Source organism: Dactylosporangium sp. NPDC005572 (assembly GCF_040605515.1).
Lineage (GTDB): Bacteria > Actinomycetota > Actinomycetes > Mycobacteriales > Micromonosporaceae > Dactylosporangium.
On the sequence record NZ_JBEXCY010000077.1, the window covers coordinates 1 to 48,348 of the forward strand.

General features: G+C 73.6%; 53 protein-coding genes. 25 read left to right on the forward strand and 28 right to left on the reverse strand.

Going from position 1 to position 48,348, the window contains the following annotated elements; all coding sequences use genetic code 11:
- Nucleotides 1-70 precede the first annotated feature (70 nt).
- Nucleotides 71-946, forward strand: coding sequence for an ABC transporter substrate-binding protein (locus ABZS66_RS30895; RefSeq protein ID WP_354763774.1), 876 nt, complete (start codon nucleotides 71-73; stop codon nucleotides 944-946).
- Here the strand turns inward: ABZS66_RS30895 and ABZS66_RS30900 are convergent.
- From ABZS66_RS30900 to ABZS66_RS30910, 3 genes are all read right to left on the reverse strand, one after another.
- Nucleotides 923-1,366 carry a TetR family transcriptional regulator gene (locus ABZS66_RS30900; RefSeq protein WP_354763776.1) on the reverse strand — a complete coding sequence of 148 codons (444 nt, stop codon included), beginning with the start codon at nucleotides 1,364-1,366 and terminating at the stop codon, nucleotides 923-925. The two genes, ABZS66_RS30895 and ABZS66_RS30900, sit on opposite strands and share 24 nt — an antisense overlap.
- A 104-nt stretch (nucleotides 1,367-1,470) precedes the next feature.
- Nucleotides 1,471-1,791 carry a multidrug efflux SMR transporter gene (locus ABZS66_RS30905; protein ID WP_354763872.1) on the reverse strand — a complete coding sequence of 107 codons (321 nt, stop codon included), beginning with the start codon at nucleotides 1,789-1,791 and terminating at the stop codon, nucleotides 1,471-1,473.
- Between the two features lie 60 nt (nucleotides 1,792-1,851).
- The gene (locus tag ABZS66_RS30910; protein WP_354763778.1) at nucleotides 1,852-2,982 is read right to left on the reverse strand and encodes a hypothetical protein; all 1,131 of its coding nucleotides are present in this window, start codon (nucleotides 2,980-2,982) and stop codon (nucleotides 1,852-1,854) included.
- 134 nt (nucleotides 2,983-3,116) lie between these two features.
- Between ABZS66_RS30910 and ABZS66_RS30915 the strand changes: the two genes are divergently transcribed.
- Nucleotides 3,117-3,908 carry a metalloregulator ArsR/SmtB family transcription factor gene (locus tag ABZS66_RS30915; RefSeq protein WP_354763780.1) on the forward strand — a complete coding sequence of 264 codons (792 nt, stop codon included), beginning with the start codon at nucleotides 3,117-3,119 and terminating at the stop codon, nucleotides 3,906-3,908.
- Here ABZS66_RS30915 and ABZS66_RS30920 read toward each other — a convergent pair.
- The 3 genes from ABZS66_RS30920 to ABZS66_RS30930 are packed head-to-tail and all read right to left on the reverse strand — an operon-like array spanning nucleotide 3,886 to nucleotide 6,546.
- Nucleotides 3,886-4,650 (reverse strand): methyltransferase domain-containing protein, encoded by a 765-nt coding sequence (locus ABZS66_RS30920; protein WP_354763782.1) that lies wholly within the window; start codon nucleotides 4,648-4,650, stop codon nucleotides 3,886-3,888. The two genes, ABZS66_RS30915 and ABZS66_RS30920, sit on opposite strands and share 23 nt — an antisense overlap.
- Nucleotides 4,651-4,663: 13 nt before the next feature.
- Nucleotides 4,664-5,995: an MFS transporter gene (locus tag ABZS66_RS30925; RefSeq protein WP_354763784.1), complete on the reverse strand. Its 1,332-nt coding sequence runs from the start codon at nucleotides 5,993-5,995 to the stop codon at nucleotides 4,664-4,666.
- Nucleotides 5,992-6,546, reverse strand: coding sequence for a helix-turn-helix domain-containing protein (locus ABZS66_RS30930; RefSeq protein WP_354763786.1), 555 nt, complete (start codon nucleotides 6,544-6,546; stop codon nucleotides 5,992-5,994). The genes ABZS66_RS30925 and ABZS66_RS30930 overlap by 4 nt, the downstream gene beginning before the upstream one ends.
- An 86-nt stretch (nucleotides 6,547-6,632) precedes the next feature.
- On the opposite strand from ABZS66_RS30930, the gene ABZS66_RS30935 reads away from it, so the two are divergent.
- Nucleotides 6,633-8,192, forward strand: coding sequence for a sodium:proton antiporter (locus ABZS66_RS30935; protein WP_354763788.1), 1,560 nt, complete (start codon nucleotides 6,633-6,635; stop codon nucleotides 8,190-8,192).
- Between the two features lie 237 nt (nucleotides 8,193-8,429).
- On the opposite strand, the gene ABZS66_RS30940 is transcribed toward ABZS66_RS30935, so the two are convergent.
- The gene (locus ABZS66_RS30940) at nucleotides 8,430-9,728 is read right to left on the reverse strand and encodes an MFS transporter (RefSeq protein WP_354763790.1); all 1,299 of its coding nucleotides are present in this window, start codon (nucleotides 9,726-9,728) and stop codon (nucleotides 8,430-8,432) included.
- Between the two features lie 78 nt (nucleotides 9,729-9,806).
- On the opposite strand from ABZS66_RS30940, the gene ABZS66_RS30945 reads away from it, so the two are divergent.
- Nucleotides 9,807-10,262 (forward strand): helix-turn-helix transcriptional regulator, encoded by a 456-nt coding sequence (locus tag ABZS66_RS30945; RefSeq protein ID WP_354763792.1) that lies wholly within the window; start codon nucleotides 9,807-9,809, stop codon nucleotides 10,260-10,262.
- Nucleotides 10,263-10,265: 3 nt separating this feature from the next.
- On the opposite strand, the gene ABZS66_RS30950 is transcribed toward ABZS66_RS30945, so the two are convergent.
- From ABZS66_RS30950 to ABZS66_RS30965, 4 genes are all read right to left on the reverse strand, one after another.
- On the reverse strand, nucleotides 10,266-11,255 hold the full coding sequence (locus ABZS66_RS30950; protein ID WP_354763794.1) for an NAD(P)-dependent alcohol dehydrogenase: 990 nt from the start codon (nucleotides 11,253-11,255) through the stop codon (nucleotides 10,266-10,268).
- 471 nt (nucleotides 11,256-11,726) lie between these two features.
- Complete coding sequence (locus ABZS66_RS30955; RefSeq protein WP_354763796.1) at nucleotides 11,727-12,404, reverse strand: TetR/AcrR family transcriptional regulator C-terminal domain-containing protein; 678 nt, start codon at nucleotides 12,402-12,404, stop codon at nucleotides 11,727-11,729.
- Complete coding sequence (locus ABZS66_RS30960) at nucleotides 12,401-13,018, reverse strand: flavin reductase family protein (protein ID WP_354763798.1); 618 nt, start codon at nucleotides 13,016-13,018, stop codon at nucleotides 12,401-12,403. Before ABZS66_RS30960 ends, ABZS66_RS30955 begins: the two co-directional genes overlap by 4 nt.
- A gap of 10 nt (nucleotides 13,019-13,028) precedes the next feature.
- Nucleotides 13,029-13,889, reverse strand: a complete 861-nt coding sequence (locus tag ABZS66_RS30965; protein WP_354763800.1) for an EamA family transporter — start codon at nucleotides 13,887-13,889, stop codon at nucleotides 13,029-13,031.
- An 83-nt stretch (nucleotides 13,890-13,972) separates the two neighbouring features.
- On the opposite strand from ABZS66_RS30965, the gene ABZS66_RS30970 reads away from it, so the two are divergent.
- Complete coding sequence (locus ABZS66_RS30970; RefSeq protein WP_354763802.1) at nucleotides 13,973-14,818, forward strand: LysR family transcriptional regulator; 846 nt, start codon at nucleotides 13,973-13,975, stop codon at nucleotides 14,816-14,818.
- Here the strand turns inward: ABZS66_RS30970 and ABZS66_RS30975 are convergent.
- Nucleotides 14,799-15,593, reverse strand: a complete 795-nt coding sequence (locus ABZS66_RS30975) for an SDR family oxidoreductase (protein ID WP_354763804.1) — start codon at nucleotides 15,591-15,593, stop codon at nucleotides 14,799-14,801. The two genes, ABZS66_RS30970 and ABZS66_RS30975, sit on opposite strands and share 20 nt — an antisense overlap.
- An 83-nt stretch (nucleotides 15,594-15,676) precedes the next feature.
- On the opposite strand from ABZS66_RS30975, the gene ABZS66_RS30980 reads away from it, so the two are divergent.
- Genes ABZS66_RS30980 through ABZS66_RS30990 form a run of 3 tightly spaced genes read left to right on the forward strand, consistent with a single transcriptional unit; the run spans nucleotide 15,677 to nucleotide 18,679 of the window.
- Complete coding sequence (locus ABZS66_RS30980; RefSeq protein ID WP_354763806.1) at nucleotides 15,677-16,792, forward strand: acyltransferase; 1,116 nt, start codon at nucleotides 15,677-15,679, stop codon at nucleotides 16,790-16,792.
- Nucleotides 16,789-17,760 carry an alpha/beta hydrolase gene (locus tag ABZS66_RS30985; protein WP_354763808.1) on the forward strand — a complete coding sequence of 324 codons (972 nt, stop codon included), beginning with the start codon at nucleotides 16,789-16,791 and terminating at the stop codon, nucleotides 17,758-17,760. The genes ABZS66_RS30980 and ABZS66_RS30985 overlap by 4 nt, the downstream gene beginning before the upstream one ends.
- Nucleotides 17,761-17,764: 4 nt before the next feature.
- Entirely contained in the window at nucleotides 17,765-18,679 is a 915-nt protein-coding gene (locus tag ABZS66_RS30990; RefSeq protein ID WP_354763810.1) for a fructosamine kinase family protein, read from the forward strand.
- Between the two features lie 5 nt (nucleotides 18,680-18,684).
- On the opposite strand, the gene ABZS66_RS30995 is transcribed toward ABZS66_RS30990, so the two are convergent.
- Nucleotides 18,685-19,197, reverse strand: coding sequence for a hypothetical protein (locus tag ABZS66_RS30995; RefSeq protein ID WP_354763812.1), 513 nt, complete (start codon nucleotides 19,195-19,197; stop codon nucleotides 18,685-18,687).
- Between the two features lie 224 nt (nucleotides 19,198-19,421).
- On the opposite strand from ABZS66_RS30995, the gene ABZS66_RS31000 reads away from it, so the two are divergent.
- The 6 genes from ABZS66_RS31000 to ABZS66_RS31025 all read left to right on the forward strand — a co-directional run bounded on the left by ABZS66_RS31000 (nucleotide 19,422) and on the right by ABZS66_RS31025 (nucleotide 25,663).
- The gene (locus ABZS66_RS31000) at nucleotides 19,422-20,771 is read left to right on the forward strand and encodes a hypothetical protein (RefSeq protein ID WP_354763814.1); all 1,350 of its coding nucleotides are present in this window, start codon (nucleotides 19,422-19,424) and stop codon (nucleotides 20,769-20,771) included.
- A 236-nt stretch (nucleotides 20,772-21,007) separates the two neighbouring features.
- The gene (locus ABZS66_RS31005) at nucleotides 21,008-21,352 is read left to right on the forward strand and encodes an RNA polymerase-binding protein RbpA (protein ID WP_190257344.1); all 345 of its coding nucleotides are present in this window, start codon (nucleotides 21,008-21,010) and stop codon (nucleotides 21,350-21,352) included.
- A gap of 97 nt (nucleotides 21,353-21,449) precedes the next feature.
- Entirely contained in the window at nucleotides 21,450-22,319 is an 870-nt protein-coding gene (locus ABZS66_RS31010; protein WP_354763816.1) for a pentapeptide repeat-containing protein, read from the forward strand.
- Nucleotides 22,320-22,381: 62 nt separating this feature from the next.
- Nucleotides 22,382-23,608, forward strand: a complete 1,227-nt coding sequence (locus ABZS66_RS31015) for an MFS transporter (protein ID WP_354763818.1) — start codon at nucleotides 22,382-22,384, stop codon at nucleotides 23,606-23,608.
- A 111-nt stretch (nucleotides 23,609-23,719) separates the two neighbouring features.
- Nucleotides 23,720-25,342, forward strand: a complete 1,623-nt coding sequence (locus tag ABZS66_RS31020) for a M6 family metalloprotease domain-containing protein (RefSeq protein ID WP_354763820.1) — start codon at nucleotides 23,720-23,722, stop codon at nucleotides 25,340-25,342.
- A gap of 12 nt (nucleotides 25,343-25,354) precedes the next feature.
- Entirely contained in the window at nucleotides 25,355-25,663 is a 309-nt protein-coding gene (locus ABZS66_RS31025) for a hypothetical protein (protein ID WP_354763822.1), read from the forward strand.
- A gap of 9 nt (nucleotides 25,664-25,672) precedes the next feature.
- On the opposite strand, the gene ABZS66_RS31030 is transcribed toward ABZS66_RS31025, so the two are convergent.
- From ABZS66_RS31030 to lnt, 7 genes are read right to left on the reverse strand one after another with little or no spacing between them, the layout of a single operon-like run.
- The gene (locus tag ABZS66_RS31030; protein ID WP_354763824.1) at nucleotides 25,673-26,155 is read right to left on the reverse strand and encodes a GNAT family N-acetyltransferase; all 483 of its coding nucleotides are present in this window, start codon (nucleotides 26,153-26,155) and stop codon (nucleotides 25,673-25,675) included.
- A 49-nt stretch (nucleotides 26,156-26,204) separates the two neighbouring features.
- Nucleotides 26,205-26,762, reverse strand: coding sequence for a hypothetical protein (locus ABZS66_RS31035; protein WP_354763826.1), 558 nt, complete (start codon nucleotides 26,760-26,762; stop codon nucleotides 26,205-26,207).
- 5 nt (nucleotides 26,763-26,767) lie between these two features.
- Entirely contained in the window at nucleotides 26,768-27,850 is a 1,083-nt protein-coding gene (locus ABZS66_RS31040; RefSeq protein WP_354763828.1) for a DUF4037 domain-containing protein, read from the reverse strand.
- Nucleotides 27,851-27,856: 6 nt separating this feature from the next.
- Nucleotides 27,857-28,522 carry a uridine kinase gene (locus tag ABZS66_RS31045; protein WP_354763830.1) on the reverse strand — a complete coding sequence of 222 codons (666 nt, stop codon included), beginning with the start codon at nucleotides 28,520-28,522 and terminating at the stop codon, nucleotides 27,857-27,859.
- Nucleotides 28,519-29,070, reverse strand: a complete 552-nt coding sequence (locus ABZS66_RS31050) for an FxsA family protein (protein WP_354763832.1) — start codon at nucleotides 29,068-29,070, stop codon at nucleotides 28,519-28,521. Before ABZS66_RS31050 ends, ABZS66_RS31045 begins: the two co-directional genes overlap by 4 nt.
- A gap of 9 nt (nucleotides 29,071-29,079) precedes the next feature.
- Nucleotides 29,080-29,901, reverse strand: a complete 822-nt coding sequence (locus tag ABZS66_RS31055; RefSeq protein ID WP_354763834.1) for a polyprenol monophosphomannose synthase — start codon at nucleotides 29,899-29,901, stop codon at nucleotides 29,080-29,082.
- Nucleotides 29,898-31,331 carry an apolipoprotein N-acyltransferase gene (gene lnt, locus ABZS66_RS31060; protein ID WP_354763874.1) on the reverse strand — a complete coding sequence of 478 codons (1,434 nt, stop codon included), beginning with the start codon at nucleotides 31,329-31,331 and terminating at the stop codon, nucleotides 29,898-29,900. The genes ABZS66_RS31055 and lnt overlap by 4 nt, the downstream gene beginning before the upstream one ends.
- Between lnt and ABZS66_RS31065 the strand changes: the two genes are divergently transcribed.
- Both ABZS66_RS31065 and ABZS66_RS31070 read left to right on the forward strand, forming a co-directional pair.
- Nucleotides 31,330-32,007, forward strand: coding sequence for a DUF6537 domain-containing protein (locus ABZS66_RS31065; RefSeq protein ID WP_354763836.1), 678 nt, complete (start codon nucleotides 31,330-31,332; stop codon nucleotides 32,005-32,007). The genes lnt and ABZS66_RS31065 overlap by 2 nt on opposite strands.
- Nucleotides 32,004-32,828, forward strand: a complete 825-nt coding sequence (locus tag ABZS66_RS31070; RefSeq protein WP_354763838.1) for an FCD domain-containing protein — start codon at nucleotides 32,004-32,006, stop codon at nucleotides 32,826-32,828. Before ABZS66_RS31065 ends, ABZS66_RS31070 begins: the two co-directional genes overlap by 4 nt.
- Here the strand turns inward: ABZS66_RS31070 and ABZS66_RS31075 are convergent, their stop codons facing one another.
- Nucleotides 32,829-34,541, reverse strand: coding sequence for a bifunctional diguanylate cyclase/phosphodiesterase (locus tag ABZS66_RS31075; RefSeq protein WP_354763840.1), 1,713 nt, complete (start codon nucleotides 34,539-34,541; stop codon nucleotides 32,829-32,831). It abuts the gene before it with no gap.
- 71 nt (nucleotides 34,542-34,612) lie between these two features.
- Nucleotides 34,613-35,422: an SAM-dependent methyltransferase gene (locus ABZS66_RS31080; protein ID WP_354763876.1), complete on the reverse strand. Its 810-nt coding sequence runs from the start codon at nucleotides 35,420-35,422 to the stop codon at nucleotides 34,613-34,615.
- 105 nt (nucleotides 35,423-35,527) lie between these two features.
- Between ABZS66_RS31080 and ABZS66_RS31085 the strand changes: the two genes are divergently transcribed.
- Both ABZS66_RS31085 and ABZS66_RS31090 read left to right on the forward strand, forming a co-directional pair.
- On the forward strand, nucleotides 35,528-36,892 hold the full coding sequence (locus ABZS66_RS31085; RefSeq protein ID WP_354763842.1) for an EcsC family protein: 1,365 nt from the start codon (nucleotides 35,528-35,530) through the stop codon (nucleotides 36,890-36,892).
- A 70-nt stretch (nucleotides 36,893-36,962) separates the two neighbouring features.
- Nucleotides 36,963-37,712, forward strand: a complete 750-nt coding sequence (locus ABZS66_RS31090; RefSeq protein ID WP_354763844.1) for a hypothetical protein — start codon at nucleotides 36,963-36,965, stop codon at nucleotides 37,710-37,712.
- Nucleotides 37,713-37,811: 99 nt separating this feature from the next.
- Here the strand turns inward: ABZS66_RS31090 and ABZS66_RS31095 are convergent, their stop codons facing one another.
- Both ABZS66_RS31095 and ABZS66_RS31100 read right to left on the reverse strand, forming a co-directional pair.
- Nucleotides 37,812-38,054, reverse strand: a complete 243-nt coding sequence (locus ABZS66_RS31095; protein WP_354763846.1) for a DUF2283 domain-containing protein — start codon at nucleotides 38,052-38,054, stop codon at nucleotides 37,812-37,814.
- Between the two features lie 5 nt (nucleotides 38,055-38,059).
- Nucleotides 38,060-39,199, reverse strand: a complete 1,140-nt coding sequence (locus tag ABZS66_RS31100; protein ID WP_354763848.1) for a serine hydrolase domain-containing protein — start codon at nucleotides 39,197-39,199, stop codon at nucleotides 38,060-38,062.
- A gap of 50 nt (nucleotides 39,200-39,249) precedes the next feature.
- Between ABZS66_RS31100 and ABZS66_RS31105 the strand changes: the two genes are divergently transcribed.
- Genes ABZS66_RS31105 through ABZS66_RS31115 form a run of 3 tightly spaced genes read left to right on the forward strand, consistent with a single transcriptional unit; the run spans nucleotide 39,250 to nucleotide 40,818 of the window.
- Complete coding sequence (locus ABZS66_RS31105; protein ID WP_354763850.1) at nucleotides 39,250-39,588, forward strand: hypothetical protein; 339 nt, start codon at nucleotides 39,250-39,252, stop codon at nucleotides 39,586-39,588.
- Nucleotides 39,581-40,360: a hypothetical protein gene (locus ABZS66_RS31110; RefSeq protein ID WP_354763852.1), complete on the forward strand. Its 780-nt coding sequence runs from the start codon at nucleotides 39,581-39,583 to the stop codon at nucleotides 40,358-40,360. The genes ABZS66_RS31105 and ABZS66_RS31110 overlap by 8 nt, the downstream gene beginning before the upstream one ends.
- Nucleotides 40,357-40,818, forward strand: a complete 462-nt coding sequence (locus ABZS66_RS31115) for an N-acetyltransferase (RefSeq protein WP_354763854.1) — start codon at nucleotides 40,357-40,359, stop codon at nucleotides 40,816-40,818. Before ABZS66_RS31110 ends, ABZS66_RS31115 begins: the two co-directional genes overlap by 4 nt.
- Here the strand turns inward: ABZS66_RS31115 and ABZS66_RS31120 are convergent.
- The gene (locus ABZS66_RS31120) at nucleotides 40,815-41,450 is read right to left on the reverse strand and encodes a hypothetical protein (protein WP_354763856.1); all 636 of its coding nucleotides are present in this window, start codon (nucleotides 41,448-41,450) and stop codon (nucleotides 40,815-40,817) included. The genes ABZS66_RS31115 and ABZS66_RS31120 overlap by 4 nt on opposite strands.
- A 118-nt stretch (nucleotides 41,451-41,568) precedes the next feature.
- On the opposite strand from ABZS66_RS31120, the gene ABZS66_RS31125 reads away from it, so the two are divergent.
- Nucleotides 41,569-42,870, forward strand: a complete 1,302-nt coding sequence (locus tag ABZS66_RS31125; protein ID WP_354763858.1) for a M20/M25/M40 family metallo-hydrolase — start codon at nucleotides 41,569-41,571, stop codon at nucleotides 42,868-42,870.
- A gap of 28 nt (nucleotides 42,871-42,898) precedes the next feature.
- Here ABZS66_RS31125 and ABZS66_RS31130 read toward each other — a convergent pair whose 3' ends face one another.
- A complete protein-coding gene (locus ABZS66_RS31130; RefSeq protein ID WP_354763860.1) occupies nucleotides 42,899-43,549 on the reverse strand; it encodes a hypothetical protein in 651 nt (216 codons plus the stop codon).
- Between the two features lie 30 nt (nucleotides 43,550-43,579).
- Here ABZS66_RS31130 and ABZS66_RS31135 point away from each other — a divergent pair, with 30 nt between their 5' ends.
- Nucleotides 43,580-44,062 (forward strand): DinB family protein, encoded by a 483-nt coding sequence (locus ABZS66_RS31135; protein ID WP_354763862.1) that lies wholly within the window; start codon nucleotides 43,580-43,582, stop codon nucleotides 44,060-44,062.
- Here ABZS66_RS31135 and ABZS66_RS31140 read toward each other — a convergent pair.
- Both ABZS66_RS31140 and ABZS66_RS31145 read right to left on the reverse strand, forming a co-directional pair.
- Complete coding sequence (locus ABZS66_RS31140) at nucleotides 44,059-44,484, reverse strand: nitroreductase family deazaflavin-dependent oxidoreductase (protein WP_354763864.1); 426 nt, start codon at nucleotides 44,482-44,484, stop codon at nucleotides 44,059-44,061. The genes ABZS66_RS31135 and ABZS66_RS31140 overlap by 4 nt on opposite strands.
- A 244-nt stretch (nucleotides 44,485-44,728) precedes the next feature.
- Nucleotides 44,729-45,457 carry a DUF3662 and FHA domain-containing protein gene (locus ABZS66_RS31145; RefSeq protein WP_354763866.1) on the reverse strand — a complete coding sequence of 243 codons (729 nt, stop codon included), beginning with the start codon at nucleotides 45,455-45,457 and terminating at the stop codon, nucleotides 44,729-44,731.
- Nucleotides 45,458-45,623: 166 nt separating this feature from the next.
- Here ABZS66_RS31145 and ABZS66_RS31150 point away from each other — a divergent pair, with 166 nt between their 5' ends.
- Together ABZS66_RS31150 and ABZS66_RS31155 are read left to right on the forward strand one after the other, a co-directional pair.
- A complete protein-coding gene (locus ABZS66_RS31150; protein ID WP_354763868.1) occupies nucleotides 45,624-46,790 on the forward strand; it encodes an LCP family protein in 1,167 nt (388 codons plus the stop codon).
- Between the two features lie 17 nt (nucleotides 46,791-46,807).
- Complete coding sequence (locus ABZS66_RS31155; protein ID WP_354763870.1) at nucleotides 46,808-48,304, forward strand: hypothetical protein; 1,497 nt, start codon at nucleotides 46,808-46,810, stop codon at nucleotides 48,302-48,304.
- Nucleotides 48,305-48,348: the final 44 nt, after the last annotated feature.

Sequence of the window (48,348 nt, forward strand, 5' to 3'; positions counted from 1 at the left end):
ACGGGACCCGTTTCGAACCGCCCCAGCTGCTGCTCCACAAGGCCGCCCGCGGGGAACTGTTCCGGTAGGGATGCGCCTCGTCTCGCTCCTGCCGTCCGCGACGGAGATCGTGTACGCCCTCGGGCTCGGTGACGAGCTCGTGGGCGTCACGTTCGAGTGTGACGAGCCGCCGGCCGCCCGCCGCGACAAGACCGTCGTCGTCGGCGGGCGGGACACCCGCGGGATGACGCCCCGCGAGATCGACGAGTACGTCAAGGCCTCGCTCGCCGCCGGCGGCGACCTGTACACGCTGCACGCCGACGCACTCGCCGGCCTCGCCCCGGACCTGATCCTCACCCAGGACCTGTGCCGGGTCTGCGCGCTGCCGTCCGGGCACGTCGAGGACGCGCTCGGGTACCTCGGCTGCCGCGCCGACGTGCTGTCCCTCGACCCACACACGCTCGACGAGGTGCTCGGCACGATCGAGCAGGTCGGCGCCGCCGCGGGCGTGCCCGAGCGGGCGGCGGCCCTCGTCGCCTCGCTGCGAGCCCGGCTCGACGCGGTCGCGGTGGCCGTCGCCGGGCGGGCCCGGCCGCGGGTCGCGGTGGTCGAGTGGGTCGAGCCGCCGTTCACCGCCGGGCACTGGGTGCCCGACCTGGTGACGGCGGCCGGGGGCGAGCCGGTCGCGGCCCGGCCCGGCGCCCGCTCGGTACAGGCGACCTGGGACGAGTTCACGGCCGCGGCGCCCGACGTCGTGCTGGTCGCGCCGTGCGGGTTCCACCTCGACGACGCCGTGGACCAGGCCCGTGCGGTGCGGGAACGGTTCCCCGCCGCGAAGGTGTGGGCGATCGACGCGGACGGGATCGTGGTGCGGCCCGGGCCGCGGCTCGTCGACGGTGTCGAGACGATCGCCGCGATCCTGCACCCGGGCGCCGTCCCACCGTCAGACGCGGCCCGCCAGTGCTGAGATCGCCGTCGTGAGGACCTCCGGGTCGATCGGTTCGCCCGTCACGATCGCCTGGAGCATCGCGCCGTCGACGAGGGCGATGATCGCGGTCGCCGCGGCCGGGCCGGTGTGCGGGGCGACGATCGCGTGCAGGCCGTCGAGCCACTGCCGCGCCAGGGGGCGCAGGGACGGGGTGCGGGCGGCGGCGAGGTACAGCTCGTACTCCAGCAGCGCCCGCGGCCCGTCCGTGACGTAGTCGGCGGCCATCCGGCTCAGCGCGCCCGGGACGTCGTCCTTGCGGCGGATGTGCGGGGCGAGCGCCGCCATCTCCGCCTCGACCTGCTGGGCGGCCAGCTCCAGGCCGGCCGCGATCAGGTCGCCGAGGGTCGGGTAGTAGTAGGTTGTGGCGCCGAGCGGCACCTCGGCCCGGGCCGCGACCATCCGGTGGGTGACGCGGCCGGCCCCGACCTCGGCGACCAGCTCTATGACCGCCTCGGCCAGTGCGCGGCGCCGGCCCTCCGGGTCGCGGCGCCGGCCCTCCGGGGTCAGTGCCCACCGCCCAGGTTGAGCAGCACCACGCCGCCGATGACCAGGGCGACGCCGATGACCTTGGTCACGCTCAGCGGCTCGCCGAGGAAGACGGCGCCGATCGCGACGATCGCCGCGGTACCGAGGCCGGACCACACCGCATAGGCGACACCGACCGGGACCTCCTTCACCGCCTGGGCGAGGAAGACGAACGACAGGGCGTAACCGACCAGCGTGGCGGCCGTCGGCCACAGCTTCGTGAACCCCTCGGTCGACTTGATCAGGCTTGTCGCGGCCACCTCGACGCCTATCGCGAACGCCAGGAAGACGTAGGCCAGGGCCATGTTTCTCCACTCCTTGTACAACCGTACTAGTACGATCGTACAGGAGTGTTTTTGCTACGGCGTGAGTTGTGCTCGTCTCGCCGCCCGCGAGCGGCGCACGGCGAGCACGCCGACCACGATCAGCAGCACGCCGAACGCCCCGAAGCCGGTCACGATCCAGGTGACGTCCCGCAGCGAGAGGCTGTCCAGGAACGACTGGTTGCTCGCCGGCACCGCCGCGGGTGCGGGGGAAGGCGTCGGCGTCGGCTTCGGCGGTACGAACGGGGTGTATTTCAGGATGGGGACGGCCTTCTGCTGGTCCGACGCCGTGAGGAAGTTGCGGCCGTCGGGCGTGTAGGCGATCGCCTCGCCCTGCGGCTCGTTCGGCAGCGGCGTGATCCGCGGCGTGCCGGTCGTGATCGCCGCCGCGACGTCACCGTCGGTGACGTCGAACTCGTAGGCGTCGGACATCGTGCGCACCACGGCCCGCGTGCCGTCGGGGCTCACCGCCGCGCCGGTCACCACGCCCTGGCCGAGGATGCCGAGCGGGTTGGCCGTCCCGGTCGCCTGCGTCTTGAACTTGCCGACCTGCTTGAGCTTGAGCCCGGTCGCGTTGTTGGCCGGCAGCAGCCCGTCCGGCACGAACACCTCGCCCGCCGGGTCCTTGGTGACGATGACCGGCGTGCCGTCGCCGGAGATCAGCAGGGCCTCGGCGTCGCGGGGCTTGCCGTCGGGGTACACGACCCGGTGGATCACCGGCGCCGTGGCCTGCGGCGCGAGGCTCCACAGCGCGATCGTCGAGCGCCGGTTGCCGGACCCGCCGGTCGCGGTCGTGTTGTCGCCGACGTCCGCGACCCACACCGTGCCGTCCTTGGTCACCGCGAGGTCCTCGGGGTCGAACGCGCTGGTCGGATACGACACCGACCGCACGAGCTTGCAGCTCGAGTCCAGGAACATGATCCTGGTCTTCGAGCGGTCCACGTTGCTGTCATTGATGACGATGTACCCGCTCGTCGTCGCCGCCAGCCCGGAAACCTCGGTCACCTGCGGATCGCTGATCGTGCACACCGGGGTCCCGGCCACGGACGGCCCGGTTGAGGGCCCGGCCGACGGCCCTTCGGACGGCGCGTACGCCGCCGCGGGCCCAGCCGCAACACCAATCATCACCGCCACGACCGCGAGGCCGCCCCCGATCCGCTGCAACATGCGCGACAGTCTGGCAGACGCCCGTCATGGTCACCGATCACGGGGGCGCCCGGGTTGATCGGTGGATGGTGATCGCTGTCCGTGTACTGCCGGCGCGTTGACATGCAGCCGTCCGGCTGCATATCTTGGCTCCAGTGGACGACGTGTTCAAGGCGCTGGCCGATCCCAGTCGGCGGGAGTTGCTCGACCGGTTGAATGCCCGTGGCGGGCAGACGCTCAACGAGCTCTGTGCCGGGCTCGGCATGGCGCGGCAGTCCGTCTCCAAGCACCTCGCGGTGCTGGAGGCCGCCGAGCTCGTCACCACCTCCTGGCGCGGCCGGGAGAAGCTGCACTATCTCAACGCCGCACCGATCTGGGCGATCACCGAGCGCTGGATCGACCAGTACCACCGCGGGCGGGCGGGCGCGCTCGCCGATCTCAAGCGCGCATTGGAGGAACCGATGGACGGGCCAGTCTTCACCTACACCACCTACATCGCGACCAGCCCCGAGCGGCTGTGGGCGGCGTTGACGCAGCCCGAGTTCACCCGGCAGTACTGGGGCGGCGCCTCGCTGCACTCCGACTGGCAGGCCGGGTCGCCGATCCGGTGGCAGGACTCCCCCGACGGGCCGCTGCACGACCGAGGCGACCGGGTGCTGAGGGCCGAGCCGCCGCGGCTGCTGCAGTACAGCTGGCATCAGTTCCAGCCGGAGCACGCCGAGGTCTTCGGGTGGTCCCCCGAGGAACTGGCCCGGCACGCGGCCGAGCCCCGCTCGAAGGTGACGTTCACGATCGAGGACGCGGGGCCGGGGCGGGTCCGGCTGACGCTCGTGCACGACGACTTCGTGCCCGGCAGCGTCATGCACGAGGCGATCAGCGGGCGGCTCGGCGGGAGCGGCGGATGGCCGGAGCTGCTGTCCGACCTCAAGACGTTACTGGAGCGCTGACCTTCAGCACGAAGACGCCCCAGCCGAGGTAGCGGCGCTGGTATTGCAGGTGGGTGTGCCGGGCGGCGCGCAGGTAGTCGCGCATCGCCGGGGCGTCGGGTGAGCCGGGGTTGGCGCGCAGCCACTCGTCGACGGTCCACCACTGCTCCGCGACGTAGCGGTCCCAGCTGTCGCCGTCGGCGAGCACCATCTCGACGAGGTCGACGCCGGCCGCCTCGAGCCGTTCCAGGGTGCCGTGCAGGGACGTGAAGTCGTCCGGGCCGACGCCGAGCGCCGGGTAGGCGTCGGCGGGCGGCGGCTCGGTCCAGTAGGGCTCGCCGACGAGCATCAGCCCGCCGTCGCGCAGCGCCGGTTGCATGAGCGCGAGCGTGCCGGCCAGGCCGTTGCCGATCCAGGTCGCGCCGATGCAGGACACGATGTCGAAGCCCGCACCCTTGAGTGCGGCGGCGGCCTCGGCGGCGTCGCCGAGCTCGAAGGCGACCCGATCGGCGACCCCAAGTTCGGCGGCGCGCTCGTGGGCGGCGGCCAGGAAGACCTCGCTGATGTCGACGCCGTGGCCCTCGATGCCGAACGCGTCCGCCCAGCGGGTCAGCATCTCACCCTTGCCGCAGGCGAGGTCGAGCTGCCGCTGGCCGGGGCGCAGCCGGCACAGCGAGCCGAGCAGCATGAGCTTGTCGTCGGTGAACGGGTTGAGGATCCGGTGCCCGGCCTCGGAGATCTCGTGCTGCTGCAGGATGTCCATGCCGATGACCGTTTCAGCGGGCGGGAGCCGTGTCCACCGATTTCGCGGCCTCGGTCGCTGTTTGTGCCGCTTCCCGGAACCCGGTGACCGACAGCCAGGCCAGGACTCCGGCGGCCAGGCCGGCCCAGCCGGCGACCCGCAGCGCGGGCAGCGTGACCAGCTGGGCCGCGGCGAGCCCGACCGAGCCGCCGAGCTGCTTGGTGAGGATCGATGCGGCGCTGGCGAGTCCGGCGTCGGCCCGCGGCACGGCCTGCAGGGTGGCGACGGTGAGGGCGCCCATGGCCGGGCCGAGGCCGAGCCCGACCGCAGCGGCGGCGATGCCGAGCAGCGCGGGCGGGCTGTCCGGCGGGAGCGTGGCGAACGCGGCCGAGCCGGCGATGATGAGCGCCGCGCCGGCGACGAGTGCGGGTTTGGTACGGCCGGTGCCGTTCACGACGGCCGCGGTGACCCGGTTGGCGACGGCCATCCCGCCGAGCATGGGCAGCAGGACGAGCGCGGAGGTCGTGGCCGGGAAGTGCCGGGAGTTCTGCAGGTACAGCGGGAGGAACACGCCGACCGGCAGGGCCGCGGCCTGGAACCAGAACCCGGCGGAGAGCAGCGCCGCGGTGTCGCGGCGGCCCAGCACGCCGGGCGGCAGGATCGGCAGCTCGGCGCGGCGCTCCACGGGGATCAGGGCGAGCAGCGCCAGGGCGGCTGGGACCAGCAGCAGCCAGTACCGCTGCAGGCTCAGGACCAGCAGGACGAGCGTGAGCCCGCCGGTGAGCAGGGCGATGCCGGCCAGGTCGAGGCGCTTGCCGGCGCGGCGGACGTGGTCGGCGGGGAGGCTGGCGGCGATCACCGCGCCGGCGGCGAGGCCGATGGGGAGGTTGAGCCAGAAGGCCCAGCGCCAGCCGAGGTGGTCGGTGATGAGGCCGCCGGCGATCGGGCCGCCGACCAGCCCGCCGATGAGCATGACACCCATCGCGGTCTGCAGGTCTTTCGCCGCATCTTTGTCCGCTTTGTCCCTGAGGATGGCCATCGCCAGGGCGAGGAGCGCACCGGCGCCGAGACCCTGGACGGTGCGGGCGGCGATGAGCACGGCCAGGTCGCCGGCGGCGCCGCAGGCGAGGGACCCCGCGAGGAACAGGCCGAGGCCGGTGAGCAGCAGTCGTTTGTGGCCGAACAGGTCGGCGCAGCGGCCGTAGACGGGGACGCTGACGGTGCTGGTGATGAGGTAGGCGGTGACGAGCCAGAGGTACCACGTGTCGTTGCCGCCGACGTCGCGCACGATCGCCGGGAGCGCGGTGCCGATGATCGAGCCGTCGAGCAGGCCGAGGAACGCGCAGGTGAGCAGCGCCACCTTCACGGCTGCACCGCCCCGTGCAGGAACAGGTCGACGAGTTCCTCCGGGGGCATGCTGCGCGCGGCGGCGACGAGGTGCTGGAAGGCGTGGGCGAGCTGCTCGGGGCTCTTGCGGAGGCGGTCCCGGTCGGGTTCGAACAGCCCCTGGAGGGCCTCGGCGGTCCGCTGCATGGCCTCCTGGCGGAGGCCGGGCCGGGGTTCGCCCCGGGCCGTGCGCTGGGTCTGCATCAGTGCGCCGGCGACGGCGCCCATGCGGGCGAGGTACCCCTGGAGGATCCCGATCGCCTCCAGGAGGCGGTCCTCCAGCGGCACGTCGAGCGGGACGGCCTCGATGTGGGCCAGGGTGTCGTCGAGGCGCAGCGCCTCCGCCATGCAGGCGGCGAGGAGGGCGTCCTTGTCTTCGAAGGCGCGGAAGACGGTGCCCTCGCCGATGCCGGCGGCGCGGGCGATCTGGGCGGTCGTGACGGCGGCGCCGTGCTCGACCACGAGCGGGAGCGCGGCGGCGACGATCATCGCGCGGCGCTGGTCGGGACTCATCGCGGGTGCTCTTGCCATGCGGCCAACATTACGGAGTGAGTACTCACTCCGTCAATCGGGGGTTCCACCGGCTTTTGTCGGTGGTGTTGTTTAGGGTGATCGTCGTGAACGGGGTACAGCTGTTGCTCATCGTCGTCGGCGGGATCGCCGTCACAGCGGTCGTGCACCGTCGCGGCGGTCAGCCCGGCCTGGTGGTCGTGGTGCTGGCCGCCGCGGCGTCGTTCATCCCGGGGGTGCCGCGCCTGGAGCTCGACAGCGAGCTGATCCTGGCCGTGGTGATCCCGCCGCTGCTGTACTCGGCGACCCGCGGCGCGTCGGCGTCGGGCTTCTCGGCCAACCTGCGGCCGATCCTGACCCTGGGCGTGACGCTCGTGGTGCTGACCACCGCCGTGGCCGGGCTGGTCTCGTCGTGGCTGATGCCGGCGATCGGGCTGCCGGCGGCGCTGCTGCTCGGGGCGGTGCTCGCCCCGCCCGACACGATCACGACGGTCTCGCACGGCGACGAGCTGGGCCTGCCCCGCCGGGTCACGGCGATCCTGACCGGCGAGAGCCTGGTCAACGACGCGACCGCCCTGACCCTGTTCGCCCTGACGGCGGCCGCGGCCGGTGCTGGGCACACGCTGTTCGACAACCCGTTCGCCCTGTTCGGGTACAACGCCCTGGTCGGCATCCTGATCGGCGGCGTGTTCGCGGTGATCGCGCTGCTGCTGCGCCCGCGCCTGCACAACCCGGTGCTGGAGACGGCGCTGTCGCTGCTGCTGCCGTTCACCGCGTTCCTGGCCGCCGAGCAGGTGCACGCGTCGGGGATCCTCGCGGTGGTCGTGGCGGCGTTCTTCCTGACCCTCAACGTGGCGCTGGACCCCAACCATCAGTATCCCGGGGCGTACCGCACCCGCCTCCAGGAGGACGCGGTGTGGCCCGTCATGGACTTCCTGCTGGAGACGTTCGTCTTCGCGTACATCGGGCTGCAGCTGCGCTTCGTCGTGGAGAGCCTGGCCGACGCGCACGACCCGAGCCTGGCCACCACGCTGATCAGCGCCGGCGTGCTGCTGGTGACGGTGATCGTCGTGCGGCTCGCCTGGGTGTGCGGGGTGTTCGGCTGGTGGGGCATGAAGCGGCGCCGCTTGGAGTACCTCGTCGAGACCAACCCGGTCGTCCGCGAGCGCGCCGAGCGCCGCCGCCGGTGGCACCTGCGCCGCCGCGGCCCGCAGCGGCGGACGCCGCTGGGCGAGCCGACGCCCCGCGAGAGCGTGATCGTCGGCTGGACCGGGATGCGCGGCATCCTGACCCTGGCCGCCGCCGCGGCGGTGCCCGAGCACCTGCACGACGGCACGCCGTTCCCGGGCCGCGACGCTATCCAGGCGATCGCGCTGTTCGTCACGCTCGGCACGCTGCTGCTGCAGGGCATGACGATCCCGTTCCTGGTCCGCCGGCTCGACATCGACGTGACCGCCGAGCGCGCCGAGTCGGCCGCGCTGCTGACCAAGGGCGCGGCAATCGCCCGGGCCGCGGTCACCCACCCGGGCCCGCTGACCGACGCCGACTTCGACGCGCAGCGGGACGCGCTGCACCAGGCGGTCCGCAACCGTGACCTCGACGACGACACGGCCCGGACGCTGATCCACGAGCTCGACTTACGCCAGGCCGCCAGCCACACCCACTGACGGGGCCCGTTCTGCCTGGCTCGGTCCCGCACGGCATCAGCGTTGTTGGCGGCCCCGTCTCGCTCTCGCCGGCCCGGCGTAGTGGCGTGCCCGGCGCGGCAGCTGCGTCCCGCTCCGCCGTGCCTCGTGGGGCCGTCCTCGTGGGGCCGGGTCAGGTGGCGGCGGGTGTTGTTCGGCCTGCTCCGGCTGGCCTGCTCCGGCTGGCCTCGTCGAGCCCGGTCGGGCCGGTCAGGCCGGTCAGGACGTGGCGGCTGGTGAGGCCTCGGCCGTGGTTCTCGGGAGGCGGAGTGTGGCGGCGGCTGCGGTGAGGGCGGTAATCGTCGCGGCCAGGACGGCGGCCCACGTCGGGGACAGGGCCTGGGCCGCGGCCGGGCCGGCGAGAGCGCCGAGCAGGGTGGCGGCGGCCTCTCCCGTGAGCAGGAGGGCGGCGGTGCGGCCGAGGACGGCGTTCGGGGTAGCGCGCTGCAGGGTGGTCTGGGTGGCGCTGAGGACCGTCGAGCCGGCGGTGCCGATGACGACCGCGGCGGGCAGTGCGGTGGCCAGGTTCGTGGCGGAGAAGAGGAGGAGATAGCCGACGGCGGTGGTCGCGAGGGCGGCGCCGAGGAGGTACGCGGGCGCTGCCCGGTCGACGAGTGCCCTGGTGAGGGGTGCGCCGAGCAGGAAGCCGATGCCGAGGGCGGACATCACGAGGCCGATCTGGGCGGGGCCGCCGAGGACGGTGATGCCGTACGGGACGAGGAGTGCGCTCAGGCTCGCGTTCGCGCCGAGGAAGACGGTGTTGACGAGCAGGAGGGTACGGGCGGTCGGCGCCTGCCGCAGTGCCGCGCGCAGGTGGCGTACTCCCCCGGACCCAGCAGTCTCGGCTGCGGTTGCCTCCGCCGCTGCCTCGGCCGCGAGGTGTCCTGCCGCGACTTCCGCTCGTGGCGGTTCCGTGTGGGTGGGCGCTGCCCTGGCGCGAGCCGGGCGGGTGAGTGGTGTCGTCAGGAGGAGGGCGGCGGCGGAGACGACGTAGGTGGCGGCGTTGAGGGAGACGAGCGGCGCGAAGCCGATCCAGGCGTAGAGGGCGCCGCCGAGCGGGGCGGCCACCAGGCGGACCGTGCCGTCGGTGGTCGCGTTCAGGGCGTTGGCGCTGCTCAGGGCGGTGCCGGTGCCTACGAGCGACGGGGTGTGGGACTGGGCCGCGGGGCGGAACAGCGTGGTGCCGGTGGCCTCGGCGGTCAGGGCCACGTACACCAGCCAGACGTCGTCCGGGTCGCGGACCAGCAGAAGCAGCAGCACCACGGCCGCGCGGGCCGCGTCGGCGCCGATCATGAGCCGGCGGCGGTCCACGCGGTCGGCAAGGATGCCCGCGAGCGGGGCCAGCAGCAGCGGTGGCAGGAACTCCGCGGCCAGGGTCAGGCCGGTCGCGGCCACCGAGCCGGTCAGCGTGAATACGTGGGCGGGCACGGCCACGACCAGGAGCCAACTGCCGAGCAGGCTCACCGAGCGGGCGAACCACAGCAGGCGGAAGTCGGCGATCCCCAGCGCCTCGAACAACGCCCGCACCTCCCCCGGCCGACTTCCTGCAAGATAGCTCCATCAGATAGTGTTCTGTCAAGACACTCGGAGGTGGCGGTGGATCGGCATCGGCTCGGGCAGCGGCTGCGCGGGTTACGGGCGGCGCAGGGGCGGACGGTTGCGGCGGTGGCGGCCGACGCCGGGCTGTCGGTGCCGTACGTGGCGAATCTCGAGCACGGGCGGGGCAACCCGACGCTGGACGCGGTGAGCCGGATCGCCGGGGCGCTCGGTACTCGCGCGACGATCCGGTTCGACGCTGATGACGATTTGGGCGACGACGGCCGCACGGTGCTGCCGGGTTCATTGGTGCGGCTCGGGCGCAGTGAGCGGTTCCGGCGCAGCGTGCGTGACATGGCGGTACAACTCGATGAGGATCCGGTGGCGTTGTCCGGGCGGGTGCTCGACGCGCTGGCCGGCCTGGCCGGGCTCACGGGGCGCGAGCTCGGCGAGGGCGACTGGCTGCGGCTGCTCGACGCGGTGCTGCTGGTCGCCGTGCACCCCGACGGCGGGTGATGGTCAGGGGACGGTGACGACGACCTTCGCCGGGACGCGGCCGGTCTCCTGGTAGGTGACTGCCGCCGGGAGGTCGTCGAAGGTGTAGCAGCGGTGGATCACGGGGCGCAGCCGGCCGGCCTCGACGTACCCGTTGAGGTCGAGCAGGGCGGCGCGCTTGTCCGGGTAGTTGACGGCGTCGGCGAGGGCCGCGCGCTGCGTGGCGAACCGCGTGCGGAGCTGGGCCTTGACCACGCGGTCGGCCGGGCTGAGCCAGCGGCCGGGAGGGCCGCCGACGGCGACGAAGATGCCGTCGGGGGTCATGGCGCGCAGGTGGGCGGAGACCGGGCGGGCGCCGGCGTTGTCGAGGACGACGTCGTAGCGGCGGACGCGGCCGGGGTACTCGTCGCGGCGGTAGTCGATGATCTCGTCGGCGCCGAGGGATCTGACGAGATCGACGTTGTGCGTGCCGCAGACGGCGACGACGTGGGCGCCCATCGCCTTGGCCAGCTGGACGGCGAAGATGCCGACGCCGCCGGTGGCGCCGTTGATGAGGACGGTCTGGCCGGACTGGAGCCGGCCGGCGTTGCGCAGGCCGTCGAGGGCGGTCACGCCGGCCATCGGGATGGCGGCGGCCTCCTCGTGGGACAGGCCTTCGGGCAGCGGTGCGAGCCGGTCGACCGGGACGGCGACGCGCTCGCCGAAGCCGCCGCCGACCAGCAGGCCGTACACGTTGTCGCCCACCGCGAAGTCGGTGACGCCGGGGCCGAGTTCCTCGACGTCGCCGGCCATGTCGCAGCCGAGGATGTCGACGGCCGGGCGGCGCAGGCCGAGACCGCCGGGCATCAGCCGGGCGATGCGGGGCTCGCCGCGCATGAGGTGCCAGTCGTACGGGTTGACCGAGGTGGCGCGGACGCGGACCAGCACCTCGCCGGGGCCGGGCACGGGGTCGGCGACGTCGCGGAGCTCCAGGACGTCGGGCGGGCCGTACGAGCGCAGGACGAATGCCTTCATGGGGAGCACTCCCTCTTACGACGTAAGGTTCTCTTACGTCGTAAGGTAGCCTTACGACGTAAGAGGCGTCAAGCCGCGATTTCAGTGGCTCACGAACGCGTCAGCACCGCCGAGCGCACCAGATCCGTTACATCACCCTTGATACATCAGTTTTGATACATCGCTTTTGATGCATCAAAACTGATGTGTGCGCGTGGGCGACGCGCAGCGGGCCGCCGGACGCAGCGCAGGCACGAGAGCGACGGACAAAGGGGTGGCGAGGTTGTGCCGCCCCGCAAGCAGTACCCGCTCGCCGGGCGGCGCGCCGCACATCAAGCCCCACACATCAAGCTGACCGCGCCACGCCGCCGACCCGCACCCGCCGCCCAGGCCAGTGCGGTGCCGCGAACGTTGGTGGTGTGCGGGGCTTCCCCAGGCGTGGTGGAGAGCGGTAGGGCGCAACGACTCGTGGAGAAACGTGCGGCGGTGGGGTCAGGGGCGGAGGCGGTCCAAGCCGTCCAGCAGCAGGTCCAGGCCGAACTCGAACTCGGCCTGGTCGTCGCACCAGCCCACCGTCGAGCCGGGGTCGTCGTGGGCCACCTCGAGCAGCATGCCCGCCAGGTGGGGCAGCGTGCCGGCCATCGCCCGGATGCCGTCCAGCGCCTCCGGGGTCACCGGGCCCGGGCCCGGTGTGAACAGCTCCTGCACGAAGCCCATCGCGCGGCTGCCCAGGGCGTGCATCGCGTGGTGGCACTGGTCGTTGGTGAAGCCGCCCGCGCGGAGGATGCGAATGACGCCGTCGTTGTAGCGCAGGACGGCGAAGTTGGCGTCCGTGCGTGACTCGAAGACCTTCGGGAGCCAGGGGTGGCGCAGGAAGACCTCGCGGGCGGTCAGGATGCGGGCGCGCATGGCCGGCTTCCAGGCGGGGCCTTCGGCCGGCAGTTCGATCTTGTCCACGAGGTCGTTGATCTCGGTCGCGACGACTTCGACAATGCCGTCGAAGACCTCGTCCTTGTTGGCCACGTGGTAGTACAGCGACATCGCCTCGGCGCCGAGGACCTCGGCCAGCCGGCGCATCGTCAGCGCGGCCAGGCCGCCCTCGTCGGCGACCTGGATCGCCGCGTGCAGCACCCGCTCACGGGTCAGGGGCAGGCGAGGTTCGGTCTTCACGCCACATATTCTTGCGCACCCACGGCGGCGGTCTCCGAACGGAAGCTGTGGCCGAGTTCGGGGCCGAGGCCGAAATAGTGCCGGAAGTTGTACACCAGAGGCTGCCACCGGGCCGGGTCGACGTGCTGCGTGCCGGGCACCACCAGGGCCGGATCGGCGTGGACGCGCACCACGTGGGCCTCGACGATGCGGAAGTCGCCCGTCTCGTCCGGCCGGACCGTCACCGCGCGGGCCTCCAGCTGCAGCGGACACTCAAGAACCCGCGGGACGTCGACGACCTCCGACGGGACCGGGTGCAGCCCGGCGGCGGCGAACTTCGCCGGCTCGAACCGGAACCGGTCCGCCTTCTCCGGCGGTACCGGGTCGCGGCCGGTCAGCGGGGCGAGCCGCTCGACCGCCTCCCACAGCGACGGCGGCGGCAGGTTGATCACGAGGGATGGGCGTTCGGCCAGGTTGCGGGCGGTCTGGCCCTCGGCGCCGACGCCGAGCACGACGGTGCGGCCGAGCGCCCACGCCGACGACATCGGGGCGAGGTTGGCGGTGCCGTCCGCGTTGCGGGTGGTGAGCAGGACGACGGGCGTGCCGAAGTACAGGATGCGGGGCTCGATCACCATGCGGGCAACGCTAGGCCGGGGACGGTTCGGGCAGCGCCGAAGCGTGCCGGGCCCCGGTGCGTTCGGCGCCGACGCCGGCGGCGACGACGAACGCGACCCCGGCGATCCCGGCGGCGCCGGGCGTCTGGTGCAGGAAGATCCAGCCGACGAGCAGGCCGGCGGCCGGTTCGAGGGCCATGAGGGTGCCGAACGCGGCGGTGGTGAGCCGGCGGAGCGCGAGGAACTCGAGCGTGTACGGCACCACGGGCAGCAGCACCGCGAGCAGGAACCCGATCCCGACGATCGGCCAGGTGAGATTGCCGAACGTCGAGGTCGGGAGCACGACGAGCGTCGACACGAGGGCAGCGACGGGCATCGACACCGCCAGGCCGCGCAGGCCGCCGACCTCGTCGCCGACGCGCTGCGTGAGCAGGATGTACCCGGCCCAGCAGACGGCCGCGGCCAGCGCGCAGCCGATCCCGACGAGGTCGGTGCCGCCGTGCCACGGCTCGGTGAGCAGCGCCACCCCGAGCGCGGCCAGGACCGGCCACAGCCGGGCGCGGCCCCGGGCCACGGCGACGCCGAGCGGTCCGAGGAACTCGATGGCCACGGCGGTACCGAGGGGCAGCCTGGCAACGGCGGTCATGAAGGTCAGGGTCATGCCGGCGGACACCACGCCGAGGGCGACGCACGCGAGCAGCGCGCGGCCGGTGAACGCCGACGGGCGGGGCCGGGCGACCGCGAGCAGGATGACCCCGGCCCAGGCCAGCCGCAGCCACGCGGCGCCGGACGGGCCGAGCTCGTCGAACAGCCCGGTCGAGGCGGCCAGGCCGAGCTGGACGCAGACGATGGCGGCGAGCGCCAGGGCGGCGCCGGTACGGGTGGGGGTCATGCTGGCCAGTAGACGCGCGGCGAACGTTCATGTCCACGTCGGCTTTCTGGAGGTACCGTTGAGAAATCCTGAACAATGGTGGGGTGGACACCCGCCGCCTGCGCTATCTGGTCGAGCTGTCGAACCGGGGCTCGATGCGCCTCGTCGCCGAGGCGTTGCACGTCACCACGTCGACCGTGTCGCAGCAGCTCGCCCTGCTCGCGAAGGAGGCCGGCGCCCCGCTCGTCGAGCCCGACGGCCGCCGGGTGCGGCTCACCCCGGCCGGCCGGCGCCTGGCCGAGCACGCGGTCACGATCCTCGCCGCGGTCGACGCGGCCCGCCTCGACCTGGCCCCCGGCGCCGAACCGGCCGGCACCGTGCGGGTCGCCGGGTTCGCGACCGCGATCCGCCGGGCGCTGCTGCCGATGGTCGCCGAGCTGTCCGGCCGGCATCCGCGGGTGCGGCTGCTCATCAACGAGCACGAGCCGGCCGAGTCGTACGCGCTGCTCGCCGCCGACGACGTCGACCTGGCCCTCACCTACGCCTACAACCTGGCGCCCGTCACGTTCGACGCGTCCGTCGACGTGGTGCCGCTGTGGACGACGCTGTGGGGCGTCGGCGTGCCCGACGACTTCCGCGGGCTCGGCTCGCACGACTGGATCGTCAACTCCCGCAACACCGCCGACGAGACCGTGGTGCGGGCCCTGGCCGCGCTCGGCGGGTTCGAGGCGCGCATCGCGCACCGGGCCGACAGCCTCGAGCTGGTGCAGGACCTGATCGTCGCCGGGCTCGGCGTCGGGCTGCTGCCGGCGCTGCTGCCGCTGCAGCCCGGGGTACACCTGATGCCATTGGAGTCACCGCAGGTGACGATGCAGGTCTATGCGGTGACGCGCCGGGGCCGGTCCGGGTGGCCGCCGCTCGCCGCGGTGCTCAGGCTGCTGCGGCCATGAACTCGTGCGCGCCGCGCAGCCTGGTGCGCAGCAGCGCCCTCGCCCGGTCGGTGGTGAGCCGCACGTCGGTCGGGCGGCCCGGCCCGGCCTCGGCGGCCCGGACCGTCGACGGGTCGAGGCCGTCTCTGCGGGCGACGAGGATTCCCAGGTGGTACCGGCTGATCGCGTCGTCGCCGGCCAGGTTGAGCACGCCCGCGTAGCCGGTGCCGGCCAGCTCGACGAGGGCGCCGGCGAGGTCGTCGACGTGGACCGGCTTGCGGATCTCGTCGGTGAACAGCGTGGCGCCGGCGTGGGTGAGCCGTTCGTGGCCGCCCTCCCCGTGACCGATGATCAGCGATGTCCGCACGATCGCCGCGTGCGGGGCGATGGCCTTCACGGCGGTCTCGGCGGCGGCCTTCGACGCCCCGTACCGGTTGACTGGGTCGGGCAGGGCATCCTCGTCGTACTCGCCTTCGCAGCCGCTGAACAGGGCGTCGCTGGAGACGTGGACGAGGCGGCGGCCCTGCGCGGCGACGGCGATGTTGGCGGCGCCGTCCGCGTTGGCGGTCCAGTCGTTGCGGTCGCGCCCGGCGGCGGTGTGGATAACAATGTCCGGGTTGATGCTTTTTACGGCGTGTATTGTCGCGGCGCGGTCGCGGATGTCGAGCCGCTCGGTGGCGTGTTCGCCGGGCGCGCGCAGGTAGGTGCCGACGACGGTCCAGCCCTGCGCCGCCGCGTGGATGGCGACCCGCCGGCCGAGGTGGCCGGTCGCCCCGGTGATCATCACTCTGGTCATGGTTTCCGTAGTACCGCAGAGCTACGTGAAGATGGCTCCCGGGCGTGACGATTTGCGGCCCCCACCTTCGTAGCGTGGCCGGCATGTCGTTGGTTTCCGCCATCTCGATCTCGTCCAGGACGCCGCCGCAGCGGGACCGGGCGCTCGACGCCCTGCGCGGCCTGGCGATCGCGGGCGTGGTCCTGGGCCACTGGCTGGTGACGGCGCTCGTCGCCGGCGGCGGCACGGTGTCCGGGGCGAGCCCGTTGCAGCGGCTCCCGGCGCTGGCGCCGGTGACGTGGCTGCTGCAGACCCTGGCCGTGTTCTTCTTCGTCGGTGGCGTGCTCGCCGGGCGTGCCTCCATCGGGTCGTACCGGACCTGGTTACGCACCCGTCTGTCGCGCCTCTTCCGGCCGGTGGCGGCGCTGCTGGCGGTGTGGTCCCTGGTGGCCGCGCTGCTGCCGACGTTCGGCCTCGACGACCACGCCGTGCACACGGTGGTGCAGCTGGTGCTGTCGCCGCTGTGGTTCCTGCTGGTGTTCGCGGCGCTGACGGCGGCGACGCCGCTGGTCGCGCGGCTGCACCCGGGGTGGCCGCTGCTGGTGGTGGCGCTGGTCGACGCGGGCCGGTTCGGGCTGGGCCTGCCGGGCTGGACCGGCTGGATCAACCTGGCCGCGGGCTGGTTGGTGCCGTACTGCCTGGGTGCCCGCTTCGGCACCGGTTCCCGGCCGGTCGGGTGGGTGCTGGTCACCGGTGGTGGGCTGGCGGCGGCCGGGCTGGTGCACTGGGGCGGCTATCCGGCGTCGATGGTCGGCGTGCCCGGCGAGGGCCTGTCGAACCTGAACCCGCCGACCCTGGCCGCGGTGACGTTCGGCCTGGCCCAGTGCGGCGCGGCGATGCTGCTGCTCGGCCCGCTGCGGCGGGTGCTGCGCCGCCCGGCGGTGTGGGCGGCGGTGGCGCTGCTGAACCTGTCGGCGATGACGGTGTTCCTGTGGCACCAGACGGCGCTGCTGGCGGTGACGGGCACCGCGCACGTCCTCGCGGGCCGGGCGCTGCCGGGCCTGCACACGCCGCCGGACGGCCTGGCGTGGCTGGTGGCGCGGGTCGGGTGGCTGCCGGTGTTCGCCGTCGCGCTGCTGGGGTGCTGGGCGCTGTTCCACCGGTACGAGCGCCCGCCGGCCCGCGACGAACGCCCGGTTCTGGCAAGCTCACGGGGGTGATCGAGGAGTTCGACGTGATCCTGCCGGACGGGCGGACCCTGCACGGCTACGACAGCGGCACGGGCGCCCTGGCGGTCGTGTGGCACCACGGCACGCCGAACCTCGGCGCGCCGCCTGCGCCGCTGTTCGAGGCGGCGGCCCGGCTCGGCATCCGCTGGCTGTCGTTCGACCGCCCGTCGTACGGCCCGTCGACCCCGCTCCCGGGCCGCACGATCGCGACGGCGGCCGCGTTCACGGCGGCGGTGGCCGACGCGCGGGGCGTGGGCCGCTTCGCGGTGCTGGGCCACTCGGGCGGCGGCTCCCACGCCCTGGCCTGCGCGGCGCTGCTCCCGGGGCGGGTGACCGCGGCCGCGGCCATCGCGCCGGTCGCCCCGTTCGACCCGTTCCGCCTGCCCGACCCTGCCTCGCCGTCCGGTGCCGGTTCCCCGCGGCCGGCCCGGCGTCCCTCCTCGTCCGCCGCCTCCGGTGCTCCCCGGCCGGCCGAACCTTCCTCCACCGGCGCCTCCCGCTCCGGGCCGGACATCGCGCCGGGCTGGTTCGCGGGGATGGCTGCCGGTGGGGTGGCCGCGCTGTCCGCCGCGGTCGAGGGGCGGGAGGCCCGGCGGCTGTTCGCGGAGACCGACGAGGGGGACCCGTCGGCGTTCACGGAGGCGGACCTGGCGATGTTCGACGGGCCGTGGGGCTGGTTCGGCGGGATCGTCGAGGCGGCCCTCGCGGGCGGCCCGGACGGGCAGGTGGACGACGACGTCGCGTACGTGACCCCGTGGGGGTGCGACCCCGCCACCATCCGCTGCCCGGTGCTGCTCGTCCACGGCGCGGCCGACCGGATGGTGCCCGCGTCGCACAGCGCCTGGCTGGCGGGCCGCATCCCGGGCGCGGAACTGCGGGAGCGGCCCGGCGACGGGCACATCTCGGTGCTCACGGCGGCGCCCGACGCGCTGCGGTGGCTCGCCGCCCGGTTCGACTGAGGTGGTGGGTCATCGGCTCGTCCGGCCCGCGGTGGTGCGGGCCGTCGAGGCGGCGGCGTCGGCCCGGCTCGGGCGGCCGTGGACGGCGACCGGGTTCACCGACCTCGACGAGCGGGCCTCGCACCCGGCGGGGATCTTCCGCGGTGCGCCGTTCTCGGTGTTCGCGAAGTTCGGTACGGATGTCGCGCAGTTCACGGCCGAGGTGCGTGGGCTGACGCTGCTGGCGGAGCGGGCCGGCGTGGCCACACCGGCGCCGGTCGGCGACGGTGTCGTCCCGGTCGACGGTGGGGCGTTGCTGCTGCTGGAGGCGGTGCCCGAGGTACCGCCGGAGCAACGGTCGACGGCGCAGTGGGAATCGATCGGGCTGGCTCTGGCGGCCCTGCACGGCGTGGGCGGGGAGCGGTTCGGGCTCGAGTTCGACGGCTACTTCGGGCCGTTGCCGCAGGACAACACGCCGTCCTCAACGTGGGAGTCGTTCTATGCCCAGCGTCGGCTGCTGCCGCGGCTCACGTCGGCGGTCGACTCCGGCCGGCTGCCGGCCGACCTGGCTGCCGGGGTGGAGCGGGTCGCGGCGCGGCTGCCGTTGCTGTGCGGGCCGCCGCCGCGGCCGGCGCTGCTGCACGGCGACGCCCAGCAGAACAACTTCCTGACGTCGCCGTCGGGGGCGGTGCTGCTGGACGTCGCCCCGTACTACGGGCATCCGGAGCTCGACCTGGCCCTGCTGGACTACTTCGCGCCGGTCCCGCCGGTGGTCTTCGACGCGTACCGGTCCGTCGCCGGGCTTGCTCCCGGGTTCGGCGGACGCCGGGAGCTGTGGCGGCTGTTCGCGTACCTGGCGGTGATCACCGTCGACGGCGGCTCCGCGTTCGGCTGTTCGTTCCTGCCGCGGATCGCGGAGGCGGTCGCCCGCTACGGCTGATCGGGTCAGTCGCAGCGCGAGTCGGCGTAGGTCGCGAAGTCCTCGGGCGTGTGGAACGTCGCGACGTACCGTTTGCCGTCCCACTGCTTCGTGAGGATCGTGTCGCGCCCGGCCCGGCCGCGCAGCTCGCCGATCCGGAACGGGAAGTCGTCTACGGCGGCGTCGTTGCTGTTCCAGGCGCGCAGGTCGTACAGCTGGTCGTCGTCGAGCGCGGCCGGTGCCCGCCTGGTCTGCCAGCCGCCGGCGGGTGCGAGCAGCACGACGTCCTCGGCGGTGCGGGTGTCCGGCCCGGCGGGCCGGTCGAGCTCGACCACCTCGTCGGTGACGCCTCCGTCGCCGCCTTTGTACAGCACGATCGTGTCGGCGCCGGGTTTGCCCGGGCACCAGTCGAGGATCCCGACGAGTTGCCCGTCGGCGTCGACCCGGACTCCGGCGATGCCTTCGACGGCCGCGCTGCAGCCGGTGAGCCCGGCCAGCGCCAGCGCGGAGATGACGACGATTGCCCCCGTGCGTCGCATGGCTCCAGCGTCGCGCCCGCCGGTCACGGCGCCGTCGCGGCAGCGGAACGATCCCACGGCGTCACTGTTCGTCCCGGCGGCGGCTTGTCGTGGCCCTGCCGCGCATAACAGTCATTATGGTGTATCCACTTATGGTTGGATTATCGAATTATCGGTAATGAAAATTCGGCAACTTCGGCGTGTCGTGCGGCTGGAGATGTTCGCGGACGCCTACGCTCTCGGGCGTGACGTCGTCCCGGATCGATGTACGGATACCCAGTGACGAGCCCGCCGAAGAGCGGCCGTGCGCGTACTGCGGCCGACCCGTCCCGCAGCGCAACGCGGCCGGGCGGCCGTTCCGGTACTGCCGCGACAACGACGGCGAGTGCCAGCGCAACGCCCGCAACGCGCGGATGCGGCAGCGCTCCTCCCCCGGCCTGGCCGGCCAGGTCGCGCGGGCGTTCGAGGTCGCCGAGCGCCTGGATCAGGTCGTGGAGACGCTCGTCGAGGCGCTGCACGAGGAGCTGTCGCCGGCCGGCGTGGAGCGGCGGATCGCGGAGACCCGCGCGGAAGCGGCGAACGACCTCGTCGCCGCCCACGCCCAGCGGGACGACGCACGGGAGCAGCTGACCGCGTCGCGGGCGGCCCTGGCGGCCGAGCGGCGCCGGGCCGTGGACGCGGAGGCCGCCACGGCGCAGGCCACCGCCGACGCCGACGAGGCCGTGACGGCGGCCCAGACCCGGGCGGCGGCGGCCGAGACGTTCGCGGAGCGCCGGGCCGCCGAGGTCGCGGCCGAAGCGGCCCGCGAGATCGAGGCGGCGCAGACAGCAGCGGCAACCGAGGCCGAGGCGGTTCGAACCGGGGCGGCCCGCGAGATCGAGGCCGCCCGGGCGGAGGCGGCGGCGGAGATCGAGACGACCCGCACGGCGGCCACAGCAGCGGTCGACGCGGCCCGGGACGCAGCCGCGGCCGGAATGGAAGCCGCCCGGGCCGAAGCCGCTGCCGAGGTGCAGGCGGCCCGGGACGAGGCGCGGCGCGAGGTCGACAGCATGGCGGCGGTCGTGCGGGCCGCCGAAGCGCAGGCGCGCGACGCCGAGTCGGCGGCCCAGGACGCGGCCGCCCGGGCCGGTGCCGTCGAGGAGCGGGCCGGGCATGCGGTCGCGGCGGCGCAGGAGGCGGCGCGGCAGATCGACGCGGCGCTCGCCGCCGCCATCGTCGAGCGGGACACCGCGCGGCGGGAGGCGGCGACCGAGGGGGCGCTGCGGGCGGAGGCGTACCGGGAGCGGGACACCGCCCGGGACGCGGCCGGGGCGGCGCTGCGGGAACGCGACGCCGCGCTCGCCGCGGTGCAGAAGAGCGCCCGGGAGCGGGCCGAGGTCGAGAACCGGCTGCAGCGGCGGCTCGATGCCGAAGGGGCGCGGGCGGCGGCGGCCGAGGCCGGGCTCATCGCGGCGCGGGAGGAGCTGACCCGGCTGCGGGCGGAGGTGGATCGGGTGAACGGGTGGGCGGATGATCTGCGCGGGCAGGTGATCCGGCTCACTGAGGCCGTCACCCGGCTCAGCGTGTCGGGAACCGGGCGCGACCCGGCCGGGTGAGTAGGGTCAGTTGTGCGGGTGACCTGCCGAAACTACGTTGGGTGAGACTCGCCACGATTTCGGCAAACTGGTCGATCATGGAAACCCAACGTAAAATCAGGGTACCGACCCGGCGACTCCCCTACCGCTGTCCCGGGGAGGTCGTGTAATCTGCCCGCCCGCAGTGGGAATCGTCAAACCACTCGGCGTCGTTGGTTACAGCGAAGCGCAACACGATTCGAAGGGGAAGACCAACCATGGGCGAGCGCATGCTGCGCGGCAGCCGTCTCGGAGCCGTCAGCTACGAGTCCGACCGCAACACCGAGCTGGCTCCGCGTCAGACCCGTGAATACCTGTGCGCCAAGGGGCATCAGTTCGAGGTGCCGTTCGCTGTCGACGCCGAGGTCCCGATGACCTGGGAGTGCAAGTTCGACGGCTCCGTGGCCCGGCTGGTTGACGGCAGCGAGCCGGAGCAGAAGAAGGCCAAGCCCCCGCGCACCCACTGGGACATGCTGCTCGAGCGCCGTTCGATCGCGGAGCTCGAGGACATCCTCAACGAGCGCCTGGAAGAGGTTCGCCTCCGCCGCGGCCGCTCGGCCTGACGCAGCACCGCAGCATCCGCCATCAACACGCGCAGGGCCCCGGCGACCACCACCCGGTCGCCGGGGCCTTTTGCGGCAGTACCCCGTGGAGGAACCCGTGGCCGAACGGCTCAAGGCCGACTGCAGCCGCTGTTTCGGCCTGTGCTGCGTGGCGCCCGCGTTCGCCCGGTCCAGTGACTTCGCGATCGACAAGCCGGCCGGCCACGCATGCCCGAACCTCGGCGCCGGCTTCGGCTGCGGCATCCACACCACCCTGCGGGAGCGCGGGTTCGTGGGCTGCACGGTGTACGACTGTTTCGGCGCCGGCCAGCACGTGGCGCAGGTGACGTTCGCCGGCCGTGACTGGCGCACGGACCCGTCCTCGGCCGCGCCGATGTTCGCCGCCTTCACGGTGATGCGGCAGCTGCACGAGCTTCTCTGGTACCTCGGGGAAGCCCGCTCCCTCCCCGTCCCCGCGCCGCTGGCCGCCGCCCTGGACGGCGCGCTGGCCGAGACGGACACGCTGACGGCCCTGGATGCCCCGACATTGGCGGCGGTCGACGTGGAGACGCACCGGCAGCGCTGCGTGCCGCTGCTGCGCGAGGCGAGCGAGGCGGCCCGCGCCGGGTACCGCGCCGCGCCCCTCCCGCTGGACCTGATGGGCGCGGACCTGCGCGGGGCGGACCTGCGCGGCGCCGCGCTGCGGGGCGCGCTGCTGGTCGGTGCGGACCTGCGCCGCGCGGACCTGCGGGCCGCCGACGTGATCGGCGCCGACCTGCGCGGCGCGGACGTGCGGGACGCCCGCCTCGACGGTGCGCTGTTCCTCATCCAGTCCCAGCTCGACGCGTCCCGCGGCGACGCCGCGACAACGATCCCGCCCCGCCTGACCCGCCCGGCCCACTGGACGCCACCGCCGCCGCCCGACCCCGCGGCGTCCAGGGCGGCCGAAGCACCAGGGAAGCGGGCCACTCGCCCCCGGCGCCGCTGACACCGCGCGGCCGGCGGAAATCGGAAGGAGTCGACGGCCGTGCGTCCGTTACCGTGGGGCCGGTGTTCGGTCCCCTTGCCCGGCTGCTGACGGCCGCGACCCTCGCCCGCACGGCCGACTCGGGTGGGGCGGTGGTGGCGGTCCTGGCCTCGGTCCACGCGTACGGCGGCCCGGCCCGCGGCGCGCTCGCGATGGCCGCGCTGCTGGTGCCGCAGCTGGCCGCGGGACCGTTCGTGGGGCTGATCACCGACCGGGCCCGCAATCCGCGGCTGGTGCACGCCGGGTTCGCGGGCGTGTTCGGTGTCGCGCTCGGCGGGGTGCTGCTGCTGCTCGGCCGTGCCCCGATGCCGCTGGTCCTCGTCCTGGCGCTGGTGGCCGGGTGTTGCGGGCCGATGGTGTTCGGCGGGCTGTCGAGCCGGCTCGACGACGTGGTCCCCGCCGAGCGGCTGACCCGGGCGCGGGGGCTGGACGCGGCGACGTACAACGTGGCGGAGATCGCCGGGCCGGCCGTCGCGGCGGGGCTGGTGGCGTGGGCCGGGGTGGCACCGGCCGCCGTGGTGCTCGCGGGGGCGGGCGTGGCGGCCGCTGTACTGCTGCTGAGTGTGGGCGGTAAACCGCACCGGACGCGGGAGGCACGGTTCGTCGACGACCTGCGCGACGGGTTCCGGGCCGTGGTCGTGGACCGGGTGCTGCGGGCCGTGACCGTGGCGACCGTGTTCCAGGCGTTCGGGCTGGGCATCCTGACGCCGGTGGCGGTGCTGCTGGGTGCCGGCGCCGGCCACGCCGCCGGCGGCGGGCTGCTCGTGACGGCGCTGGGGGTCGGGGCGCTGGCGGGGTCGCTGCTGGTGGCGCGGCACCCGCCGCGGTGGCCGGCGCACCGGGTGGTGCTCGGGTGTCTCGCGGCGTGCGGTGCGGCGCTGGCGGCGGTGCCGTTCACGTCGTCGTGGCCGGTGCTGGTCGGGTTGTTCGCCGTCGCCGGGTTCTTCGACGGTCCGCTCCTGGCGTCGGTACTGCAGGTCCGCGCGGCCCAGGCCCCGCCACACACCCGCACGCAGGTGTTCACGCTGGGCGCCGGGTTGAAGCTGACCGGCGCGGCGGTGGGCGCGGCGTCGTTCTCGCTGTTCGCGGACGCACCGGTCGCGGTCGTGGCGGCGGTCCTGGCCGGCAGCCAGCTGGTGGCCGCCGCGGTCGGCGCCGTGCTGCTGGCGGCCCGGCCGGTGCGGAACGCCGGGACGCAACGTCACGGTCGGCGCGGGGCAGCGTCGGGATCGGACGTGCCGGTGCGGTGAGCACCTCCATCGTCGCCGGGGGTGAACGTCGCGCCGTCGTCCGAAGAGTCCCCGACAGCCTGCACGTTTCGCGTTAGCCTGCGGTTGTCCGTCCTTCTGAGGGGAACCATCATGGCCGACCGCCTTGCTCACCGGGCCGCCGCTGTCGCCGTCTGGTCCGACTTCTGCGCCGTGTCCCCCAGCCCGGAACTGCGTGAGCGGCTCCAGGAAGACCTGCAGCGCATCCGCGGCGCCTCGCCGCTCGGCAGCCAGCTCGTCGTGGGCGGCACTCCGCGCCACCTCGGGTTCGACGACGGCACGATCATCCCTCCCGACGAGTTCCCGGTCGGCACGCCGCGCGCCGCCATCGCCGCCGCGGCCGCCGAGCGCGCGCCGCTCACCGGCACCGTGCGCGTCGTTGTCGTCCTCGCCGACTTCGGCGACAAGGAGATGACGAGCAGCGAGCAGCACTTCGAGGACATGTTCTTCTCGATCGGTGTGCTGCCGCACGGCAGTGTCCGCGAGTACTTCCGAGAAGTGACGCACGGTCTGGTCGACATCGTCGGCGAGGTCGTCGGGCCCGTCCGGCTGCCGAAGAAACTCTCCTGGTACGCGAACGACAACTTCGGCATCGGCCGACCGTCCGGACAGCCCCGGGCGCACCTCATGGCCCAGGACGCCGCCATGACCGCCGACCCCCAGATCAACTACGCGCCGTACGACAACGACGGGAACGGGTTCGTCGACGCCTTCATCATCGTGCACGCGGGACCCGGCGGCGAAGTCACCGGCAACCCCGGGGACATCTGGTCGCACAAGTGGACCCTGCCGAGCGCCTACAACGCGGACGGCGCGCGCATCTTCGCCTATCTCACCATCCCCGAGGACGCCAGAATCGGTGTCTGCGCCCACGAGCTGGGACATCTGCTGTTCGGCTTCCCCGACCTGTACGACACCGACGGCTCTTCGGAGGGCGTCGGCAACTGGTGCCTGATGGGCAGCGGTTCATGGGGCGGCGGCGGCGACGTGCCGACGCACCCGTCGGCCTGGTGCAAGGTCGATCAGGGCTGGGCGACGGTGGCCAACGTCGCCGGCTCCACGACACTGTCCATCCCCGACGTGAAACACAGCTTCCGCGTGCACCGGCTGTGGACCGGCGGGCTGCCAGGCAGCGAGTACTTCCTCGTCGAGAACCGCCAGCGCACCGGCTACGACGCGGCGCTGCCCGGCGCCGGGCTGCTGATCTGGCACATCGACGAGAACCAGCCGGACAACACCGACGAGTCTCACTACCTGGTGGGACTCGTGCAGGCCGACAACCAGCGGGACCTCGAGTGGTCGGCGAACCGCGGCGACCCCGGCGACGCCTACCCCGGAAGCACCGCGAACCCCGTCTTCACTGCGACGAGCACCCCCGGTTCGCACTCGTACGCAGGCGCCCCGACCGGCGTCTCCATCACCGGCATCTCCGCGTCCGCCCCCACGATGACGGCCACCGTCGCGGTCTCCGTGCCCGGACCGGTCCATCTGCCGATCGCCGCCGCCGCGCGGGCCAGGGTCGACGGCGAGGTCGGGCTGGCCGAGCTGATTCCCGCCCTGCACGCGCGGGTCGAGGCGCTGGAACAGGTCGTGGCCGGCGATGCGCGCAGGTCCGCCGAGCCGGTCCTCGACGGCGGCCAGCGGCCGGAGCGCAACGGTGCGCCAGGAGGCCCGGAGTCCGCGGTGAGCGTCGGCCACGCCTACCGGCGGCCGTAGGACGCCACAGCCATGGTGCAGGCGGTCGAGAACCTCACTGCGCTGACCACCCGCCTGGTCACGACGGGTCCGCATCCGCGGCTGGAGGGCTGGGACCGCTCGGCCGTCGACGTACTGCACGCGCAGCCGGTCACCGGCTGCGCCGACCTGCTCTCCCGGTACGTCGGGCAGCGTCTCGAACTCGCCGTACCGAGCCGGCTCGTGGCGGGTCTGGCCCCGGGCACCGTCATCCGCCTGCGGGCCAGACTGACCGCAGGCGAGGCGATGGCCGAGCAGCGACCGCCTCCAGGCACCTTCGTGACGCAGCCGCCGCCTCCGTAGCCGCAGGCCCTACCGACCGGACAAACCGGGCAGGTGCCGGACCAGGACCGTCCCGCCGACGGTGAACGGCTCCCGGTCGGTGACCGCGAACCCGCACCGCAGGTACGCCGTCATCGCCGCGTCGTTGCCGGCGGCGACCTCCAGCTCGACGGCCGCTGACCCGTACTCGCCGGCCCAGCCGACGACGGCGTCGACGAGCGCCGCGGCGACCCGCCGGCCCCGCGCCTCAGGCGCGACCCACATGCTGATCAGGTGGGTGATGTCGGGTTCGGCGGCGCTGACCCAGGACCCGGCGATGCCGAGCGGGACACCGCCGGCGCCGAACGCGCAGAAGTACGCGCCGGGATGCGGCCAGTCCCGCCACTCAAGCTCGGAGCGGTGCTCCTCCCGCGCGTACGTACTCGCGAACGCCGATGGGCTGTCCTTGAGCGCGGCGAGGCGCAGGTCCCGTTTGAGCTGCCAGTCGTCGCCGTTGAGGGGTCGCACGTCCACGGGTGGACCTTGCCAATTCGCCCGCCGGGCCGCAACCGGGATATCGGCGTCAGGTGATGGCCCGGTCCGTGTCGAGCTGCTGCAGGACCGGCCCGACGAGGTCGCCGAGGTCACGGACGAGGACGGTGACGGCCCGTTCGGCGGCGGCGGCGATGTCCTCGGCGCTGTCGGTGCGCTCGGGCGCGACGGGCAGCCCGTCCAGGGGCAGCGGCGCCTCGACGAGCAGGGTGGCCCGCAGGTGCGGGTGGCGGCTGAGGTCCCGGTCGGCGGGCTGGACGAACTGCCCGAACAGTTCCGGCCAGCCGCGCCAGCCGCGGTCACGCCACCAGGACCGGTTGGTGGTCAGCTCGGCCGGCAGGGGTGAGACGAGCTCGACGCGGGCGGTGAGGCCACCGTCGAACGGGTTGCGGCTGCAGGTGGCGGTGAGGACGCGCCGGTGCCAGCGCACGTAGCCGGGGTCGAGGACGGGCGGGGTGGCGAGGATCCAGGCGGCGCACGCGAACGAGACGGGTGCGATGTCGCCGAGGGCCTCGGCGAACAGGCCCACGCCGGTGTGGACGCGCTGCCGATACCGGTCGTGGTCGCGGTCGACCCAGAACGTCTTCACCGCTCCTAAGCTATCCCGCCGGGCGGGCCGCCCGGGGCCGGTCCGCGCAGGGCTGAATACGCCGCCGCCATGATCGCCTGGCAGAGGGCGGGGCGGGTGAGGACGTCGGTGCTGTCGGCGTACTGGTCAATCCCGCCGATGAGCGGCAGCCCGGTCAGGGCAGGCTCGGTGATGCGGCCGGTGAGCGCGGCCGCGAACCGGCCGGCGTCGATGACCTCGTACGGCCGGTCGTGGTACCCGCGGCGGGTCGCCTCGACCGGGCCGGCGAGCGGCAGCGTGTTCTGGGCGCGCCCGGCGGCCTCGTAGGCGTCGGGCAGCCGGTCCGGGTCGCCGACCGGCCAGCCGAGGCCGAGCCGGGCCCAGGCGGTGCCGAGCCATTTGCTGTACGGCGGGTACCGGCGATGCAGCAGCAGCCCGAGCCGCATCAACGCGCGGGTGAGCCGGGCCGTCAGGACGTGCCGGCCGAGCGGGTCACCGGCCTCGCCGGCCCGGCCGACGAACGCCTCCTCCTGCGCGATGAGGGTCCACTGGGCGGCGAGCAGGTACCGCCACACGTCGTCGGGATACCAGGCGAGCCGCTCCCGCAGCGCGGTCAGGTCGCCGGGCCCGTCGTGGTACACCGCACCGGCGGTCGTCTCCAGCAGCAGCTGCGCGGGCGTGCCGAGCCACTCGACGGCGGTGCGGGGCCCGCCGGGCACCCCGAGCTGCGCCCCGCTGAACGCGGCGACGGTGGTGACGTCGACGCGGTGCTGGATCGGCGGCCCGCCGACCGGGGTCATGACCTGGACCCGTTCGCCGGGCGGTGCGAAGTTCGTCGGCCAGCCCCGCACCGCCGCCGGCAGCCGCTCGCGCAGCAGCGCACCGATCGCGGGCCCGTGGTGCGCGTCGGCGGGGTCGACGAACAGGGTGAGGCGCGGTCCCCAGTCGTGGTCGGTGGAGCGGGGCGAGTCGTAGCCGAGGACCTCGGACCCGGCGCCGATGCGGGCGGCGGCGTGCGGCAGCCCCGGGTAGGCGGCGTCGAGCAGCGGCCGGACCGCCTCCGTGTAGAAGGTCCCGCACAGCTCGAGACCGGGCAGGAAGTCAGGCATCAGCACTCAGGCGTCCAGCACCAGGGCCGGGTGCCGCGGGTCGTCGGCCCGCACGACCAGGTCGGCCTGGTACTGCGGCATGACCTCGTCGCGGTAGCGCGTGTACGCGGGCAGCGTCCACTGCGCCTCGGGCGGGGTGCGCCGGGCCAGGGCCGCGTCGGACTGGGTGAGGTGCACGGTGACGTCGAAGCCGAGTCCGGCGCCGAGCAGCAGGGCGCCGGTGACGACGACGACCCCGCCGGCGGGGACGTCGACGTAGGCGGCGCGGGTGGCCCGGTCGGTCGCCGGGTCACGCAGCGACGGCAGGACCCGGCCGGTGCCGCCGGGCCCGGCGGGGGCGAGGACCTCCCGGGTGAGGGCGGCCAGGTCGAGCCAGTCCTCGTAGAACGCGTCGGGGTTGGTCTTGCCCCGCTCGTACCGCAGCGAGTTCGCCCGCCAGAACCCGGCGGCGGGCACGTGCAGCGCCCACCCGCCGCGCTGCCGGACCGCGGTCACGAGCCCTTCGGCGAGGTCGGCGCCGCCGGCGGTCGGCGGCCCGTCGATCCCGACCCGCGGCCGCACGGCGGCGTCCTCGGCGCTGGACGGGCCGAGCCGGTCGAGCCGGTCGAGCCGGTCGATGCGGGTGACGAGGTCGGCGATGAGCGCGTCGAGGCTGATCGGGTGGGCTTTCACGGCCGCCGGGGGTGCGGGTCGATGATCTCCCCCTCGACGACCTCACCCTCGACCGCCGGCGCACCGGCCACACCTCCGGGGCCTGCTGAGGCTCCGGAGAAGTTCGGGGCGGGCTGGGCCGGGTCGGCCCGCTGGGCCTTCACGAACCGGGGCCCGAACAGGTCACCGGCCGCCGCGGCGGAGATCCGCCGCTCGGTCGCGCCCCGCACGGCGCGCCGGGCGAGGGCCCGCACCGGCGGCAGGAGCAGCAGCAGCCCGGCCGCGTCGGTGAGGAACCCGGGGGTGAGCAGCAGCAACGCCCCGAGCAGGCCGGTGAGCCCGTCGCTGACCTCGGCGCCGGGCGGGCGGCCCTCGTTGACGGCGGCGCGGAACCGCCGCCAGGCCCGCATCCCCTCACGGCGCAGCAGCAACGCACCGACGAACCCGGTGGCGATGCCGAGCAGCACCGCCCACGGCCACCCGATCGCCTGGGCGACCAGCACGAACGCGGTGATCTCAGCGATCACCAGCAACAGGGTGCCGATCGCGGCCAGGGCAAGCGGACGCATGAACGAATACTATCCGGCGAGATTCTCAGGACCACCCGGGCGATTTTTCGCCGGCCCGTTGCCGGCGACGACCCGCTTCAGCGCCTGCCAGCGGGCCGTCATCCCCCACACGGTGACCCGCCACAGCGCCTCACGGACGATCGACGAGCTCATCTTCGACTTGCCGCGCTCACGTTCGGTGAACGTGATCGGCACCTCGGCGACCCGGAACCCGTCCTTGAACGCCCGCCACGCCAGGTCGACCTGGAAGCAGTACCCCTGCGACGACACCGACCCCAGCTCGATCTTGTCGAGGATCGGGGTCCGGTACGCCCGGTACCCGCCGGTCGCGTCCCGCAGCGGCATGCCCAGGGCGAGCCGCACATACAGGTTCCCGGTGCGGGAGATCGCCTGCCGGTGCGCGGGCCAGTTGACGGTCTTGCCGCCCGGCACGTAGCGGGAGCCGAGGACGACGTCGTGCTCGGCGAGCTCGTCGAGCAGCCGGGTCAGCTCCTCGGGGGCGTGGGACCCGTCGGCGTCCATCTCGACGACGGCGTCGTAGTCACGTTCGGCGGCCCACGCGAACCCGGCGGTGTAGGCGGCGCCCAGGCCCTGCTTGCCGGGCCGGTGCAGCACGTGCACGGCCGGGTCGGCGGCGGCGATCTCGTCGGCGACGGCGCCGGTGCCGTCGGGGCTGTTGTCATCGGCGATGAGCACGTCGACGGCGGGGACGGCGGTGCGGACCCGGTCCACGATGAGGCGGATGTTCTCGGCCTCGTTGTAGGTGGGGATGATGACGAGGACCCTGCCGACTCCGGGGTATTGATCCACGCCTCGGTCGGTTGTGCTCACACGTCCTCCTTGTTGCCCACTGTCGGGTTCGGGTGCACCCGCCGGTCGCGGCGGCGCACTTCGGCGCAGGCGGCCAGCCCGGCGAGGGCGGCCACCACGATCACGAACTCGGGAATCACGCCGAGTCTTGTAGCAAGGGTACGGGCTGTGCCGAGGTGCAGCTCGGCGAGGATGACCGCCGCCTCATTGAACCTCGTCTCACTCTGGGTGCCGCCGCGGGTGTCAGCGAACGCGGAGATACCCACCGTGGACGCCATGAGCGCGTCCCGGCCGTGCTCGACGGCCCGTAACCGGACCATCGCGAGCTGCTGCCGCGCCTCGGACTCGTCGAACGTCGCGTTGTTCGTCTGCACGGCCAGCAGCTGCGCGCCGCCGTCGACGGTGTCACGGACGATGTCGTCGTAGGCGACCTCGAAGCAGATGACGTCACCCACGACGGCGGGCCCGACGGTGAGCACGCCCGGCTCGGTGCCGGCGGTCATGTCGGTGACCCGGTCGACCTCCTTCGACACCATCCGCGCGATCCCGCGCAGCGGCATCCGCTCCGCGAACGGCACCGGGTGGCGTTTCGTGTACTGCGGGATCTCCGCCCCGACGGGCTGGTCGGGTGACCAGACGAGCCCGACGTTCTCGACGCCCTTCTCGGCGCTGGACAGCACGGCCCCGACGAGGATCGGCGCGCCGATGGCGTGCGCGGCCCGGTCGATGACGGCGGCGGCGTCGCGGTTGCGCAGCGGGTCGATGTCGCTGGAGTTCTCCGGCCACACGACGAGGTCGGGCCGGCGGGCCAGCCCGGCGTTGACCTTCTCGGCGAGCTCGATCGTGGCGTTGGCGTGGTTGTCGAGCACAGCCCGCCGCTGGGCGTTGAAGTCCAGCCCGAGGCGCGGCACGTTGCCCTGCACGACCGCCACGTACACGGCGGGGCCGGTCGGGGCGTGCAGCGGCACGAGCCACCCGGCGACGACCACCACCGCGGCCGCGACGGGTGCCGCGACCAGCCCTGGGCCCAGCCGCCACTTCACCCCGGCGGTCAGGCCGCGGATCACGCCGTAGGCGAGGAAGGCACCCGCGAGGGCCACCGCGAACGTGACGAGGGGTGCCCCGCCGAGCGCGGCGAGGCGCAGCAGCGGCGACTCGTCCTGACTGAACGCGAGCCGCCCCCACGGGAACCCGCCGAACGGGGTGCGGTCACGCAGCGCCTCCTGCCCGGTCCAGACGGCGGCGAGCAGCGGCACCCACGCCCACCGGGCCCAGCGGCCCTTCTCCAGCAGCGGCGACGTCCAGGCGGAGGCGGCACCGACGAGCCCGAAATACAGCGTCTCGAGCCCCGACAGCAGCAGCCACGGCACGGCGCCGGTGTGCAGGTTGGTCCAGGACAGCAGCGGGGTGAAGAACAGGGCACCGGCGAGCGCGCCGAGGCCGAACGGGATGGCCGGGCTCGACCCGACGCCCGCCGCGCGGGAGGTCGCGCGGCAACTCTTCGACACCGCCGGCCTGCCCGCGGCGGTGCGGGAGGTCGGCGAGCCGCGCGCCGCCGAACTCGTCGACTACCAGCACGCGCGGCTGGCCGGGCGGTACGTCGACGCCGTGCGCAGCGTCGCGACCGCCGAGTCCGAGCGGTTCGGCACGGACGCGGTGGCCGTGGAGTTCGCCCGGTACCTGTTCAAACTGCTGGCGTACAAGGACGAGTACGAGGTCGCCCGGCTGCACCTGAAGGTCGACCTCGCCGGCCAGGCGAGCGGCGGCGGATCCCGGGCGCGGCTGCAGTACCATATCCATCCGCCGTTCCTGCGGGCGCTCGGCCTGCGGCGCAAGCTCGCGCTGGGCGGCTGGATCCGGCCCGCCTTCGCCGTGCTGCGGGCGGCGCGGACGGTGCGGGGCACGCCGTTGGACCTGTTCGGGCTGGCCGCGGTGCGCCGGGTCGAGCGATCCCTGCCGCCGGAGTACACGACGGCCGTGCTCGCCGCGCTCCGGGACGACGACCGGGACCGCTGCCTGGCGGTGGCGCAGGCACCGGATGTGGTACGCGGATATGAGAGCATCAAGCTCGCCAATGTGGCCCGGTTCCGGGCGCTGCTGGCTCGACCCTCCCAGGTCGATGGATGAGGAAGGCGAAGATCATGGCGGACCCAGCTCAGGGCCGTGGCGCGAAAGGCCCGTTGCTGCAGCGTCGCCGGGTCGGCGAGCGCCTCGCCGACGAGCTGCGTGACCGGATCCTGCGCGGTGATCTGACCACGGAGCAGGGGCTGCTGAAGCAGGACGACCTGTTCGAGGAGTTCCGGGTCAGCATGCCCTCCGTCCGCGAGGCCATGCGCACGCTGGAGACCGAGGGGCTCATCACCATCCGCCGGGGCAACCGCGGCGGCGCCGAGGTGCATCCGCCCCAGCTCGAGCGGGCCGGCTACGTCTTCGGCCTCGTGCTGCAGTCCCGCAACGTCAGCGTGCAGGACCTGGGCCTGGCCGTCCGGCGCCTCGACCCGGTGTGCGCCGAGATGTGCGCGACCCGGCCGGACCGCATGGAGACGGTCGTGCCCGCGCTGCGCGAGATCCAGCGCCGCACCGAGGAGAGCATCGGCGACTTCGCGAAGTTCGTGGCCTGCATGAAGGAGTTCCACGAGGCGCTCGTGCGCAACTGCGGGAACCAGACCTTCGAGCTGCTCGCGGGCATGCTGGAGGGGCTGTGGTATGCGCATGAGGAGGAGTGGGCCGCCCGCACGGTCATCGAGGGCGGCATCCCCGGCGAGGCCGCGACCCGGCGCAGCCTCGACAGCCACGCCGAGCTGATCCAGGCCATCGAGGAGGGCGACGGCCCCGGCGCCGCGATCCTGGCCCGCCGGCACCAGGAGGACACCCAGCCCCAGGCCAACCTCGGCGTCGACCCGTCGGTGGTGGTCAACGCCCAGCTCATCCGGCCCCCGGACTACTGATCAGAGGAGCGCGGGGACTTCCTCGGCCACGGTGGGCGGGCCGAACAGGATGCCCTGGGCGTGGTCGTAGCCGAGCTTGCGCACGTGGGCGGCCTGCTCCTCGGTCTCCACGCCCTCGGCGACCGCGTGCAGGCGTAACCCGTGGGCCAGCGTCACCAGCGTGGTCAGCAGGACGTCGGAGCTCGCCAGCAGGGAGCGGTCGATCTTCAGGCTGGCCACGGCGGTGCGGCTGACCTCGTGCAGCCGGGCGAAGTTCGAGTATCCGGTGCCGAAGTCGTCGACCGCGAAGCTCGCGCCCAGCGCGGCCAGCGCCGCCAGGGTCGACGCCTGCGGCGCGGTGATCGACTCCTCCGTCACCTCGAAGGTCAGCAGGTCCGGCGGGAAGCCCGTCTCGTCGAGGGCCTCGCCGACGATCGCCGGCAGGGACTGGTCGGTGAGCTGGGCCGTCGACAGGTTGAGGTTGAGGCGCACCGGGCGGCCCGGGCGCTGCCACTGCAGCGCGTGGCGGCCGGCGGTGCGCAGCTGCGCGCCGATCAGGTGGTTGAGCAGGCCGATGCGCTCCGCCAGGGGGATGAACTCCGCCGGGGCGATCTCGCCGTGCTGCGGGTGCCGCCAGCGGGCCAGGGCCTCCACGGCGACGACCCGCCGGTCGGTGAGGCGGACGATCGGCTGGTACGCCAGGCGCAGCGTCCCGCGGCGCACCGCGCCGGGCAGGTCGCGGGACAGGGTGTGGCGGCGGCGGTCGGCGTCGTGGCGGTGCTGCTCGAACATCGCCGACGAGCCGACCGGGTCGCTCTTGGCCCAGGTCAGGGCCATCTTCGCGGTTCGGAGCAGCTCGCTCGCCGTCGCGCCCGCCGCCGGGCGCTCCAGCAGGCCGCCCTTCGCGTCCAGCTGGACCGGGCTGGCGGCCGGGCCCCAGGGGTACGCCAGCGACTCCCGGACCAGGTCGAACAGCTTGACCGCGTCGTCGGGGCCGCGGGTGCCCGCCTGCACCAGGACGAACTCGTCGCCCCCGAGGTGGGCCGCGTAGTGGCCGTGGGTGTCGGTCAGGTCGCGCATGCGCAGGCCGACCTCGCGCAGCAGGGCGTCGGCCTGGTCGGTGCCGAGGGCGTCGCTGATCTCGGCGAAGCGGACCAGGTTGAGCACGCACACGGCCACCCGGTCCGACCTGGCGGCGAGCGCGGTCAGGTGGTCGGTGAGCGCGTGCCGGTTCGGCAGGCCGGAGACCTGGTCGTGCAGGAGGGCGTGCTGGCGCTGCTGCTCGGCCCGCAGCACCGCACGCTGCGCGCTCGCCCGCTCGTGGCGGCGCAGGTCGTCGGTCTCGGTCAGGGCGACGGCGCGCACGCCCTCGGCGAACGCCTCCGTGAACGCGCCCAGCAGCGACCCCAGTCGCTCGGCGGACCCCGGGTGGGTGATGCCGAGGTCGCCGCGGAGACGCTCGTGGATCAGTTCGACGCTGACCCGCAGCGCGGCCGGGGACCACAGCTGCGCCTCGACGAGCGCGGTGCCGGCCCACCGGCCGGCCGCCGGGTCGGGCTCGTCGCCGGTCAGCGCGGCGGCGAGCCGGGCGGTCAGGTCCTCCAGCAGGGGGATGGTGCGGCCCAGCCGCCGCGGCACGAAGGAGACCTCGTGCAGGCGCTGGGCCCACGTGCGGGCGAACGCCCGGGTCGGTGGCTCGTGCTCGTCAAGCGGGTGGGCAGGCCGCTGTCGCATGAAGACCTCATTCGACTCGGGGCGCTTTCTCGCCGCGTCGAGTGAAGTATGTCGAGATTTCACCGGGCGCGCTAGCTTACGACCGGTTTGCGACCGACGGCGGCGAGGACGGCCGGCTGCTCCGGCTCGTCGACCTCCGGGTCGGGGTGCCACGCCGTCGCCGGGACCACCCCGGGCGGGACCAGCTCGAGGCCGCCGAGGATCTCCGCCACCTGCTGCGGCGTGCGGGCGCGCACCGAGGTCGGCGTCTGGTCGTACAACTTGGTGACCTGGTCCTGCTCGGAGTCGAGGCCGGTCGTCCGGGTGAAGTGCGAGACGGCGACGTAGCTGCCGCCGACGAGCGCGTCACCGAGCTCGCGCACGATCCCCGCCGGACCGTCCTCGTCCCCGATGAAGTGCAGGACCGCCACGAGCAGCACCGCCACCGGCTGGCCGAGGTCGAGCAGCTCCTGCACCCGGGGGTTGGCCAGGATCTCCTGAGGTTTGCGCAGGTCACCCTGCACGGCCGCGGCGCGCGGGTTGCCGGCCAGGATCGCCTCGCTGTGCATGACGGCGACCTCGTCGACGTCGACGTACATCACCTTCGAGTCCGGCGCCAGGGCCTGCGCCACCTCGTGGACGTTGCCGAGCGTCGGGATGCCCGAGCCGATGTCGAGGAACTGGCGCACCCCGGCGTCGACGAGCCACTCCACGGCCCGGCCCAGATACGCCCGGTTCGCGTACGCGACCCGGCCGATGCCCGGCCAGGCCTGCATCGCCCGTTCGGCGAACTCCCGGTCGACGGCGAAGTTGTGGTACCCGCCGAGCGCGTAGTCGTACACCCGGGCCGAGTTCGGCACGGTCGTGTCCACCCCGGCTGGCGCCCAGTCCGGCAGGCTCACGGCAGCCCTCCCCATGTTGATCACGGTCGGTACGTGACAGGTCAGCCTATCGTGTACCCGACCGGCATCGTGGCCCTGTTGGCGCGCGTTGCTTATCTTGGTCGTGTGACCGAGCCGACCGCAGCGCCCGACCTCTCTGACAGCAACTCTGACAGCGACGACGGCCCCCCGAGCGGTCTGTGGCAGAAGATGAAGGCCGACCCGGAGTACGCGCCGGAGCACCTGGCCCTCGAAGCGGTCACCCGCCTCGGCCCGCGCATGGCCCGCGAGCTGGACAAACTGAAGGGCCAGAACCCGGGCGCCCCGGCCGACGCCCTCGCCAACATGATCGTGTACCGCTACGTGAACCAGTCCCGCCTCTCCGGCGCGGTGTCGGGCGCGGTACCCCTGGCCGGCGCGGTCCTGGACATCGGTGTGCTGGCCTGGACCCAGGCCCGCATGGTGCTCATGCTGGCCGCGAACTACGGCGTGGACCCGGCCCACCCGGACCGCGCGGCCGAGCTGCTCGTGCTGCAGAACGTCCATAAATACGCCCAGACTGCCCGCACTGCGCTGTCCGTGGCCAAGGGCCGCGAGCGCTTCGACGCGCTGCTGCCGGAGGACCGCCCGACGGTCGGCCGGGTGATGGTCAAGCTCGGCCTGAAGCTGGCCCAGATGGCGGGCGTCCGCGCGGCGAAGAAGATGCTCGCGAAGGTCGTGCCGGGCGCGGGCATCATCCTGGGCGGCGTCGCCAACGGCAACGCGACGAAGGCGCTCGGCGGCCGGGCGATCACGTTGTACCGCAGGCCGCCGTTCCAGCCCGCGCTGCCGCCCGGCGTCCCGTATCAGGCGGGGCCGCCGCGGCACTACCCGGTCCACCCGCCGCACGCGCTGCCTCCGGGGCCGTACCACCCTCCGGTGCCGCCCCAGCCGGGCCCGCCGGTGGCGTCCGCACCCCCGGCCCACTCCGCTCCGCCGGGCGCGCCGGGGATGCAGTTCGCGCCGCCGGGCGCGCCGCCGACCCATTGGGTGCCGCCGGGTGCGCCGTCTGCTCCGGCAGCGCCAGCTGCTCCCGTCGCACCGCCGGCTCAGGGCGCGCCGACTGCTGTCCATTCCGCGCCGCCGGCCCAGGTCGCGCCGCCGGTTCCGGGCGCGCCGACTGCTGTCCACTCCGCGCCGCCGGCGCAGGTCGCGCCGCCGGCTCAGGGCTGGTTGCTGGACCCGCCTGCTCCGTCGGCCCAGCCCGAGGCGGCAACCCAGCCGGCGACGGTCGTCCCGGCCGGCGCGGTAGCGCAACCCGGGTCCGCGGTGGCCGGCACGGTCGCGCAACCCGGGGCCGCGGGTGTCAGCGCGGCCGTACCACCGACCGCGCAACTGCCGAGCGAGCCGGAAGCCCCGGTCTGGCCCACCAAGCCGCTCCCCGCGACACCGGTCGCCCCGACGAAGATCCTCCCCGCCGACCCGCCGACCGAGGGGACGCCGGCCGGCTGAACCGGCACCGGGACCACCCGCGCATGATCCACAGCGGGTAGCGTGCGGCCAGACACGGATCGGGGGCGGTATGGGCGCGAAGACGGGCATCCTGGCGTTCGCTGACGGCGACCCGATCCCGGTCCTCCGGCTGCGTCCGGCCACCGATCCCGGCCGGGCCCGGGCGCTGGCCGAGCGGCTGCACCCGGGGTACCGGATCGAACCGGGCGACGGGGACAACCTGTGGGAGGGCTGCTACCCGCCGGACGACACGCTGTACGCCCTGAGCGTCCCGGGCCTGGACCTCGCCTGCGACAAACGGTTCATGCTCGACCGCCCCTCGCGGCTGCCGCCGCACCTGCTGCGCCTCGGCGCCGGCCGGCGGGTCCTGCTGCACGCGATGCACTCGGGCTCCGACTGGCTGGCGTTCGCCGTGTGGGAGAACGGTGCGCTCGTCCGGTCCCTGAGCCTGTCGCCCGACGGCGGGATCGGGGAGAACATCGGCGACCCGATGCCGTTCGAGGTGCCGTACTGGGCCGGGGAGCACCCGGTCGGGCCGGGCCCGTATCCGCTGCCGTTCCACCCCCTCGAGATGGGCGAGGAGGCGCTGCGGCACATGTTCGGTTTCGTCGTCGAGGGTCGCCGGCGGACCGACGACGTGCCCGCCGACGAGATCAGGCTGCCGGGCTTCCGCGTCACCGACCCGACGGGCGCCGAGCAGGCCGGACGCGAAGCCCTCCGGGTCGCCGCACGCCGCATGACCCGCCGGTCCTTCACCTACCGCGGCGGCGAGCTCGTCGAGGTCGGCCTCGACGAGCCCGGTCCGCCCGCGGTCAGCTGAAGAGGTCGCCGGAACAGGCCGCCGCAGGGAGCAGGCGGCCGGACGGCGACGGTCCCGACGGCGGGCGCGGTCGGCATGCGGCAGGCTGGGGACCGAGGGTCACCGGGACTGCAGGATCGCCTCCAGGAGTGCGGGTGGCAGGTGTTCGCGGGCGCCGATGATCTCCAGGCCCAGGATGTGGCCGTCGGCGTTGAGGTCGAGGTTGAACATGCCGAGTTCCGGGTTGAACATGCCCATCTGGACGGCGGCGCCGGGGGCGACCGGGTGCTGGAGGTAGATGTAGGCGGCGTTGGCCTCGCTGTCGTAGGTGCAGACCAGCGGGACCGTCACTTCGGTGTACATGGTGATCATGCTGGCACATTGCAGCGCAGGGCCAGGTGGAGGAACTCGGGCATCGTGCCGTTCCAGAAGATGTCCGAGACCTGGGTCAGGAGCACGCACACGCGACCCGTTGCCGGGTCGTTGCACCATGACGTTCCGTAGCCTCCGTCCCAGCCGTAGCGGCCCGGGCCCGAGATGTCGTCCGGGCGTACCGTGACCGACATGCCGTAGCCCCAGCCGCTCCCGTCCAGCAGGATGCCGGCCGACTCGATCTGGGGCCCGGTCAGGTGGTTGGTCGTCATTGCCTGCACCGACGACGGTGTCAGCAGGTCCGCGCCGGCCGACAGCAGGAAGCGGCCGAAGGCCAGGACGTCGTCCACTGTGGACGCCAGGCCGGCCGAGCCGTCCGGAAAGGGCGGGCGTTGCGTCCAGAGCGACGGTGGTGACAGGTCCTGGCGTTCGCCGGCCTGGTAGTGCGCCGGGAGCTGCGCGGCCGTCGACGGCGTGAGCGTGAAGCCCGTCGATGTCATGCCCAGCGGTGTGAACAGGCGGTCGCGCAGCAGGTCGTCCAGCGGGACGCCCGACGCGCGGGACAGGAGCACGCCCAGCAGCAGCGTGCCGGTGCTGTACGCCCAGCGTGCGCCCGGCTGGTACATGAGCGGCAGCGAGGCGAACCGGCGCAGCCACTCGTCCGGAGCGTACGGCGTGCGCGGGAACGGCTCCGCGAGCGTCAGGTCCAGGGCCCGGCCCGCGGCCGCCACCGGATAGTCGGACTCCGGGCCCAGCAGCAGGCCGTGGCCCAGGCGGAACGTCAGCAGGTCCTCGACCAGGATCGGGCGCTGCGCCGGTACCGTATCCGCCAGGGCCGCGTCGAGACGGCGCAGGACCCGGCGCCCGGCCAGCTCCGGCAGCCAGGACTCGACCGGGGCGTCGAGGGTGAGGGTGCCGTCCTCGACGAGCATCATGGCCACCGCCGCCACCATCGGCTTCGTCATCGACGTGATCCGGAACGGGGTCCCGCGGCGCATCGGGACCTCGCCGCCGAACTCCGTCACGCCGAGGGCGTCGACCCGGGCGCGGCCGTCGGAGGACGCCACGGCCGCCACGGCGCCCGGCAGCGTTCCCGCCTCGATCCGCGTTTGGAGTGCTCGGCGCAATTCGTCCATGCGCCCCACCCTATGTAGCATTCCGGGCGGTTCGCACGGGGGAGGGACCGATGGAGTTCGACTATGGGGCGCCGGCCGCGATCCGGGCGGCGCGGGACGCGATCCGGGCCGAGGCCGCGCGGTGGGACGACGCCGGTGAGCGCATGCGGGCGGTGCGGACGGCCACCGAGGGGCTCGGGCTGTCGCCGTTCGGGTTCGCCGTCGCCGACGTGGCCGACACCGGGCAGTGGCGGGTGTACGAGGAGATGCGCGCACACCTCGGCGCGCTGTGCGGCGACGCGGCCGCCGAGTTCCACGGGATCGCGGCCGTGCTGCGGGTGTGCGCCGACCGGTACACCGCGGCCGACCGCGACGCCGTCACCGACCTCACGGCGGTGTGGGGTGACTGAGCCGCTGCGGGCCCTGGAAGTGGGCCTGGCCGAGGTGCGGGCCGAGTGGGACCGGCTGCTCGCGCGGGTCGAGGCCGGGATCCGGCTCGTCGAACGGGGGCGCGGCTGGGCCGGCGGGATCGTGGAGTGGGTCACCGGCGACGTCGAGGACGGGCTCGCGGTCATCCGGCACCGGCTCGGCGTGCTGCGCCTGCGGCTCGAGCGCGTCCTCGACGCGGCCGAGCTGGCCACGGCCCGCGCGGTGCCGGTGCTCGCGGTGCTCGACGCGAGCCTGGCGTGGCTGCCGGCCGTCGTCACGCCGGTCACCGGGGTCGCCGCCGCGCTCGACCCGCCCGGGCGCAACCTCGCCTACTGGGCCGGCCCCGCGAAGGAGGCGTACCTCGACGTGCTCCACGAGCAGACCGGCGCCCTCCGGCAGGCCGCCGGCCAGGCCCGCGTCACCAGCGAGTGGCTCGCCGACGTCGCCATGGCCAACATGGCGTACCTCACCGGCCTCGCCGACCGCGTCGCCGCGGTGGCCGCCGCGCTCACGACCGCGTGCCTGGAGGGCGGGGCGACGATGGCCGGCGTCCTCACCCAGTTCCCGTCGTCGCTGCAGGACCTGGCCGACCTCGTCGGCACCGTCGTCGGCGAGCTCGTCTCCGGCGCCGCCCACCTCGCCGAGCGCCTGGCCGCCGACGTGGCGAGCGTGCGGCGACTGGCGGGCGAGCTGGCCGACCACAGCGACCTGCCCGGCGGGCGCTGGCCCCGCTCGGTGACCATGAACAGATGACCGGACCGATGACCGTACCGCTGATCCGCCCCGCCCAGGCCGCCGACTACGACGCCATCGCCGCCGTGGTCGACGACTGGTGGGGGCGGCCGATCCTGGCCGGGCTGCCGCGGCTGTTCCTCGACCACTTCCACCGCACCAGCCTCGTCGCGGAGTCGGCGGCGGGGCTGCGCGGATTCCTGGTGGGCATCCTGTCGCCCTCGGAGCCCGACGAGGCGTACATCCACTTCGTCGGCGTCCACCCCGGCACGCGGAGCCAGGGCCTGGCCCGCACGCTGTACGAGCGGTTCTTCGCCCTGGCGAAGGAGCACGACCGGCGGGTGGTCCGGGCGATCACGTCACCGGTGAACGAGGCGTCGATCGCGTTCCACCGGCGGATGGGGTTCACGGTCGGCGGCCCGGTGGCCGGCTACAACGGTCCGGGCCGCGACCTCGTGACGTTCGCCCGCGACCTCTAGGCCGTCTTCGTCGGCTTGGGGGCGTCGCTGCCGCGGGGCTGGCGGTCCGGCTTGTTGCCGCGCAGCGACGAGTCGGCGATCGTCGTCGCCGTCACGGTCGTGCCGTCGACGGTGCCGACGACCGTGACCGTGCTGCCGGTCTTGACGTCGCCGATCTTCCCCGAGCCGTTGCCGACCTTGGTGCTGCCGTTGACGACGAACGTGGTGCTGTACCCGTCCTCGCTCTTGACGGTGATCGAGGTGTCGCTGACGGCGGTGACCGTACCGGTCTGGAGGCGATGGGTGACGTACTTGCCGGTGCTGTCCTTCACGACGAAGTCGCCGTGGAGGGCACCCATCAGGCCGCCGCGCTCCATGCCGCCCCGGCCGGGCTGACCGCCGCCGGGGAAGCCACCCTGGCCGCCGCCGTAGCCGTGGCCGCCACCGGGCCCCTGCTGGAGGGTACCGGTCCCGGCGCCGGCCGCGTTGGCCACCGCGACACCGCCGCCGATCACGATCACGCCGGACACCGCCGCGACGATCCCGAGCTTGAGCTTCGAGACCCGGCCACCCGACGGGGGCGCGGCCGGGGTCTCGGGTGCGGGCCCGGCCCACGGCGGCACCGGCGTCCCGTTCGTCTGGTCCTCGGTCATGTTCGGGCTTCCCTTCGGGCTCATGGCTGTCCAGCCGACGATGCCCCGGAAACCTGTGCCGTCAATCCCGCGGACCTTCGGGGTACCTGTGAATCGGGCTCGCGGGTAGGGTGCGCGGATGATCACCGCGGAGGATGAGGTCGTCGGGCTCGCCAGCGAGCTCATCCGGTTCGACACGAGCATCACCGACGACCCGCGCGACGGCAACGGCGAACGGGCCGCCGCCGAGTTCGTCGCCGAGCGCCTCGCGGAGGCCGGCTACGAGCCGGAGTACGTCGAGTCCGGGCCCCGGCGCGGCAACGTCGTCGTGCGGCTGCCCGGCGCCGACCCGGGCCGCGGGGCGCTGCTCGTGCACGGGCACCTCGACGTGGTGCCGGCCGACCCGGCGGAGTGGTCGGTGCACCCGTTCTCCGGCGAGGTGCGCGACGGCTACGTCTGGGGGCGCGGCGCGATCGACATGAAGCACATGGTGGCGATGTCGCTCGCCCTTGCCCGGCGGTACCGGCGGGAGCACCTCGTCCCGCCGCGGGACATCGTCTTCGCCTTCCTGGCGGATGAGGAGGCGGGCGGGTTCCAGGGTGCGAGGTGGCTCGTCGAGCACCGGCCGGAGCTGTTCGAGGGCGTGACCGAGGCGATCAGTGAGGTGGGCGGGTTCTCCCTCACCATCGATGACGGGGTCCGGGCGTACCTCGTGCAGACCGCGGAGAAGGGTGCGGTGTGGCTGCGGCTGAAGGTGCGGGGGACCGCCGGGCACGGCTCGCTCGTGCACACCGACAACGCCGTCGCCAAGCTCGCCGCCGCGGTCACCCGCCTCGACGGGCACCGGTTCCCGCTCGTGCTCACCGGGCCGATGCGGGAGTTCCTGCACGGGGTGGCCGAGCTGACCGGCGTGCCGTTCGACGAGGCCGATCCCGAGGCCGCGGTCGCCCGGTTCGCCAACGCGGCCCGGCTCATCGGCGCCGCGTTGCGCGACACCGCCAACGTCACCATGTTCTCCGCCGGGGTGAAGGCCAACGTCGTGCCGTCGGTGGCGACCGCGACCGTCGACGGGCGGGTGCTGCCGGGCCGGGAGGACGAGTTCCGGCGGACCGTGACCGAGCTGCTGGGGGCGGACGTCGAGCAGGACTGGGCGTCGCTGCCGCCGGTCTCCACGACGTTCGACGGGCGGCTCGTCGACGCGATGACCGCCGCGCTCGTCGCGGAGGACCCGGGTGGGCGGGTGCTGCCGTACCTGCTGCCCGGCGGTACCGACGCGAAGGCCTTCCAGGCGCTGGGGATCCGCAGCTTCGGGTTCGCGCCGCTGCGCCTGCCGCCGTCACTGGACTTCACGTCGCTGTTCCACGGCGTCGACGAGCGGGTGCCGGTGGACGGTCTCCGGTTCGGCGTGCGGGTCCTCGACCGGTTCCTGCGCAGCTGCTGACGCCTCACCCTTGCCGGGGACGGCCCGCTCATCCTGCCGATCGCCTGAGCAGGGGCTGCTGCCACAGCCAGGCGAGGTACTCCCGCAGCTCCTTGGGCCCGGCGACCCAGCCCTGCTCGCGGTACGCGATGATCCGCCGGACCTCGCCCGGCAGCAGGTCGAAGGGGGTTGCCCCGGTCTCCGGCGCCGGCAGGTCCGGCGGGATCGGCACCGGGACGGGCAGCAGCTGGACCGGTCCGTCGAGCGCCTGGAGCAGGGTGAGGTACACCCGCGGCAGGTGGTACGGCGAGACGACGAGCCCGAGGCTCCCGATGTTCAGCTTGTCGATGCGTTCCGCGATCCAGATGGCCTGCTCGGCGGTGTTGGTCACCGGCTGGGGCTGCAGCTCGACGCCGTCCGTGCGGCGGATCCCGTCGAGGGTCAGCGGCGCGTAGGTGGCCTCGGCCGGGTTCCCGTCCGCGATGAGCAGGTGCCGCAGCCGCGGGTTACGCTCCCAGAGGTGGATGGCATGCTGCTCCCGCCAGGTCTCACCCTGCCCGATCGCCACGGCCAGCGCGTCGACGTGGTCGGCGGCCTGAGTGGGCAGGCTGAAGATCATGGCGACGGCCTCGACCACCTCGACCAGCCGCCGCGACGGCACGTCGTCAAGGTCGGTGACGACCCGCGGGATGCCCGGCATGCCCACACGGTAGACGGCAGGATGGTCGGCATGCGGCAGAACCGGCCCCCGCTCGCGGATGAACGCACGACCCTGCTGGCCTTCCTCACCTGGCACCGCCAGACGCTCCGGCTGAAATGCTCCGGCCTGCCACCCGCGGACCTGGCCCGCCGGTCGGTGGAGCCGTCGGCGCTCTCGCTGCTGGGCCTGGTCCGCCACGCGGCCGACACCGAACGCTTCTGGTTCCGGGTGGTGCTGGCCGCCGAGAAAGCGCCGCCGCTGTACCCCGACGCGTTCGCCGCCCCCGCCGCCCCCGCCGACGCGCCGGGCGCCTTCGCCGCGTGGGAGTCGGAGGTGGCGTTCGCCGAGCGGTTCGTGGCCGCGGCCCCGAGCCTCGACGTGGTGGGCGAGGAGCCGGGCGAAGGCCCGGTGTCGCTACGCTGGGTCCTGCTCCACCTGATCGAGGAGTACGCCCGCCACAACGGCCACGCCGACCTCCTCCGCGAACGCCTCGACGGCGCGGTCGGCCTCTAGTTCGCGCTCCGGGTGAGCTCCAGGACGGGGATGGTGCGGATACCGGCGGTCTTCTGCGCGTACTCGGCGAAGCCGGGGTAGCGGCCGGCCTGCTCGTCGTACAGCTCGTCGCGCTCGGTGCCGGTGACCTCGCGGACGCCGACGGTGTAGGACTCGGCGCCGCGTTCGATGGTGGTGGTGCCGGCCGCGACCAGGTTGTGGTACCAGTCGGGGTGCTCGGGGGCGCCGCCCTTGGACGCGAAGATGTAGATGACGTCGCCGTTCGTCTCGTTCGGCAGGTACATCAGCGGGTTGACGTGCTCGCGGCCGCTCTTGCGGCCGCGGTGGTGGATGAGCACCATCGGGGCTCCGGTGAAGGGACCGCCGACGCGGCCTTCGTTGGCCCGGAACTCGTCGATGACTGCGGCGTTCCAGTCGCTCACGTGGTGCACCTCTGTTCTCGTTCGCACTCGATCCTCATGGACCACGATCGACCATACTGCGCCGGCCCGCCCGGCAACGGCGGGTCAGGCCGAGATCACGGTCGTCGGCCGGTGGCTCCAGGAACGCCGGTGGCTCCTGGAACGAATGCAGGCCGGCACGCGCGGCTGATGACCACGCCGGCCGGATCGGCCCAGGTGGTCTCCGCGGCCAGGTCCACCGGCCGGGGTGGCGTCGTTCGCACGGTCAGGGGCGGGGGGCGGGGCCGTCCGGGATGCGGGTCACCCGGGTCGGCTCGGCGGCGCCGTCCACCCGGAAGACCAGGCGGGTGTTGCCGATGACGATCTCGTCGCCGGGGGACAGGTTGGCCGTGGCCACGCGGCGGCCGTTGACCAGGGAGCCGTTCGCCGAGCCCAGGTCGGTCAGCACCACCTGGCGGCCGTCGTAGTCCAGGCGGGCGTGCTGGCGGGACGCGCGGACGTCCGCCAGGCGGACCGTGGCCTGGTCGCCGCGGCCGATCACCGTCGAGCCCACCGGGAGCAGGTAGCCGCCGCCGTCCTCGGTGACGAGGCGCACACCGGACGCCTGGCGGGCCGGGGTCTCGCCGCCGGTGTGGACCGAGGCGACGATCTGGAACAGGCCTGTGTCGAGCGTCTCGTTGCGGTCCACCTCGACCAGGACGTCGCCGTAGACCGCCCAGCCCTGCTCGCCGATGTACTCGGCCTGGGACTGGGCCAGCTCCTGGGCCAGGGCGTTCGCATACGCGGCCAGGCGGGTGTGGTCGGCCGGTGAGAGCTCGATCACGAAGCGGTTCGGGACCAGGATGCGGCCGCCGACGCTCTGCTTGTTGGCTGCGGCCTCCCGCTGCATGGCGTTGAGCAGCTCGACCGGGTGGACCACACCCTTGAACACCTTGGCGAAGGTGCCCTCCACCAGGCCCTCGAGCCGCTTCTCGAAGCGCTGCAGCACGCCCACGGCGCATTTCCCCCTTCGGACCCCGTTCCGGTCTCCTGTGTACCACAGCAGGCCCACCGTGAAATGTCGGTGATCCTGCAACGAACCGGGTGCCGGGAACCGTCTAGAGCGCGAAGGACCGAACGTTCACAGGTCGGGGCGCTATTGTGCCCGTCCGGGGGTGCAGGTGACGAGGAAGAAGCGCGCGCGCAAGGATCCGCTGTGGGCCCGGCTGGCGCTGCTGTTCGGAGCGGTGCTGCTGGTCGCCAGCGGCGGTGCGCTGGTCGGCGGGAAGGTGCTGCTCGACCACTACAGCGACCAGATCACCCACGAGGGCGGGCTGGGCGGGGCGGCGGCCGAGGGCGCGACCATCGACGGGCCGATCAACATCCTGCTCGTCGGGGTCGACGAGCGCACCGGCAACGAGGAGATGGGCGTCCGGGCCGACTCGATCATCATCGCGCACGTGCCGGCCAGCCACGACGCGGTCTACCTCACGTCGATCCCGCGCGACACCCGCGTGCAGATCCCGGCGCACAAGGCGACGAAGTACGACGGCGGCACCGACAAGATCAACGCAGCGTTCTGGTTCGGTTACCAGAACGGCGGCGGCCGCGACGGCGGCCTGGAGCTGCTCGCCGAGACGGTGAGCACGCTGGCCGGCGGGCTGAAGTTCAACGGCGGCGCGATCGTCAACTTCGACGGCTTCAAGGGCCTCGTCACCGCCCTCGGCGGCGTGCACATGTGCGTCGACGAGAAGGTCACCTCGGTACACACCGGCTGGAACACCAAGACCGGCGCCGAGGGCGTGCCGTACTACTTCAACGCCGACGGCCTGCCCACCGGCCTCAAGCCGAACATGCGCCCGCAGATCTACGAGGTCGGCTGCTACGACATGGCGGCCTGGGAGGCCCTCGACTACGTCCGGCAGCGCGACAAGCTCGCCAACAACGACGGCGACTACGGCCGGCAGCGCCACCAGCAGCAGTTCATCAAGGCGATGCTCGGCAAGGCGACCAGCGCCGGCGTCGTCACCAACCCGATCAAGGTCAACGCGATCCTGAACTCGGTCGGCAAGGCGGTGTCGTTCTACAACAACGACGTCTCGCTCGCCGACTGGATCTTCACGCTGAAGGGCATCAAGCCCGACCAGATGCTCACGCTGAAGGTCAACAACGGCAGGTTCAACCCGCAGACCATCAACGGGCAGTCGTTCGAGGTCCTCGACGACACTGCCGAGGGTCTGCTGACGGCGATCGCGCAGGACCAGGTCGCCGCGTACGTGGCCGCCCACCCGGAGATGATCAACAACGATGCGGCCCAGCCGTCGGCGTCCCCCACGAAGGGCGGCTGACCCGCTAGCATCCGGCGGTGGACCCCGAGGCTGCTTTACCGAAGGACCGTCGCACGCTCGCGGCGGTCCTCGCCGTCTGTGGCGTGCCCATGGTCGCCAGTGCGCTGCTGCAGCGGTACACCCGGATGCCCGAAGGCGACGAGCCGCACTATCTCGCCATCAATGAGGCGATCAAGCGGTACGGCTCGATCCACGTGCGGCCGGTCTACGACAACTGGGACTTCACGGCCTTCCACCCGGGGCCGCTGTCCGCGCACGTGGCGGCGGCGCCGCACGACACGCTGCCGTGGCACGGGATCGGCGGGCCGGTGCTGTGGCACGTGCCGTACCTGCTCGGCGGGCGCACCGGTGTCCTGCTGTTCATGGTGGTCGTGTCGCTGCTCACCGTCGCCAACGTGTGGTGGCTGCTGCGCCGGGCCGGCCTGGACCGGTTCCCCGCGGCGCTCACCGCGGTCGCGATCGGCCTCGGCTCCACCGTGCTCACCTACACGGCGAAGGTGTTCGTCGAGCCGCTCGCCGCGCTCGTCGTGGTCTATGCCCTGCGCGTGCTCGCCGCGCCGCCCCGCCTCCGTGATCTGCTGCTGCTCGGCGCCGGGCTCGGCGCGCTGCCCTGGGTGCACAGCCGGTTCCTGCCGCTGGAGGCGTCGCTGTTCGTCCTCGCGGCGTGGCGGATCGGCCGGGACCGGCGCCGCTGGGCCGGGTTCCTGGTGCCGCTGGGGGTGCTGACCGCGGGCCTGTTCACGTACCTGTGGACCGTGTGGCACAGCCTCAACCCGTCGGTCAACCAGGCCGGCGACAAGCACCTGCTGTTCGGGGCCAACCCGGTCAAGAGCCTCGTCGGGGTGCTGCTCGACCAGGAGCACGGGGTGTTGTTCTCGTACCCCGTGTTCCTGCTCGTCCTGCCCGGACTGCTGCTGGCCGGTCGGCGCCGGCCGCAGCTCATGATGCTCGCCGCGGTCGGCCCGTACTGCGCGATCCTGCTCACCTCGCCCGGCTGGTGGGGCGGCTGGGCGCCACCGGCGCGGCTGTGGGCGGCGGTGCTGCCGGCCTTCGCGTACCCGATCGGCTACGCCCTGCACCGCGCCCGCAACGCGTTCGTGACCGCGTTGGCCGTCCTGTGCATCGCGGCCACGGTCGGGCTGGAGACCCTGAGCCGGTTCAGCCCGAGCAACGGGTTCTCCGCCGACTACGGGTACCTGGTGCCGCTGCGCGTCCTCGAGGGCCTCGCCGGCCTGCGGATCACCGGCTACCTGCCGGCGTGGTACACCCGCGCCGACGCGCCCTGGCTGTTCCTCTGGTGGGGCCTGGCGGCCGTCGCGGTAGCGCTGCTGGTACTGCTGCCGACCCGGGCCAGACCCGCAACCGGAAACCCTCCGACGGCGGGCGGCCGTGAGCGCCAGGCGTTCGAGCGGGTCCCCGACCACGGTGGCGAACTCGAACCCGTGGCCGGCGAAGACCAGCGGCCCGGCCCGGTCAGGGACGAGGTCCGCGCTGTCGCCCCGCCGTGGCCATGATCGATGGCGAGTTCCGGCTGTCATAGCGACCAGAAGTCGCAATC

Excerpts from the sequence above, each read along its gene's own strand:
- ABZS66_RS30895 (WP_354763774.1), top strand. The coding sequence starts at position 71 with ATGCGCCTCGTCTCGCTCCTGCCGTCCGCGACGGAGATCGTGTACGCC.
- ABZS66_RS30900 (WP_354763776.1), bottom strand. The coding sequence starts at position 1,366 with ATGGTCGCGGCCCGGGCCGAGGTGCCGCTCGGCGCCACAACCTACTAC.
- ABZS66_RS30910 (WP_354763778.1), bottom strand. The coding sequence starts at position 2,982 with ATGTTGCAGCGGATCGGGGGCGGCCTCGCGGTCGTGGCGGTGATGATT.
- ABZS66_RS30920 (WP_354763782.1), bottom strand. The coding sequence starts at position 4,650 with ATGGACATCCTGCAGCAGCACGAGATCTCCGAGGCCGGGCACCGGATC.
- ABZS66_RS30930 (WP_354763786.1), bottom strand. The coding sequence starts at position 6,546 with ATGGCAAGAGCACCCGCGATGAGTCCCGACCAGCGCCGCGCGATGATC.
- ABZS66_RS30950 (WP_354763794.1), bottom strand. The coding sequence starts at position 11,255 with ATGAAGGCATTCGTCCTGCGCTCGTACGGCCCGCCCGACGTCCTGGAG.
- ABZS66_RS30960 (WP_354763798.1), bottom strand. The coding sequence starts at position 13,018 with ATGGTGATCGAGCCCCGCATCCTGTACTTCGGCACGCCCGTCGTCCTG.
- ABZS66_RS30965 (WP_354763800.1), bottom strand. The coding sequence starts at position 13,889 with ATGACCCCCACCCGTACCGGCGCCGCCCTGGCGCTCGCCGCCATCGTC.
- ABZS66_RS30975 (WP_354763804.1), bottom strand. The coding sequence starts at position 15,593 with ATGACCAGAGTGATGATCACCGGGGCGACCGGCCACCTCGGCCGGCGG.
- ABZS66_RS30980 (WP_354763806.1), top strand. The coding sequence starts at position 15,677 with ATGTCGTTGGTTTCCGCCATCTCGATCTCGTCCAGGACGCCGCCGCAG.
- ABZS66_RS30995 (WP_354763812.1), bottom strand. The coding sequence starts at position 19,197 with ATGCGACGCACGGGGGCAATCGTCGTCATCTCCGCGCTGGCGCTGGCC.
- ABZS66_RS31005 (WP_190257344.1), top strand. The coding sequence starts at position 21,008 with ATGGGCGAGCGCATGCTGCGCGGCAGCCGTCTCGGAGCCGTCAGCTAC.
- ABZS66_RS31020 (WP_354763820.1), top strand. The coding sequence starts at position 23,720 with ATGGCCGACCGCCTTGCTCACCGGGCCGCCGCTGTCGCCGTCTGGTCC.
- ABZS66_RS31025 (WP_354763822.1), top strand. The coding sequence starts at position 25,355 with ATGGTGCAGGCGGTCGAGAACCTCACTGCGCTGACCACCCGCCTGGTC.
- ABZS66_RS31040 (WP_354763828.1), bottom strand. The coding sequence starts at position 27,850 with ATGCCTGACTTCCTGCCCGGTCTCGAGCTGTGCGGGACCTTCTACACG.
- ABZS66_RS31050 (WP_354763832.1), bottom strand. The coding sequence starts at position 29,070 with ATGCGTCCGCTTGCCCTGGCCGCGATCGGCACCCTGTTGCTGGTGATC.
- ABZS66_RS31065 (WP_354763836.1), top strand. The coding sequence starts at position 31,330 with ATGGCCGGGCTCGACCCGACGCCCGCCGCGCGGGAGGTCGCGCGGCAA.
- ABZS66_RS31070 (WP_354763838.1), top strand. The coding sequence starts at position 32,004 with ATGAGGAAGGCGAAGATCATGGCGGACCCAGCTCAGGGCCGTGGCGCG.
- ABZS66_RS31075 (WP_354763840.1), bottom strand. The coding sequence starts at position 34,541 with ATGCGACAGCGGCCTGCCCACCCGCTTGACGAGCACGAGCCACCGACC.
- ABZS66_RS31090 (WP_354763844.1), top strand. The coding sequence starts at position 36,963 with ATGGGCGCGAAGACGGGCATCCTGGCGTTCGCTGACGGCGACCCGATC.
- ABZS66_RS31095 (WP_354763846.1), bottom strand. The coding sequence starts at position 38,054 with ATGTACACCGAAGTGACGGTCCCGCTGGTCTGCACCTACGACAGCGAG.
- ABZS66_RS31100 (WP_354763848.1), bottom strand. The coding sequence starts at position 39,199 with ATGGACGAATTGCGCCGAGCACTCCAAACGCGGATCGAGGCGGGAACG.
- ABZS66_RS31105 (WP_354763850.1), top strand. The coding sequence starts at position 39,250 with ATGGAGTTCGACTATGGGGCGCCGGCCGCGATCCGGGCGGCGCGGGAC.
- ABZS66_RS31115 (WP_354763854.1), top strand. The coding sequence starts at position 40,357 with ATGACCGGACCGATGACCGTACCGCTGATCCGCCCCGCCCAGGCCGCC.
- ABZS66_RS31120 (WP_354763856.1), bottom strand. The coding sequence starts at position 41,450 with ATGACCGAGGACCAGACGAACGGGACGCCGGTGCCGCCGTGGGCCGGG.
- ABZS66_RS31125 (WP_354763858.1), top strand. The coding sequence starts at position 41,569 with ATGATCACCGCGGAGGATGAGGTCGTCGGGCTCGCCAGCGAGCTCATC.
- ABZS66_RS31130 (WP_354763860.1), bottom strand. The coding sequence starts at position 43,549 with ATGCCGGGCATCCCGCGGGTCGTCACCGACCTTGACGACGTGCCGTCG.
- ABZS66_RS31135 (WP_354763862.1), top strand. The coding sequence starts at position 43,580 with ATGCGGCAGAACCGGCCCCCGCTCGCGGATGAACGCACGACCCTGCTG.